Raw genomic sequence first — 42,780 nt, forward strand, 5'->3', positions numbered from 1 at the left:
GTCGGAGACGATCGGCATCGGCAAGGGCAGCGTCCTGCTGGAGGATCTGTACAAGGCCGACCTGATCATCGTCGCCGGACAGAACCCGGGGACGAACCACCCGCGCATGCTGTCCGCCCTGGAGAAGGCCAAGGACAACGGGGCGAGGATCATCAGCGTCAACCCGCTGCCCGAGGCGGGCCTGGAGCGCTTCAAGAACCCGCAGACCCCGCACGGCATGCTCAAGGGCGCCGCGCTGACCGACCTGTTCCTCCAGATCCGCATCGGCGGCGACCAGGCCCTGTTCCGTCTCCTGAACAAGCTGATCGTCGAGACGGAGGGCGCGGTCGACGAGGACTTCGTGCGGGAGCACACGCACGGCTACGAGGAGTTCGCCGAGGCCGCCCGCGCCGCCGACTGGGACGAGACGCTGAGGGCCACCGGGCTGACCCGGGAGCAGATCGAGGAAGCCCTCCGCATGGTCCTCGCCTCGCGGCGCACCATCGTCTGCTGGGCCATGGGCCTCACCCAGCACAAGCACTCCGTCCCCACGATCAGGGAAGTGGTCAACTTCCTTCTCCTGCGCGGCAACATCGGCCGCCCGGGCGCGGGCGTGTGCCCGGTGCGAGGCCACTCGAACGTGCAGGGCGACCGCACGATGGGCATCTTCGAGCGCCCCGCCCCGGCGTTCCTGGACGCCCTGGAGAAGGAGTTCGGCTTCGCCCCGCCGCGCGAGCACGGCTACGACGTCGTACGGGCCATCCGCGCGCTGCGCGACGGCGAGGCGAAGGTCTTCTTCGCCATGGGCGGCAACTTCGTCTCCGCGTCCCCCGACACGGACGTCACCGAGGCGGCCATGCGGCGCGCGCGGCTGACCGTGCACGTGTCGACGAAGCTGAACCGCTCGCACGTGATCACGGGCGCGCGGGCCCTGATCCTCCCGACGCTCGGCCGTACCGAGCGCGATCTCCAGGACAGCGGCGAGCAGTTCGTGACCGTCGAGGACTCGATGGGCATGGTGCACGCCTCCCGGGGGCGGCTGGAGCCCGCGAGCCGGCATCTGCTGTCCGAGCCGGCCATCGTCTGCCGCCTGGCCCGCCGCGTGCTGGGCGAGAACAGCGCCACGCCCTGGGAGGAGTTCGAGAAGGACTACGCGACGATCCGGGACCGCATCGCGCGCGTGATCCCCGGCTTCGAGGACTTCAACGCGCGCGTGGCCCGCCCCGGCGGCTTCACGCTCCCGCACGCCCCGCGCGACGAACGCCGCTTCCCCACGGCCACCGGCAAGGCCAACTTCACCGCCGCGCCCGTGGAGTACCCCGAACTGCCCGAGGGCCGCCTGCTACTCCAGACGCTGCGCTCTCACGACCAGTACAACACCACGGTCTACGGCCTCGACGACCGTTACCGGGGCATCAAGAACGGCCGCCGGGTCGTGCTGGTCAACCCCGAGGACGCGCGTGCCCTGAAGCTGGCGGACGGTTCGTACGTGGACCTGGTCGGTGAGTGGAAGGACGGCGTGGAGCGCAGGGCGCCCGGTTTCCGGGTCGTGCACTACCCGACGGCCCGGGGCTGCGCCGCCGCGTACTACCCGGAAACCAACGTGCTGGTGCCGCTGGACGCCACCGCGGACACCAGTAACACCCCGGCCAGCAAGTCCGTCCTGGTACGTCTGGAACAATCGGCGACCGACTGAGCGTTTGCTCAGCCGAGGTTGACCGCATGATCTGGACGAACGGAGACCGGGCCCCATGGGTGAACAGCAGCACGTGAAGTTCCCGCAAGAGGTCATCGACGAGTACGCCGCTCTCGGCGTGGACCTCTTGGCCCTGTTCTCCGCGGGCCACCTCGGGACCCGGATGGGCGTCCAGATCGTCGAGGCGTCGGCGGACCGGGTCGTCGGGACGATGCCGGTCGAGGGCAACACCCAGCCCTACGGACTGCTGCACGGCGGGGCCTCCGCGGTGCTGGCCGAGACGCTCGGCTCGGTCGGCTCGATGCTGCACGGCGGCAGCTCCAAGATCGCCGTGGGCGTCGACCTGAACTGCACCCACCACCGCGGGGTGCGCTCGGGCCTCGTCACCGGTGTGGCCACGCCGGTGCACCGGGGGCGCTCGACCGCCACGTACGAAATCGTCATAACCGACGAAAACGACAAAAGGGTGTGCACGGCCCGGCTGACCTGTCTGCTGCGCGATGTGAACCCCGGCGACGAGGAGCTCATCCGCGCCGCGAGCTGACGCCACGTCGAACCGGCCGCCGCCGAACCTGCCGCTGCAGAGCCGACCGACGTAGGGAAAACCCTGGAGGGGCGGGCGCGCTCTTGCCGCGACCGCCCCCGGGCGCTTCACTGACGACGCCCCACCCCCCACAGGAGAAGACCCGTCCCACCCCTAGAAGGGTTTCTCTTGACCTCCGTACGCGCCCTCGCCGTCACCGCCGCGGCCGGTGCCGCCGTGCTCGCCACCGCGCTGCCGTCGTCCGCCGTCAACTCCTACAACGCCACGCCCGCACCCGAACGCACCGAGGTCGGCGCGCTCGTGGCCACCTGGGACGACGACGACAACCCCGCGACCCCCGACCGGGTCGACTGGGTCTGCTCCGGCACCATGATCGACGTGGACACCTTCCTGACCGCCGCGCACTGCACCACCGACTGGCCCGACAACGTGCGGTTCTACGTCTCCCTGGACCAGGACGTGCAGTCCGGGCTCGACGCGGCGGCCAAGAGGCACCCGGGCGACCCGGCCGCGCAGGCCGCCGCCGTCGCCGTCCAGGGCACCGCCCACTCCCACCCCGACTACCCGGGGCCCGCCTCCGACACCCACGACATCGCGGTGGTCGAACTGCCCGCCGCCCAGGTCAAGGCCCGCTGGAGCTTCACCCCGGCCGCCCTGCCCACCGCGAACCAGCTCGGCAGGCTCGGCCCGCAGGGCCTGAACACGACCGAATGGTTCGTCGCCGGCTACGGCACCCAGGAAGCCGTCAACGGGCCCGGTGGCCAGACCCACCCCGGCGGCGGCGTCCGCATGAAGGCACCCGTCACCTTCAACGCTCTCAACGACTCCTGGGCCCGTCTGGCGATGACCGCCCCGCAGGGCAACGGAGGTGCCTGCTACGGCGATTCGGGCGGCCCCAACTTCGCCGTCATCGGAGGGCGGACCATCCTCGCCGCGACCACCATCACCGGCGACACCCCCTGCTACGCGACCAACGTGACGTACCGCCTGGACACCCCCGGCGCCCGTACCTTCCTGGCGCCGTTCGTCAAGCTCCCGTAACCCCGCGCCGACGGCCACCCGGCGTGATCGACCGCCCCGCCGCACCGGGCCCCATCCGGAGCGGCGGGGCACCGCCCTTCTTCCCCGCCCTGCCCCTCCCCTACAGTGGCCACACGAGGCTGCCGCCATGAGCCACGGAGCCCCGTCGAACCCGTCAACTCGGCGGAACCAGACGAGAGTTACGGCGTCACCGACGCCACTGCGCCACACCTGACCAACCGGCTCGCCGGCCGCTGGGCCGCGCTGTCACCCCGACGACGCGCAGCGGGCGTGTGAGGCAGCCGCGGTGACGGTGGCAGTGATGCGGCCGACCCTCACCCCGACCACCGGCCCCGGCCGTGCCCGGGGCCGGCCGGCACGACCCGGGACCCCACCGTCGAAACAGCCGTTTCCGGTTCTTCGGAACTCCCCCAGGACGCCGGCCATCGCTTTCTCTGCGTAACGCTCCGTAACGCGCGCGCAATACAACAGACAGTTTCGCCTTCGCCCGCGTCTGCGCCCGGGGCCTTCTCCGAACCGCTTCACGCCGCCCGCGCCCCGGCAGCCGCATGATCTCGGCCACGGCCAACCGGAAGTGCGCGTTCTCAGAATGCGGACTTCGGAGAAAGCACATCAAACCCGCCGAGACGGCCCGCTGCCGAAGCCGGGCATCCACCGCGTCATAACAAGAAAGTCACAAGCCAGCCCACGCCGCTGACCCTGCCTCCACACGGGCTTAGAGTCACGGCCAGTCACCGCTCCATCGGGAGTTCGGTATCAGCGCGGCACTCACCCCCCGATCAGGGCGGGCCTGCCTGTGAAAGGACTGATCGTGCGACAGCGTTCCTTGGTGATTCTTACCTCCGTTCTTACGACCGGAGCTCTGACTCTCACCGCCTGCGGCTCCCGAGACGACAGCGGCAACAAGAGCGGAGACAGCGGCGACGGCACCACGCTGACCATCGGCGTGGACGCGCCCCTGTCCGGTGAGAACTCCACCACCGGCCTCGGCATCCAGTACGGCGCCCAGATAGCCGTCGACGACGCCAACAAGAACAACTGGGTCCCGGGCGTGAAATTCAAGCTCAAGGCCCTGGACGACAAGGCGCAGCCCGCCACCGGCCAGTCCAACGCCACCAGCCTCACCGGCGACAAGACCGTCGTCGGCGCCGTCGGCCCGCTGAACTCCGGCGTCGCCCAGACGATGCAGCAGGTGTTCGCCTCGGCCAACATGGTCCAGATCTCCCCGGCCAACACCAACCCCGAGCTGACCCAGGGCAAGAACTGGCAGACGGACAAGAAGCGTCCCTACAAGACGTACTTCCGCACCGCCACCACCGACGAACTCCAGGGCAGCTTCGCCGCCGGCTACGCGTACAACGGCCTCAAGAAGAAGAAGGCCTTCGTCGTCGACGACAAGCAGACCTACGGCGCCGGCCTCGCGAAGATCTTCGCGGAGCAGTACAAGAAGTTCGGCGGCACCGTCGTCGGCACCGACCACGTCAACACCGGCGACAAGGACTTCGGCTCCCTCGTCACGAAGATCAAGAACTCCGGTGCCGACCTGCTCTACTACGGCGGCCAGTACGACGAGTCCGCGCTGATCACCAAGCAGCTCAAGGACGCCGGCGTCAAGATCCCGCTGTTCGGCGGCGACGGCATGTTCGCCTCCACCTACATCGAAGCCGCCGGCAAGTCCTCCGAGGGCGACCTCGTCACCGCGATCGGTGTCCCCGCCGACACCCTGCCCGCCGCCAAGCAGTTCATCCAGACGTACAAGGACAAGGGTTACAAGGGCGACTACGGCGCCTACGGTGCCTACGCCTACGACGCCACCACGGCCATCATCAAGGCCGTCAAGGCCGCGGCCGACGCCAACGGCGGCAAGGTGCCCACCGACATCAACGACCTGCGCTCCAAGGTCGTCGACGGAGTCCAGAAGTCCGACTTCGAAGGCCTCACCGGCAAGGTCTCCTTCGACGAGTACGGCGACACCACCAACAAGCAGCTGACGGTGTACCAGGTCGAGAAGGGTGCCTGGAAGGCCGTGGAGACCGGCACCGCCGACCTCCAGTAGTTCCGGCCCCCCAGTACGCAGCACCACGGGCCGCGCGGGAGGACGACCCCGACCGCGCGGCCCGTTTTCACACCCCCACAGCACGCGACCACGCACGCATCCAGTGCACACGACCACCAGCGACATGGAGGCCATGCGGTGAACACCCTGCCGCAGCAGCTGGCCAACGGGCTGCTTCTCGGCTCGATGTACGGGCTGATAGCCATCGGTTACACGATGGTGTACGGCATCGTCCAGCTCATCAACTTCGCGCACGGCGAGATCTTCATGACCGGCGCGTTCGGCGCACTCACGGTCTACTTCTACATCCTCCCCGACGGCACCTCGATGGCCCTCGCCGTACCCCTGATGCTCCTCGGCGGCGCCCTCGTGGCCATCCTCATCGCCGTCGGAGCGGAACGGTTCGCCTACCGGCCACTGCGCGGAGCACCACGACTGGCACCGCTCATCACGGCCATCGGCCTCTCCCTGGCGCTCCAGGAGGTCGTCCGCAACTTCTACCCCGGCGCCGACCGCGCCCGCGCCTTCCCCGGCCTCGACGCCACCCACGACATCGGCTCCGTCACCATCAAGGACGCCGACATCTTCCTCATCCTCGCCGCCGTCATCTGCATGGCCGCCCTCGCCTTCTTCGTGCGCCGTAGCCGCACCGGCCGCGCCATGCAGGCCACCGCGCAGGACCCCGACACCGCACAGCTGATGGGCATCGACACCAACCGCATCATCGTCATCGCCTTCGCCATCGGCGGCTTCTTCGCCGCCGTCGCCGCCGTCGCCTACGGCCTCAAGTACGGCAACGTCGACTACCGCATGGGCTTCCTCATGGGCCTCAAGGCGTTCACCGCGGCCGTCCTCGGCGGCATCGGCAACATCTACGGCGCCATGCTCGGCGGCGTCGTCCTCGGCATCGCCGAGACCCTCGCCTCCGCCTACATCGACGAGATCCCCGGTATGCACCTCTTCGGCGGTGGCTCCTGGAAGGACGTCTGGGCCTTCTGCCTGCTCATCATCGTCCTCCTCGTCAGGCCCCAGGGCCTGCTCGGCGAACGCGTCGCGGACAGGGCGTGATCTCGATGACCGACACCACCAAGACCACCCCCGCCGCCCGCGGACTCATCCCGCTCCCCCGCGCCGCGGCCCGCGCGCTCCTCCTCGCCGGAGGCATCGCCACCGCCGCCACCGCCTTCCTCGCCTGGACCTGGACCGACGAGTTCCCCGGCGACCTCACCATCAACGGCTACCCCGGCGGCCTGCAATGGCTCACCTTCGCCGCCGGCCTCGTCACCGCCCTCTTCGCCCTCGCCCTCTACGGCGTCCGCGGCACCGGCTGGCTCCTGCCCGCCCGCAACAACGCCCCCCTCACCCTCGCGGCCCTCGGCAGCTTCGGCACCACCTGGTTCACCGTCATCGCCATCAGCGTCGAACTCGGCGGCGTCGTCAACCTCGAACCCGGCGCCTGGACAGCGGCCATCGCCTCCCTGCTGCCCGTCCTCGGCGCCTTCGCCCTCCCCCAACAGGGCATCGGCCAGGACAGCACCAGGGAAAGCCTGAAGGCGTACATCGCCAAGCCCGACGCGATCCCCGCGCCCCAGCCCCTCACCCCCTGGCTGGAACGCGCCGCCATCACCCTCGCCACCATCCTCGGCCTCGCCGTCTTCACCTACGGCATCGACACCGCGTACGGCGAACTCTTCATCGGCTACCTCATCGTCGTCGTCTTCTTCGTCTGGGCCATGCACACCGCCGGCCTCACGGACCGCTTCTCCCGCCTCGTCGCCCACAACCGCAGCTTCACGCTCGCCATGGGCTTCCTCGCGGCGATAGCGTTCCCCTTCACCCAGACCGACGACCACTACGCCAACATCGGCGTCAACATCCTGATCTTCGGGACCGTCGCCCTCGGCCTCAACATCGTCGTCGGCCTCGCCGGCCTCCTCGACCTCGGATACGTCGCCTTCCTCGGCGTCGGCGCCTACACCGCCGCCCTCGTCTCCGGCTCCGAGTTCTCCACCTTCTCCGGCGTCCAATTCCCCTTCTGGGCCGCCGCCCTCACCGGCGCCGCCGCCTCCCTGATCTTCGGCGTCCTCATCGGCGCCCCGACCCTGCGGCTGCGCGGCGACTACCTCGCCATCGTCACCCTCGGCTTCGGAGAGATCTTCCGCATCGCCGTCAACAACATGGATGGCGACTCCGGACCCGACGTCACCAACGGGCCCAACGGCATCCCGTCCATCCCCGACCTGAACATGTTCGGGTTCAACTTCGGCCAGGCCCACGACATCGGCGGATTCACCCTCGGCCGATTCGCCAACTACTACCTGCTGATGGTCCTCATCATGGCCATCGTGGTCCTGGTGTACACGCGTGCGGCGGACTCCCGCATCGGCCGCTCCTGGATCGCCATCCGCGAAGACGAGACCGCCGCCACCGCCATGGGCATCAACGGCTTCCGCGTCAAACTCGTCGCCTTCGCCCTCGGCGCCGCCCTCGCCGGCCTCGCCGGCACCGTCAGCGCCCACGTCACCTACAGCGTGGTCCCCACGCCGTACCAGTTCGCCGGCTCCACCCCGCCCAACTCCGCGTTCCTCCTGGCCGCGGTCGTCCTCGGCGGCATGGGCACGGTCGCAGGCCCCCTCCTCGGCGCGGCCCTGCTCTACCTGCTCCCCGAGAAGCTCGTCTTCCTCCAGGACAAGTCGCTCCTCGCCTTCGGCATCGCGCTCATCCTGCTGATGCGCTTCCGCCCCGAAGGCATCATCGCCAACCGCCGGCGCCAGCTCGAATTCCACGAGACCGGCCAACTCGACGTACCCAAACAGACCACGCTGACCGACGAACCGGCCGTCACCAAGGCGGGGGCGTAACCATCATGACGACACCTGTACTCGAAGCCCGCGACGTCACGATGCGCTTCGGCGGCCTCACCGCCGTCCGCTCCGTCGACTTCACGGTCAACGCCGGCGAGATCGTCGGCCTCATCGGCCCCAACGGCGCCGGCAAGACCACGTTCTTCAACTGCCTCACCGGCCTGTACGTCCCGACCGAGGGCACCGTCTCCTACAAGGGCACCGTGCTCCCGCCCAAGCCCCACCTGGTCACCCAGGCGGGCATCGCCCGGACCTTCCAGAACATCCGCCTGTTCGCCAACATGACGGTCCTGGAAAACGTCCTCGTCGGCCGCCACACACGGACCAAGGAAGGGCTGTGGTCGGCCCTCCTGCGCGGCCCCGGCTTCAAGAAGGCCGAACGCGCCAGCGAGGAACGCGCCATGGAACTCCTCGAGTTCATCGGCCTCGCCCACAAGCGCGACCACCTCGCCCGCAACCTCCCCTACGGCGAGCAGCGCAAGCTCGAGATCGCACGCGCCATGGCCTCCGAGCCCGGCCTGCTGCTCCTCGACGAGCCCACCGCCGGCATGAACCCCCAGGAGACGCGGGCCACCGAGGAACTCGTCTTCGCCATCCGCGACAAGGGCATCGCCGTCCTCCTCATCGAGCACGACATGCGCTTCGTCTTCAACCTCTCCGACCGCGTCGCCGTCCTCGTCCAGGGTGAGAAGCTCGTCGAAGGCACCCCCCAGGTCGTCCAGGCCGACGAACGGGTCGTCGCCGCCTACCTCGGCGAACCCTTCGAAGGCGACCCCGGCCAGGCCGAAGCCGCCGAGGTCGAGGCCGCCGAAGCCGCAGCCGAAGCGACCAGCACCACCAGCAGCACCAAGGGAGAAGCCAAGTGACCGCACTCCTCGAGGTCGAAGACCTCCGGGTCTCCTACGGCAAGATCGAAGCCGTCAAAGGCATCTCCTTCAGCGTCGAGGCCGGCCAGGTCGTCACCCTCATCGGCACCAACGGCGCCGGCAAGACGACCACGCTGCGCACCCTGTCGGGTCTGCTGAAGCCGACGTCCGGGAAGATCCTCTTCGACGGCAAGCCCCTCAACGGGGTCCCCGCCCACAAGATCGTCGCCCTCGGCCTCGCCCACTCCCCCGAAGGCCGGCACATCTTCCCCCGCCTCACCATCGCGGAGAACCTCCAGCTCGGCGCGTTCCTCCGCAAGGACAAGGAAGGCATCGAGAAGGACATCCAGCGGGCCTACGACCTCTTCCCCATCCTCGGGGAACGCAGGAAGCAGGCCGCGGGAACCCTCTCCGGCGGCGAACAGCAGATGCTCGCCATGGGCCGCGCCCTGATGTCCCAGCCCAAGCTCCTCATGCTCGACGAGCCCTCCATGGGCCTCTCCCCGATCATGATGCAGAAGATCATGGCGACGATCTCGGAGCTGAAGTCCCAGGGCACGACCATCCTGCTCGTCGAACAGAACGCCCAGGCGGCACTCTCGCTCGCCGATCAGGGCCACGTCATGGAGGTCGGCAACGTCGTCCTCTCCGGGACGGGGCAGGACCTGCTGCACGACGAGTCGGTACGCAAGGCGTACCTCGGCGAGGACTGAGGCCCGGCCTGAACACGAAGAGGCCCGCTCCCCTGTCACAGGGGGCGGGCCTCTCGCTCTGCCGTCTCAGCCCTTGTTGGACTTCTTCTCCTCGGCGTCCTGGATGACCGCCTCCGCGACCTGCTGCATCGACATCCGCCGGTCCATCGACGTCTTCTGGATCCACCGGAACGCGGCAGGCTCCGTCAGCCCGTACTCCGTCTGGAGGATCGACTTGGCCCGGTCCACCAGTTTCCGCGTCTCCAGCCGCAGCGTGAGGTCCGCGACCTCCTTCTCCAGCTCCTTCAGCTCCGTGAAGCGCGAGACGGCCATCTCGATCGCCGGCACGACGTCAGTCTTGCTGAACGGCTTCACCAGGTAGGCCATGGCACCGGCGTCCCGGGCCCGCTCCACGAGGTCGCGCTGCGAGAAGGCGGTCAGCATCAGCACCGGCGCGATGCTCTCCTCGGCGATCTTCTCGGCCGCGGAGATACCATCCAGCTTCGGCATCTTCACGTCCAGGATCACCAGGTCGGGCCGGTGCTCACGGGCCAGCTCCACGGCCTGCTCCCCGTCCCCGGCCTCACCGACGACGGTGTAGCCCTCCTCCTCCAGCATCTCTTTGAGATCGAGCCGGATCAGGGCCTCGTCCTCGGCGATGACGACCCGCGTCGTCATCGGAGGCACGTGCGACTTGTCCTCATCAGGCGCGTCAACAGGCTGGGGCGACTCGGGGGCGCTCACGTGGGCTCCTTGGTACGGGGCAGGCCGGTACTGCTCCCAAGAGCGTACCTAGCAGCAAGGGCACACAGTGAACCGGTACACTGCTCATCGGTCCCCTGACTTGCCCGGTTGGAGGAACTGGTCAGACTCGCGGCACTCAAAATGCCGTGCCCCTTGGGCATGTGGGTTCGAATCCCACACCGGGCACAACGAAGTCAGAAGCGGAGGATCACGTTCGCGTGGTTCTCCGCTTTTTGCTGCCCCTGGTCACGATCAGTGACACAGAGTGAACACATGAACTTCCATGGCACTGAGGTGCGACAGAAAGCCCTCACTCTGCTGCGTGGCGGCGCGAAGAACGCGGACGTGGCCCGCAGCCTGAACGTGCCGCTGGGCACGGTCGGCTACTGGAAACACCTGGACCGGGCTGCACGCGGCGAGTGCCCCGAACGGCACGATCCGAAGTGCCCCCGATGTGATGGGCGGGACCTCGACGAGGCCGCATACGCGTATCTGCTCGGTCTGTATCTCGGCGACGGCCATATCAGCCACTACTCCGAGCACCGCGTGCCCAACCTCATGATCACCTGCACGGAATCATGGCCGGGCCTCATGGACGACTGCGAACGGGCCATGCGTGCGGTCTTCCCCGAGAACTCCGTCTGCCGTGTCCGCAAGACTGGCTGCCGCAACGTGAAGGTCTACTCGAAGCACCTGCACTGCCTCTTCCCTCAGCACGGCCCCGGCAAGAAGCACGAGCGCCCCATTGCCCTGGAACCGTGGCAGCAGGCGATCGTCGGCGCCCACCCCTGGGAATTCATCAAAGGCCTCATCCACTCCGACGGCTGCCGCATCACCAACTGGACGACCCGCATGGTCGCCGGCGAGCGGAAGCGCTACGAATACCCCCGGTACTTCTTCACCAACGTCTCCGAAGACATCCGACGGCTCTACACCGACACCCTGGACAAGCTCGGTGTCGAGTGGACGCACTGCACCCGCAACGGCGACCCGTTCAACATCTCCGTCGCCCGCAAAGCCTCCGTCGCCCGCAAAGCCTCCGTCGCCCTCATGGACGCCCACGTAGGCCCCAAGTACTGACGCCGCCCTACTTCGGGCTGTCGTCCTCGCCGATGTGGTGGACGCGGACCATGTTCGTCGAGCCGGAGACGCCGGGGGGCGAGCCCGCCGTGATGACGACCGTGTCGCCCTTCTGGCAGCGGCCGTAGCGGAGCAGCAGTTCGTCGACCTGGTCGACCATCGCGTCCGTGGAGTCGACGTACGGACCCAGGAACGTCTCCACGCCCCAGGTCAGGCTGAGCTGGGAGCGGGTCGCCTGGTCGGGGGTGAAGGCGAGGAGGGGGATCGGGGAGCGGTAGCGGGAGAGGCGGCGGGCTGTGTCGCCGGACTGGGTGAAGGCGACGAGGAAGCGGGCGCCGAGGAAGTCGCCCATTTCGGCTGCCGCTCGGGCTGCCGCGCCGCCCTGGGTGCGGGGTTTGTTGCGTTCCGTGAGGGGCGGGAGGCCTTTGGTCAGGATGTCTTCCTCGGCGGCTTCGACGATGCGCGCCATCGTACGGACCGTTTCGATGGCGTGCTTGCCGACGCTGGTCTCGCCGGAGAGCATGACCGCGTCCGTGCCGTCGATGATCGCGTTGGCGACGTCGGAGGCCTCCGCGCGCGTCGGGCGGGCGTTGTCGATCATCGAGTCGAGCATTTGGGTGGCGACGATGACCGGTTTGGCGTTGCGTTTCGCCAGTTTGATCGCGCGTTTCTGGACGATCGGGACCTGTTCCAGCGGCATTTCGACGCCGAGGTCTCCGCGCGCGACCATGATGCCGTCGAATGCCGCGACGATGTCGTCGATGTTCTCCACCGCCTGGGGTTTTTCGACCTTGGCGATGACGGGGAGCCGGCGGCCTTCCTCGTCCATGATGCGGTGGACGTCCTGGATGTCGCGGCCGGTGCGGACGAAGGAGAGGGCGATGACGTCGGCGCCGGTGCGCAGGGCCCAGCGGAGGTCGTCCTCGTCCTTCTTGGAGAGGGCGGGGACGGAGACGGCGACGCCGGGGAGGTTGAGGCCCTTGTGGTCGGAGATGACGCCGCCCTCGACGACCGTGGTGTGGACGCGGGGGCCGTCGACCTCGGTGACCTCCAGGCAGACCTTGCCGTCGTCGACGAGGATGCGTTCGCCGGTGGTGACGTCGTCGGCGAGGCCGGCGTAGGTGGTGCCGCAGATGTTGCGGTCGCCTTCGATGCCTTCTTCGACGGTGATGGTGAAGGTGTCGCCGCGTTCAAGGAGTACGGGGCCTTCGGTGAAGCGGCCGAGTCGGATTTTCGGGCCTTGAAGGTCGGCGAGGATTCCGACGCTGCGGCCGGTTTCGTCGGTGGCCTTTCGTACCCGGTGGTAGCGCTCCTCGTGTTCGGCGTGGTCACCGTGACTGAGGTTGAATCGGGCTACGTCCATTCCGGCGTCGACCAGGGCTTTGATCTGGTCGTACGAGTCGGTGGCGGGTCCAAGGGTGCAGACGATCTTTGCTCGGCGCATGGTCTGAGCCTATGAGTTACCGGCTGGTAGAGAATTGGTCGCGCGTGACTACTCAACAGACTTTGAGTGAAGCGTTATTGACAAGCGTTGAATTGTGCGGCGGGGTGCTCCGATGAGCACATGAGCACCCCCGGAATTCGGTCGGGTTTTCGGAATAGGCCGGCTAGAGCTGCGGCGGCACCATCGTGAAGCGGGCGTTGATCTGGGCGTGCACCCGCTGGCGCTGGGGTTCGAGGTCGAGGGGGGCTGCCGGGGCGTTCTCGGCGGCGGCGCCGAAGGCGGCGGAGCGCGCGCGGCCGGGGGCCTGGGGGTAGGGCGGCGGGGCGTTCTCGGCGCCGATGTCGGCGAGTTCGACCAGGGCGGAGAGGGTGGTGCCGAGCGCCTCGGCGTACTCGCGGGCGCGCTGGACGGCTTCCCGTACGGCCTTCTTGCGGGCTTCGCGGTGGGCGGGCGAGTCGGGGCGCAGGGCCCACCAGGGGCCGTCCACGCGGGTGAGTTCCAGGTCGGCAAGGCGGGTGGTGAGTTCGCCGAGGGCGGTGAAGTCGGTGAGTTCGGCGGTGACGTGGACGCTGCCGTGGTAGGTGCGGACGCGTTCGCCGCGGCCGTGTTTGGTGAGTTCGGGGGTGATGGAGAAGGCGCCGGTCTCCAGGCGTTCGACGGCGTCGCCGTAGGACTTGACGAGGTCGAGGACGGTGGCGTTGCGGTGGGTGAGGTCGTCGAGGGCGGAGCGGCGGTCGCGGCCGCGGGCGGCGACGGTGATGCCTATGCGGGCGATCTCGGGGTCGACCTCGAGGCGCGCCTCACCGCGGACGGCGATGCGGGGGGCGTCGGGTGTGCCGTAGGGGACGGCGGGCTGGGAGGCGTCTGACGTGGGCGCGGTCATACGCCCCACTCTGTCATGTCTTGGCTGGCCGGAGGCGTGGAGCGGACGGGCCGAGTCATCAGATCGCAACCTGGCGGGACTGTTGCTGCCGGTCATGACCGGGTCAGAATCTACGCGCGTTATCTACGCGCGTCGTTCACAGATTCCGCGAGGAGCCAGACATGCCGTTGAACCGCCGGAAGTTCCTGGAGAAGTCCGCCGTGACCGGGGCGGGGGTGGCGCTGGCCGGTGCGGTCGGGGCGCCGGGTGCGCAGGCGGCCGAGGCGCGCGAGGAAAAGCGGGGCGCGAAGCGGTACGCCTTCACCGTGCTGGGGACGACGGACCTGCACGGCAACGTCTTCAACTGGGACTACTTCACGGACAAGGAGTTCGACGACAAGGACCACAACGACATCGGTCTCGCCAAGGTCTCGACCCTGGTGAACCGCGTCCGCGAGGAGAAGGGCCGCCGCAACACGCTGCTGATCGACGCGGGCGACACCATCCAGGGCACGCAGCTGTCGTACTACTACGCGAAGGTCGACCCGATCACGGCCGAGGGCGGCCCGGTGCACCCGATGGCGCAGGCCATGAACGCCATGGGCTACGACGCGGCGGCGCTCGGCAACCACGAGTTCAACTACGGCATTCCGGTGCTGCGGAAGTTCGAGCAGCAGTGCCGTTTCCCGCTGCTGGGCGCGAACGCGCTGGACGCGAAGACGCTGCGGCCCGCCTTCGCGCCGTACAGCATGCACCGGCTGCGCACGCCGTGCGGGCGGGATGTGAAGGTGGCGGTGCTGGGTCTGACCAACCCGGGCATCGCGATCTGGGACAAGGCGAACGTGCAGGGGAAGATGACGTTCCCGGGTCTGGAGGAGCAGGCGGCGAAGTGGGTGCCGAAGCTGCGGTCGATGGGCGCGGACGTCGTCATCGTGTCGGCGCACAGCGGTTCGTCGGGGACGTCGTCCTACGGTGACCAGCTGCCGTACATCGAGAACGCGGCCGGGCTGGTGGCCGAGCAGGTGCCGGGCATCGACGCGATCCTGGTGGGTCACGCCCACACGGAGATCCCCGAGTACTTCGTCACCAACAAGGAGACCGGCAAGCAGGTCGTGCTGTCGGAGCCGCTCAAGTGGGGTCAGCGGCTGACGCTCTTCGACTTCCAGCTGGTGTGGGACAAGGGCCGCTGGGCGGTCGAGAAGGTGGGCGCGCAGGTCCTGAACTCCAACACCGTTCAGGAGGACCCGGAGATCGTCCGGCTGCTCTCGGACGAGCACGAGAAGGTCGTGGCGTACGTCAACCAGGTCATCGGCACGAACGCGGCGGAGATGACGTCGGCCGAGGCGCCGTACAAGGACGTGCCGATCATCGATCTGATCAACCACATCCAGGCGGACACGGTGAAGCAGGCTCTGGCGGGCACGGAGCACGCCGCGCTGCCGGTGCTGTCGCAGGCGGCGTGCTTTTCGCGGTCCGCCCGGATCCCGGCGGGCGAGGTGACGATCCGGGACGTGGCGGGTCTGTACGTCTTCGAGAACACGCTGGAGGCGCGTCTGATGACGGGCGCTCAGATGAAGGCGTACCTGGAGTTCTCGGCGAACTACTTCGTGCAGACGGCGCCGGATGCGGCGGTGGATCCGGCGAAGCTGACGAACGCGAACGGCACGCCGGACTACAACTACGACGTGGTGAGTGGTCTGGCGTACGAGATCGACATCGCCAAGCCTGCCGGTTCGCGGGTGACGAACGTGCGGTTCGAGGGGCAGCCGCTCGCGGACGACGCGAAGTTCGTGTTCGCGGTGAACAACTACCGGGCCAACGGCGGCGGCAACTTCCCGCATGTGGCCGCCGCTCAGTTGCTGTGGTCGAACTCGGACGAGATCCGCAACACCATGATCGCCTGGGTGAAGGCGAAGGGGTCGATCGACCCGGCCGGGTTCGCGGCGGTGGACTGGAAGCTCACGCGGAACGGCACGCCCGTCTTCTGAGCTGCGGGCTTCGTCACCTTCGGTCCACGAGCGGGGTCAGCGCCGGTGCCTCACGGGGCGGCGGGACCTGCTGCCGCTGCGTGAGGCCGAAGGTGGTGAAGGCGGTGCGGCGCGGGAGCGCGTACGCCTCCCTGCCCGTCAGGGAGTTGAGGATGATCGCGCTGCGCCAGGCGGCGAGGCCGAGATCCGGGGCGCCGACGCCGTGCGTGTGGGTCTCGGCGTTCTGTACGTACACCGTGCCGGTGACGGACGGGTCGAGGACGAGGCGGTAGTCCTCGTCGATGTGCGGGCGTTCCTGGCTGTCGCGGCGCATGTAGGGGTCGAGGCCGGCGAGGATGCGGTCGAGGGGGCGTTCGCGGTAGCCGGTGGCGAGGACGACGGCGTCGGTGGTGAGGCGGGAGCGGCTGTCCTGCCGGCCGTGCTCCAGGTGCAGTTCCACCTTGGTCGTCGCGACGCGGCCGGCGGTGCGGACCCGGACGCCGGGGGTGAGGGCGGCGTCGGGCCAGCCGCCGTGCAGGGTACGGCGGTACAGCTCGTCGTGGATGGCGGCGATGGTGGCGGCGTCGATGCCCTGGTGCAGCTGCCACTGCCCGGCGAGGAGCCGGTCGCGGGCGGACTCGGGCAGGTCGTGGAAGTAGCGGGTGTGGTCGGGGGTGAAGTGCTCCAGGCCGAGCTTGGAGTACTCCATCGGCGCGAAGGCCTCGGTGCGGCCCAGCCAGTGGAGCTTCTCGCGCCCGGCGGGCCGGTTGCGCAGCAGATCGAGGAAGATCTCGGCGCCGGACTGTCCGATGCCCACGACCGTGACGTGCTCGGCGGCGAGGAGGTCCGCGCGGTGGTCGAGGTAGTCGGCGGCGTGCACGACGGGCACGCCGGGGGCTTCGACGAGGGGCTTGAGGGGGTCGGGGACGTAGGGCTCGGTGCCGATGCCGAGGACGACGTTCCGCGTGTAGGCCCGACCGAGGGCCTCCGCTTCTCCGTCGGCGTCGAGCTGGGTGAAGTCGACCTCGAAGAGGTCGCGTTCGGGGTTCCAGCGGACGGCGTCGACCTGGTGGCCGAAGTGCAGCGCCGGGAGGTTCTCGCAGACCCAGCGGCAGTAGGCGTCGTACTCGGCGCGCTGGATGTGGAAGCGCTCGGCGAAGTAGAAGGGGAAGAGCCGCTCGCGGGACCTGAGGTAGTTGAGGAAGGTCCAGGGGCTGGTGGGGTCGGCGAGGCTCACCAGGTCGGCGAGGAACGGCACCTGGATGGTCGCGCCCTCGATGAGCAGGCCGGAGTGCCAGCCGAAGGCGGGGCGTTGCTCGTAGAAGGCGGTGTCGAGTTCGCCGAGCGGGTGGGCGAGCGCGGCGAGGGACAGGTTGAACGGGCCGATGCCGATGCCGACGAGGTCGCGGGGTGCGTCGGGCTCGTGGTGCGGGTGGTGGGGCCGGGTGGCCGGGGCGGGGTTCGGCTCGTGCGGCTGGGGGCTCGGCGCGGGGTTCATCGGGGGGTGTGTCCTTCCACGAGTGTCGCTTGCCGCGCTGTGACGAGGTGGAGCAGCGCGGCCAGGTCGTCGGGCCCGGTGGCGGGGTTGAGGAGGGTGGCCTTGAGCCAGAGCCGGCCGTCGAGGCGGGTCCGGCCGAGGACGGCGCGGCCGTCGGTGAGGAGTGCGCGCCGTACGGCGGCCACGGTGTCGTCGGTAGCGCCCGCGGGCCGGAACAGGACGGTGCTGATGACGGGCCGGGCGTGGAGTTCGAAGCCGGGGTGCTCCTCGACGAGGGCGGCGAGGTCCCTGGCCCGGGCGCAGACCTGGTCGACGAGCGTGCCGAGGCCGTCGCGGCCGAGGGTTTTGAGGGTGACGGCGAGCTTGAGGACGTCGGGGCGGCGGGTGGTGCGCAGGGACCGGCCGAGCAGGTCGGGCAGGCCGGCCTCGGTGTCGTCGGCGGCGTTGAGGTAGTCGGCGCGGTGCCGCAGGGCGGTGAGGTCGCGGGGGTTCTTGACGGCCAGGAGTCCTGCGGCGACCGGCTGCCAGCCGAGTTTGTGCAGGTCGAGGGTGACGGTGTCGGCGGCGTTGAGCCCGGTGAGCCGGGCGCGGTGGCGGTCGCTGAAGAGGAGGCCTCCGCCGTAGGCGGCGTCGATGTGCAGCCGGGCGCCGTGGGCCGCGCAGCGGGCGGCGATCTCGGGCAGGGGGTCGATGAGTCCGGCGTCGGTGGTGCCGGCGGTGGCGGCGACGAGCAGCGGTCCGGTCAGTCGGGTGAGGGTCTCGTCGAGCGCGACGGGGTCGAGCGTGCCGGCCGGGGCGGGTACGACGACGGGGTCGGGCAGCCCGAGCAGCCAGGCGGCGCGCGGCAGCGAGTGGTGGGCGTTGTCCCCGACCACGAGCCGCACGGATCCGCCGTACGCCTCCCTGGCGAGGAGGAGTGCGAGCTGGTTGGATTCGGTGCCGCCGGTGGTGATCAGGGAGGTTGCTTCGCGCTCCCCGGCCCCGTAGATCTCCCTGGCCAGGACTCCCGCGATCATCGCTTCCAGTTCCGACGCCGCCGGGGCCTGATCCCAGGAGTCCAGGGACGGGTTGAGGGCGGAGGCGGCCAGGTCGGCGGCGGTGGCGAGGGCGAGGGATGGGCAGTGGAGGTGGGCTGCGCACAGGGGGTGGGCCGGGTCGGCGGCGCCTTCGGCGAAGGCGCGGATGAGGACGTGCAGGGCGTTCGGGGCGCCCTGGTCGGGCAGGGCCTCCCCCACGGCCTGGCGCAGGCGCGCGGCGACCGCGTCCGGCCCGCCCGCCGGCAGCGGCCCGCCGCGTGCCCGGGCTCCGGCGTCCAGCGCCGCGAGCACGGTGTCGAGCAACGGCCGCAGGGCGCGCGGGCCTTCGGGGCCTGAGGCGAGGGGTGGCGTGCTCATGGGCTGTCCTCCGGGGTGCGGGGCGGCGCGCCCGAAAGGCCCAACGACCGGACCCGGGAGGAGGTACTTCCGTACCGGAAAACCTGTTGGAGCCGCTTCAGCCCTCCGTGGCCCCCTCAGCCCGTGAAGCCGTCCGCGTGGTCCTCGGCCCAGGCGGCGAAGGGACGGGCCGGCCTGCCGGTGATCTCCCGTACCGTGTCGGTGATCTCCGGCGGCGTGCCGACCGTGGCGGCGAAGGTCTGCAGCAGGGCCGGGAGCATGCCCGGCGGGACGTGCGGGAACAGTTCGGGGCCTGCCTCGTCCGCTGACAGCTCGGCGAAGCGCAGCCCACGGCCGAGGACGCGGCCGATCGTCGCGACCTGCCCGGCGTTGGTGATCGCCTCGGGCCCGGTGAGGCGGTGGGCGGCGCCCTCGTGGCCGTCGTCGAGGAGGGCGCGTTCGGCGACGGCGGCGATGTCGTCCTCGTGGACGGGGGCGGATTGCCCGTCGGCGAAGACACCGCGGACGGTGTCGCCGGCGCGGATCTGCGGGGCCCACTGGAAGGCGTTGGCGGCGAGCGCGCCCGGCCGCAGGAAGGTCCACGCCAGGCCGCTGTCGCGGACGTGCCGCTCGGCGGTGGCGTGCATGACGTGGATGGGGTGGCTCTCGTCGGCGCCCGAGTCGATGATCGAGGAGGACAGCAGGACCACGTGGCGCACTCCGGCGGCACGGGCCGCCGCCAGGAGGCCGGCGGTGCGGTCGCCGCCCGCCTGGACGTAGAGGAACAGCTTGGTTGCGCCCTCGAACAGGGCGGCCGGGTCGTCGAGGCGGAGTCGTACCGCCTCGGCGCCGGCGGGCAGGCGGGCCCGCTGCGGGTCGCGGGTCAGTGCCCGCACGGGCCGGCCGGCGGTGGTGAGGCGTTCGACCAGGGCACGGCCGACGTTTCCGGTGGGACCGGTCACTGCGATCACGAAGGACTCCTCGGGCTTGGTCGTCTTCTTCTGCCCGAGGCTAGGAAGGGCGGCCGGCCCACCGCATCGGCGAAAGGGACCAGCCGCGCCGTCCGTGTCCTACATCGCCGGTCCTACGCCTCCTGCCCTCCCTGCACCAGCAACGCCCGCCGCAGGTCGTCGAGTTGGTCGACGAGCTTGCGGCGCAGCGCCGGGATGGGTCCGGCGTCGCGCAGGCACTCCTCGCCGAGGCGGAGGTTCTCGGGGTCGACGGCATGGGCGGGGAAGGCCCAGCGGCCGGCGGCTTCGGCGATGGCGGGGCCGCGGCGCTCGGCGACGTCGACCGCGTCCGTGTAGTAGCGCGGCACGTAGGCGCGCACCAGGCCGGCCTGTTCGGGCTGCCAGAAGCCCTGGGCGGTCGCGGTGAACAGGTAGTTGGACAGTTCGTCGGAGCCGAACATCGCCTCCCAGGCGCGGGCCTTGGCCTCCGGGTCGGGCAGGGCGGCCCGGCAGCGGGCTGCGCCCTCCAGCCCGGTGGCGCTCGGGTCGCGTTCCAGTTCGGCGGCGATGGCGGCCTCGTCGGTGGCGCCGAGGACGGCGAGCCGGCCCAGGACGCGCCAGCGCAGCTCGGGGTCGAGCTCCGGGCCGCCGGGCACGGTGCCGTCGGCGAGCCAGGCGGCGATGGTGTCCGGGTGGGCGGCGGCGTCGATGCGGTGGCGTACGGCGATCAGGCGCAGGCCGGGATTGTCGCCGTCCTCGGTGCGGCGGATGAGGTCGCGGCACAGCTCGGAGAGCGTGGCGAGCGCGGCGGGCCGCTCCTCGGGCGTGAGGTAGCGGTCGGCGATGTACGTGGACGCGAAGGCGAGCACGCCCTGGACGATCGCGAGGTCGGTCTCCAGCGGGAGATGGGCCCGGGCGGTCTCCAGGTAGGCGGCGGGCGCCAGTTCGCCGTCGCGGACGGCGTCGCGCAGGGCGTTCCAGACGACCGCGCGGGTGAGCGGTTCGGGCAGGCCGGACAGCTCCTTGCGGACGGTCTCGAAGGACTCGGGGTCGAAGCGGACCTTGGCGTAGCTGAAGTCGCCGTCGTTGAGGAGGAGCAGCGCGGGGCGCTTGCCGATCGGGTGGGCGCCGGTCTGCGGCAGGTCCAGGTGAAGGCGTTCGCGCAGGACGAGGTGCCTGCCGTCGTCGCCGAGGTCCCGGTCGTACAGGCCGGCGGCGATGCGGTGCGGGCGGCTGCCGGTGCGGTCGACGGTGAGGGCGCAGGTGCCGTTCTCGCCGGGGGCGAGGTGCGGGGTGAGGGTGTCGACGCCGGTGGTGCGCAGCCAGGCGTCGGCCCAGGCGTGGACGTCGCGTTCGGTGGCGCCGGCGAGGGAGTCGATGAAGTCGGCGAGGGTGGCGTTGCCGAACCTGTGCCGGGTGAAGTGGGTGTTGATGCCGGCCAGGAAGTCCTTCTCGCCGAGCCAGGCGACCAGCTGCCGCAGCGCGCTGGCGCCCTTGGCGTAGGAGATGCCGTCGAAGTTGAGCAGCGCGGAGGCGGTGTCGTCGACGGCCTCGGGGGCGACGGGGTGGGTGGAGGGGCGCTGGTCGGCGTCGTAGCCCCAGGACTTGCGGTTGACGCCGAAGTCGGTCCACGTGTCGCTGAAACGGGTCGCCTCGGTGAGGGTCTGGTAGCCCATGTACTCGGCGAAGGACTCGTTCAGCCAGATGTCGTCCCACCACTTGAGGGTGACGAGGTCGCCGAACCACATGTGGGCCATCTCGTGGGCGACGACCATGGCGCGGGTCTGCCGCTCGGTGTCGGTGACGGCGGAGCGGTAGACGAACTCGTCGCGGAAGGTGACCAGTCCGGGGTTCTCCATGGCGCCCGCGTTGAACTCGGGGACGAAGGCCTGGTCGTAGGAGTCGAAGGGGTAGGGCTCGTCGAACTTCTCGTGGTAGCGGTCGAAGCACGCGCGCGTGACGTCGAGGAGCTCGTCGGCGTCGGTGTCCAGGTAGGGGGCCAGCGAGCGGCGGCAGTGCAGGCCGAAGGGCAGGCCGCGGTGCTCGGTGCGCACGGAGTGCCAGGGGCCGGCGGCGACGGCGACGAGGTAGGTGGAGATCAGTGGGGTGGGGGCGGCCTGCCAGAGGCCGTCGCCGGTGTGTTCGGTGACGCTGTTGGCGAGGACGGTCCAGCCCTGCGGGGCCTTCACCGACAGGTCGAAGACGGCTTTCAGGTCGGGCTGGTCGAAGGCTGCGAAGACGCGCTGGACGTCGTCCAGGAACAGCTGGGTGTAGACGTAGGTCTCGCCGTCGGTGGGGTCGGTGAAGCGGTGCATGCCCTCGCCGGTGCGGGAGTAGCGCATGTGCGCGTGCACGCGCAGTTCGTGCTCGCCGGCGGTGAGGTTCTTCAGGGGCAGCCGGTTGCCGTCCAGGGCTTCCGGGTCCAGGGGTTGTCCGTCGAGGGTGACGGAGCGCAGCTCGGCAGGCCTGACCTCGACGAAGGTGTCCCCGTCCGCGCGGGCGCTGAACCTGATCAGGGTGCGGGAGTCGAAGATCTCGTCGCCGGTGGTCAGGTCGAGTTCGATCGTGTAGCGGTGGACGTCGAGGAGCCCTGCTCGGGTCTGCGCTTCGTCGCGCGTCAGTACGGACATGCAGGACATGCTGCCTGATGGCACCGGCATGGCACAGAGGCGGATCGGTACGCGCCCAATGTCCGGTCTATGCGCGGTCTTTTTCGAGCTCCCCGGCGTGCGCCCCCGAGGGCCGCTGGGGCGGCACGCGCGCGTCGGGGTGGGGCAGGGCGGGGCGCTGGGGGTGTGCGGCGGTCTCGGTGTGCTCCCGGACCTGGGCACGCAGCCGGCGCACCTCCTGCGCCAGGGCGAGGTGGTGCCGGTGGGCGTCGTAGAGGTAGCGGACCTTGGTGCGCAGGGCCCAGGGGTCCACGGGTTTCATGACGAGGTCGGCGACGCCGAGGCCGAAGGCGGCGGTGGTCAGTTCCTGGTCGGGGCCGAAGCCGGTGAGCAGGATCACCGGGATGTGCTGGGTCTGTTCCACGCGCCGCATGTAGCGCACGACCTCCAGTCCGCTGACGCCGGGCATGCGCACGTCGAGCAGGAGCAGGCCGACCTGGCCGCGCAGCACCTGTTTGAGCGCCTCGTCACCGCTGGTGGCCCGGCCGAGCTGATAGCCCAGCGGGGCCAGGGCGCTCTCCAGCGCGTACAGCGTGTCCTCGTGATCGTCGACGATGAGGATCCTGGTATCCGACGGCATGGCCCGACGTCCCCTCCCTGTGGAGGACCAGAGTAAGTCCGGGACACTGACGCGTAGTACTTGTCAGCTGACATGCTGTGCACAGCGCAGCATGCCCCGCGCGGGCCGCGGTGTCACTCCCCCGGGGGTGGTCGCGCGAGGTTCAGTTGCGGCCGGGTGCCGAGCCGTTGAGCGCCTCGTCTGCGATGCGCTCGTGGTGGCGGATGACCTCGGCGACGATGAAGTTCAGGAACTTCTCCGCGAAGGCCGGGTCCAGTTTGGCGTTCTCGGCGAGTGCGCGCAGCCGGGCGATCTGGCGGGCCTCGCGGGCCGGGTCGGCGGGCGGCAGCTGGTGCCGGGCCTTGAGGAGGCCGACCTGCTGGGTGCACTTGAAGCGCTCGGCGAGCATGTGGACGACGGCCGCGTCGATGTTGTCGATGCTGTCGCGCAGGCGGGCGAGTTCCTCACGGACGGCGGGGTCGACGTCACCGGTGCCGTTGTTGCTGGTGGTCATGGCAGGTCAGCCTAAGGGGCGCACGCCCGGCGGCCGCGGGCCGTCTCACAACTCGGCGGTCCTCAGCCGCTTGTGGAAGTAGACGTCCTCGTGTCCGCCGGGCACGCCCTCGATGCGTGCCCGTTCGCGGAAGCCGAGCCGCGGGTAGAAACCGGGCGCCTGGAAGCTGTACGTGGAGACGATCATGTCCGTGCAGCCCCGCCGGACGGCCTCTTCCTCCGCGGCGCGCATCAGCCGGCCGCCCCAGCCGGCGTGCCGCTGGTCCGCGCGCACCCAGAGCATGTCCACGCAAGCCAGGCTGCCCCAGGTCCAGGCGGTGAGCCCGCCGATCAGGTCGGCGGCCTCGTCGGCGACGCGGACGGAGAGAGGCTCGGTGGTGGCGCCGTCGGCGGCTGCGGTGTTGAAGGCGGTCAGCTCCTCGTCGAGCCGCTTCTCGAGTTCGTGGTCCTGGCCGCCCACCTGGAGCGATGCGGCGACGGAGCGCTGTTCGCTGGTCACGGCCCGGATTCTGCCAGCGGCCCAGGGCGGCGACGACCGGTTTTCACGGCGGCGGCGCGGCCCCGCGGCCGTCACACTTTCGTACAGTGGAATCGGGTTCAGGGGCGTCTTGGGGGTGAGGCGTGGCGAACGACGGGCCGGTCGAGCACGGCTACCCGCATCTGGAGACGGTGCGGGCTGCCATCACGGCGCTGTACAAGCGGCTGTCGTACGACACGATCCAGACGTTCGCCACCAGCGTGGTCCCCGCCGATGTGGCGTTCTGTGACACCGACGACCTGTATCTGGGGGCGCAGCGGGTGGCGCACGAGCTGGTGCGGCACTACCGGCTGCCGGACGCCCGGCTGATCGTGAGCTTCAGGGAGATGCGGCACGCGGCGAACGTGGAGCTCGCGGCCGGGCCGGAGTACTTCGTGGAGCTGAACGACCGGTTCCGTTCGCATCGGCGGGACATCGGGGCGGCCCTCGCGCACGAGGTGATGCACGTGTACCTGCATCGTCTCGACCTGTCCTTCCCGGGCGTGCGGGACAACGAGATTCTGACGGACACGGCGGCGACGTATCTGGGCGCGGGCTGGCTGTTGCTGGACGCGTACCGGGAGGACCGGGCGTCGTCCCAGAAGCTGGGGTATCTCACGCCGGAGGAGTTCGGGTACGTGCTGGCCAAGCGGGCGCTGGTCTTCGGGGAGGACCCGTCGGTGTGGTTCACCAGTCCGCAGGCGTACACGGCGTATGTGAAGGGGATGGAGCTGGCCCGCCGTGACGAGCAGCAGCCGCCGTTGACCGCGGCGGGGTGGGCGGGGCGGCGGCGGTACGCGCGCGATCGGCGGCATGCGCCGGCCGGGCCGCCGCAGCCGGGTGTGCGGTACTCGTTCACTCCCGACGGGGGTGGGCGGTTGCGCGTGTCGTTTCCCTGTCCGACCTGTCATCAGCGGATCAGGGTGCTGGTGCGGGGGCGGGTTCGGGCGCGGTGTGCGTTGTGCCGGAGCGTGTTGGAGTGCGACACGTAGGTGTGCGCGGGGGTGGGGAAAAGGATCACTCGCCGGTCTTCCTACGCCCCGTACACGCGCCCGGGCTCGCCCGCCTCCGCCAGCAGTTTCCGCGCCGCCTCCCCCGCCTCCGCCGGAGCCCACCGCTCGCCCTTGTCCACGCCCGGGCCCGGGCGCCAGCCCTCCATCACCGTGATGCGGCCGCCCTCCACCTCGAAGACCCGGCCCGTCACCCCGGCGCTCGCGGCCGAGCCGAGCCAGACGACCAGCGGGGAGACGTTCTCCGGGGCCATCGTGTCGAAGCCCGAGTCGGGCGCCGCCATGGTGTCGGCGAAGGTGCGCTCCGTCATGCGGGTCCGGGCGGCGGGGGCGATCGCGTTGACCTGGACGCCGTAGCGGCGCAGTTCGGCCGACGCGACCAGGGTCAGGGCGACGATTGCGGCCTTGGCGGCGCTGTAGTTGCCCTGTCCGACCGAGCCCAGCAGGCCCGCGCCGCTGCTGGTGTTGACGATCCGCGCCTCTGGCCGGCGGCCCGCCTTGGCCTCGGACCGCCAGTGTGCGGCGGCGTGCCGCAGGGGCAGGAAGTGGCCCTTGAGGTGGACGCGTACGACGGCGTCGAAGTCGTCCTCGTCCAGGTTGACCAGCATCCGGTCGCGCAGGAAGCCCGCGTTGTTGACGAGCGTGTCGAGCCGGCCGTACGTCTCCAGGGCCGCCCGGACGAGGGAGACGGCGCCTTCGGTCGTGGCGACGTCGCCGCCGTGCGGCACCGCCTCGCCGCCCGCCGCGCGGATCTCCTCGGCTACGCGGCCGGCCGGGCTGCCGGGACCGGGCGTCCCGTCGGCTCCGGGTGTGCCGTCGAGGCCGACGCCGAGATCGTTGACGACGACCCGCGCGCCCTCGGCGGCGAACGCGAGGGCGTGGGCGCGGCCGAGGCCCCGGCCCGCGCCGGTGACGACGACGACCCGGCCGTCGCAGATTCCGCTCATCTCGGGTCTCCTTTCATGTCATCTCCTTGTTCGCCGTCGAGGCGTCAAGGAACGCGGGGCGCACCCCGCCGCCGTGGACGAGCAGACTCGCCCCGCTGATGTAGGCGGCGGCGTCCGAGGCGAGGAAGACCGCGGCCCGGCCGACGTCGGACGGCTCGGCGAGACGGCCGAGCGGGACGGTGCGGGCGACGGCGGCGACGCCGTCCTGGTCGCCGTAGTGGAGGTGGGACAGTTCGGTGCGGACCATGCCGACGACGAGGGTGTTGACCCGGATGTCGGGCGCCCACTCCACGGCCATCGAGCGGGCGAGGTTCTCCAGGCCCGCCTTGGCGGCGCCGTAGGCGGCGGTGCCCGGTGAGGGGCGTCCTCCGCTGACGCTGCCGATCATGACGATCGAGCCCCTGGCCCGCCGGAGGTGCTCGTACGCGGCGAGGGACACGGTCAGCGGAGCCACGAGGTTGAGCTCCACCACGCGCGCGTGCCGGTCGGCGCCGGCGTGGGTGAGCGGGCGGTGGGGGCTGCCGCCCGCGTTGTTGACGAGGACGTCCAGCCGGGGCAGCTCGCCGCACAGGCGCCGGACGGCCTCGGCGTCCCGGACGTCCAGCGCCACGAACTCCGTTCCGGGCAGCGGGACTTCCGGGGGGCGGCGGGCACAGACCACGACCTCGGCACCCGCCCGTACGAAGGCACGCGCGATGCCGGCACCGACGCCCCGGGTCCCGCCCGTGACGACGGCGACCTTCCCGTCCAGCTCCATTCGCTGCTACCTTCCACCTAACAAACGTTTGGTGGAAAGGTAGCTGATGCGGCCATGGGTGTCTCCACCTCGTGCGTGGAAAAGGGCATAGCCGTCGTCACGGTCGACTTCCCGCCGGTGAACGCCCTGCCGGTGGCCGGCTGGTTCGCCCTGGCCGACGCGGTGCGCGCGGCCGGGCGCGACCCGGAGGTCCGGTGCGTGGTGCTGACGGCCGAGGGGCGCGGGTTCAACGCGGGTGTGGACATCAAGGAGATACAGAAGGACGGCAACAGTGCGCTGATCGGCGCCAACCACGCCTGCGCGGAGGCCTTCGCCGCGGTGTACGACTGCGCGGTGCCGGTCGTGGCGGCGGTGCACGGTTTCTGCCTGGGCGGCGGTATCGGGCTGGTGGGCAACGCGGACGTGATCGTGGCGAGCGAGGACGCCGTCTTCGGGCTGCCCGAGCTGGACCGGGGCGCGCTGGGCGCGGCCACCCATCTGGCCCGGTTGGTCCCGCAGCACCTGATGCGCGCCCTGTACTACACCTCGCGCACGGCGACCGCGGCCGAGTTGCACACGCACGGCTCGGTGTGGCAGGTCGTGCCGCGCGGGGAACTGCGAGCCGCCGCGCTGACTCTGGCCCGCGGGATCGCCGCCAAGGACGGGCAGCTGCTGCGCCTGGCCAAGGCAGCCATCAACGGCATCGATCCGGTCGACGTGCGCCGCAGCTATCGCTTCGAGCAGGGGTTCACCTTCGAGGCGGGCCTGAGCGGGGTGGCCGGCCGGGTGCGCGCCGGCTTCGGGAAGGAGGGCACGTAGGTGAGCGACAAAACGATGACGGCCGACGAGGCCGTGTCCCGCCTGTCCAGCGGCATGACCCTCGGCATCGGCGGCTGGGGCTCGCGCCGCAAGCCGATGGCCCTGGTGAGGGCACTGCTCAGGTCGGAGGTCACCGATCTCACGGTCGTCTCGTACGGCGGCCCGGACGTGGGCATGCTGGCCGCCGCCGGGCGGATCCGGGAGCTGGTCACGGCGTTCGTCACCCTCGACTCGATCCCCCTGGAGCCGCACTACCGCGCGGCCCGCGAGCATGGCGCCTTCGCACTGACGGAGGTCGACGAGGCGATGTTCATGTGGGGTCTGCACGCGGCGGCGAACCGGCTGCCGTTCCTGCCGGTGCGGGCCGGCCTCGGCTCGGACGTGATGCGGGTCAACCCCGGTTTGCGGACCGTCACTTCACCGTACGAGGACGGGGAGACGTTCGTGGCGATGCCCGCGCTGCGGCTCGACGCGGCCCTGGTGCACATGAACCGCGCCGACCGGCTGGGCAACGGGCAGTACCTGGGCCCGGACCCCTACTTCGACGACCTGTTCTGCGAGGCGGCGGACACGGCGTACGTCAGCTGCGAACGCATCGTCGACACGGCCGAGCTGACGAAGGCGGCGGCACCCCAGACCCTGCTGGTCAAGCGGCACACGGTGACAGGCGTCGTGGAGGCTCCGAACGGGGCGCACTTCACGTCCTGCGCGCCCGACTACGGCCGGGACGAGGCCTTTCAGAAGACGTACGCGACGACACCCTGGCCTCAGTTCGCGGCCCGGTTCCTCGCTGGAGACGAGCAGGCGTACCGGTCGGCCGCCGGGGAGGGGACATGACGGGGGCCACCCGCGCCGAGTACTGCGTGATCGCCTGCGCCGAGGCCTGGCGGGGTGACGGCGAGGTGCTCGCGAGCCCCATGGGGCTGATCCCCTCCATCGGCGCCCGGCTCGCCCGGCTCACCTTCGCGCCGGACCTGCTGCTGACCGACGGCGAGGCGCTGCTGGTCCGCCCGGACGGGACGCCGGAGGGCTGGCTGCCGTACCGGCAGCATCTGGCCCTGGTGACCGGCGGCCGGCGGCACGTGATGATGGGCGCGAGTCAGATCGACCGGTTCGGCAACCAGAACATCTCGTGCATCGGCGACTGGGAGCGACCGAGGCGGCAGCTGCTCGGGGTGCGCGGCGCGCCGGTCAACACCCTGAACAATCCGACCAGTTACTGGATCCCAAGGCACTCCCGGCGGGTCTTCGTCGAGCGGGTCGACATGGTCTGCGGAGTCGGGTACGACCACGCGGCCGGCGCGCGTCACCACCGCATCCCGCGGGTCGTCTCCGACCTGGGTGTCTTCGACTTCGCCACCGCCGACCATTCGATGCGGCCGGCCTCGCTGCACCCGGGTGTCACGGCGGAGCAGGTCAGGGAGGCGACGGGCTTCGAGCTCGCCGTCCCGGACGAGGTGCCGCCGACCCGCGAGCCGACCGCCGAGGAGCTCCGGCTGATCCGCGAGGTCCTCGACCCGGCCGGTACCCGTACCAGGGAGGTCGCCTCGTGATGGAGACGGCGCTGACCCGGCTGACCGGTGTCCACCATCCGGTCGTGCAGACCGGGATGGGCTGGGTGGCGGGCCCCCGGCTGGTCTCCGCCACGGCGAACGCGGGCGCTCTCGGCATCCTGGCCTCGGCGACGATGACGCTCGACCAGTTGCGCGCAGCCGTCCGGGAGGTCCGGTCCCGTACCGACGCGCCGTTCGGTGTGAACCTGCGCGCCGACGCGGCGGACGCCGGCGACCGTGTGCGGATCCTGATCGAGGAGCGCGTCCGGGTCGCCTCCTTCGCCCTGGCCCCGTCCCGGGAGCTGATCGGCGAGCTCAAGGAGGCCGGTGTGGTCGTCATGCCGACCGTGGGGGCACGGCGGCACGCCGAGAAGGTCGCCGGCTGGGGCGCGGACGCGGTGCTCGTGCAGGGCACCGAGGGCGGCGGGCACACCGGCGAGGTGGCCACGACGGTGCTGCTGCCGCAGGTGGTGGACGCCGTGGACCTGCCGGTCGTGGCGGCGGGCGGGTTCTTCGACGGGCGGGGACTGGTCGCGGCGCTGGCCTACGGGGCGGCGGGCGTCGCCATGGGTACGCGGTTCCTGCTCACCTCGGACTCGACCGTGCCGGAGGCGGTGAAGGCGCGGTACCTGGCGGCGACGGTGCGGGACGTGACGGTCACCAGGGCGGTGGACGGGCTTCCGCATCGCATGCTGCGGACGGAACTGGTCGAGGCGCTGGAGCGGTCCGGCCGGGTGAGGGGTGCCCTCCAGGCGGCCCGCAGGGCGGCGGGCTACCGGAAGCTGTCCGGCACGAGCTGGCGCCGGATGCTCCAGGAGGGCCTTGCCCTCAGGCACGGCAAGGACCTGACCTGGAGCCAGGTCCTGCTCGCCGCGAACACCCCGATGCTGCTCAAGGCGTCCATGGTGGACGGCCGTACGGATCTGGGGGTGATGGCGTCCGGGCAGGTCGCCGGGGTGATCGACGACCTGCCCTCGTGCGCGGAGCTGGTGGAGCGGATCATGAAGGAGGCCGAGGACACCCGGCGGCGTCTCACAGCCTCTCGATGATCGTCACATTGGCCTGTCCGCCGCCCTCGCACATGGTCTGCAGGCCGAACCGGCCGCCGATGCGCTCCAGTTCGTGCAGCAGGGTCGTCATCAGTTTCACGCCGGTCGCGCCGAGCGGATGGCCCAGCGCGATGGCACCGCCGTTGACGTTGACGTTCTCCGGATCCGCGCCCGTCTCCTTCAGCCAGGCCAGGACGACCGGGGCGAAGGCCTCGTTGATCTCGACGAGGTCGATGTCGCCGATGGTCATGCCGGTCTTCTTCAGGGCGTGGGCGGTGGCCGGGATGGGGGCGGTGAGCATGCGGATCGGGTCCTCGCCGCGCACCGAGAGATGGTGCACGCGCGCGCGGGGGGTGAGCCCGTGTTCGCGCACCGCCCGCTCGGAGGCCAGCAGCATCGCCGCCGCCCCGTCGGAGACCTGCGAGGAACACGCGGCGGTGATCGTGCCGCCGTCGATGACCGGCTTGAGCCCGGCCATCTTCTCCAGGGAGGTGTCCCGGCGCGGGCCCTCGTCGGCGGTGACGTCCCCGTACGGCACGGTCTCGCGGTCGAAGCGGCCCTCGTCGATCGCGCGCACCGCCCGCTGGTGGGACCGCAGGGCGAACTCCTCCTGCTCCTGCCTGCTGATCCCCCACTTCGCGGCGATCATCTCGGCGCCCGCGAACTGGTTCACGGGCTTGTCCCCGTACCGCGCCCGCCAGCCCGCACTGCCCGCGAACGGGCCCTGGGTCAGCCCCAGCGGCTCGGCGGCCTGCCGGGTGGCGAAGGCGATGGGGATCATCGACATGTTCTGCACACCGCCGGCGACCACCAGGTCCTGGGTGCCGGACAGCACGGCCTGCGCGGCGAAGTGCACGGCCTGCTGCGAGGAACCGCACTGCCGGTCGACGGTCACGCCCGGCACCTCCTCGGGCAGCCCGGCCGCCAGCCAGCAGGTCCGCGCGATGTCACCGGCCTGCGGCCCCACGGCGTCCAGACAGCCGAGGACGACGTCCTCCACGGCGGCCGGGTCCACGCCCGAGCGGCTCATCAGCTCCTTCAGCACATGCGCGCCGAGGTCGGCCGGATGGACCGCGCTCAGTCCTCCCCCGCGCCGCCCGACGGGCGTGCGGACCGCTGCGACGATGTAGGCCTCGGCCATGGCAACTCCCTCACTCAAAAGGGCTATTCGCGTACGGCGATCCCGTCCAGCACCATCGACAGGTACTGCCGGGCGATCTCGTCCGGGCTGTGCCGGCCGCCCGGCCGGTACCAGGACGCGGCCACCCACACCGTGTCGCGCACGAAGCGGTAGGTGAGCCGGACGTCGAGGTCGGCCCGGAAGGCCCGTTCGGCGACGCCGCGCTCCAGCGTGGACAGCCACGCCTTCTCGAATCTGCGCTGCGAATCGGCGAGGAACGCGAACCGCTCCTGCGCCACGAGCTGCTTGCTCTCCTTCTGGTAGATCGCGACGGCCGCGCGATGCCGGTCGATCTCCCGGAACGACTCGGTGACCAGGGCCTGAAGCGTCTCGCGCGGCCCGAGTCCGGCACCCAGCACGGCGTCGTAGCCGTCCCAGAGCTCGTCGAGGAAGGTGCGCAGGATCTCCTCCAGCATCGACTCCTTGGAGTCGAAGTGGTAGTAGAGGCTGCCCGCGAGCATCCCCGCGTGGTCCGCGATCTTGCGGACGGTGGTGGCGTTGTAGCCCTGCTCGGCGAAGACCTCGGCGGCGGTGCCGAGGAGTTCGCCGCGGCGGTCGCGAGCGGCAGCGGCCGCGGGGGGCTCTGTGGCGGTCACCTGGGGCTTCTTCTTCGTAGGAGGCACGGGTCCATTGTCGTCCTAGGGGTGCCGGCTGCTGACGGAGACCACTTCGCCGGTCATGTACGAGGAATAGCCGGAGGCCAGGAACACGATCACGTTGGCCACCTCCCAGGGCTCGGCGTACCGCCCGTACGCCTCGTCGGCGGTCAGCTCGGCGAGCAGCTCGGGCGTGGTCACCTTCACCAGGTGCGGGTGCATGGCGAGGCTGGGCGCGACGGCGTTGACCCGCACCCCGTACTCGGCCGCCTCGACCGCCGCGCACCGGGTCAGTGCCATCACGCCGGCCTTCGCGGCGGCGTAGTGGGCCTGCCCCGCCTGGGCGCGCCAGCCGACGACGGAGGCGTTGTTGACGATCACCCCGCCGCTGCCCCGCATGTGACGGAGCGCGGCCCGCACGCACCGGAACGTGCCGTTCAGTGTCACCTCCAGGACGCGGGACCACTGATCGTCGGTCATGTCGACGAGGTCCGCGGTGCCGCCGAGACCGGCGTTGTTGACCACGACGTCGAGGCGTCCGTGTTCCCGTACGGCCGTGTCGAAGAGGGCGCGCACCTGCGTCTCGTCGGTGACGTCGCAGGGCGCCGCGGCGACCGACGCCGCGCCGAACTCGCCGGCCAGCTCCGCCTCGTGCTCCTTGAGCCGCCGTACGTGCGCGTCGCTGATCAGGACGCGCGCGCCCTCCTCCAGGAAGCGGCGCGCGGTGGCCCCGCCGATCCCCGCGCCGGCCGCGGCGGTGATGACGGCGGTCCGTCCCTCCAGCACGCCGTGACCGGGCACGTACGACGGACTATCGACGTCTGTCATGGGCTCAAGCTAACCTACCAAACACTTGTTAGGGAAGGAGGCGGGTCGTGGATCTCGCGTTCTCGCCGGCGGACGAGGAGTTCCGCACCGAAGTGCGTCAGTGGCTGCGCGCGCGTGTGCCGCGCGAGCCCCTGCCCTCCCTGGAGACGGCGGAGGGCTTCGAAGCCCATCGCGCCTGGGAGGCGGAGCTGGCCGCGGACCGCTGGTCGGTGGTCGACTGGCCGGCGGAGTACGGCGGACGGGAGGCGGGGCTCCTGCGGTGGCTGCTCTTCGAGGAGGAGTACTACGCGGCGGACGCCCCGGGACGCGTCGGGCAGAACGGCATCCACCTGCTCGCCCCCACCCTCTTCGCTCATGGCACCGAGGAACAGCGGGCCCGGGTGCTGCCCCCGATGGCCCGCGGCGAGGTGATCTGGGCGCAGGCCTGGTCGGAGCCCGAGGCCGGTTCGGACCTGGCGTCCCTGCGGGCGAGGGCCGTGCGCACCGACGGCGGCTGGCTCCTGAGCGGCCAGAAGACGTGGTCCTCGCGCGCCGCGTTCGCCGACCGCGCCTTCGGCCTGTTCCGCAGCGACCCGGACACCGCCAAGCCCCACCAGGGCCTGACGTACCTCATGTTCGGCCTGCGCGCACCCGGCGTGACGGTCCGCCCGATCGCCCGCCTCGACGGCAAGCCGGCGTTCGCGGAGCTGTTCCTGGACGAGGTCTTCGTGCCCGACGAGGACGTGATCGGCGAACCCGGCCGGGGCTGGCGGATCGCGATGGCGACGGCGGGCGACGAACGCGGGCTGATGCTCCGCTCCCCGGGCCGTTTCCTCGCCGCCGCGCGGCGGCTGGGCGAGCTGTGGCGGGAGAGGGGCGGTCCGGTCTCCGAGCGGGACCGGGTGGCCGACGCCCTGATCGGCGCCCGCGCCTACCAGCTCTTCACGTACGCGGCCGCCTCGCGCTGCCTGGACGGCGAAGCCGTCGGCCCGGAGTCGAGCCTGAACAAGGTCTTCTGGTCCGAACTGGACATCGCGCTGCACGAAACGGCCCTCGACCTCCTCGGCCCTGAGGGCGAGCCGGCGGACACCGACTGGGCGCAGCGGTACGTCTTCGCGCTCGCCGGCCCGATCTACGCGGGCACGAACGAGATCCAGCGCGACATCATCGCCGAGCGCCTGCTCGGCCTGCCGAAGGGACGCCGCTGATGCGTTTCCTCCTCGACGCCGAGCAACACGCCTTCGCCGCCTCGCTCGACGCCCTGCTGACGGCGGCGGACACACCGGCGGTGGTGCGGGACTGGAGCCAGGGCGACCACGCGAGCGGGCGTGCGCTGTGGTCCCGCCTCGCGGAGGCGGGAGTGCTCGCGCTGGCGGTGCCGGAGAGGTACGAAGGCGGACTGGGGCCGCGTCCGGCAGAGCTGGCCGTCGCCTTCGTCGAGTTGGGCCGCCACGCGGTACCGGGCCCGCTGGTCGAGACGGTCACGGCGGCGGCGCTCCTCAGCGGTGCGGACCCGGGCACCGCCAAGCGACTGCTCCCGGAGCTGGCGTCGGGCGGGACGATGGCGACGGTGGGGCTGGAGAAGTCGTACGCCCTGGACGGTGACGCCGCCGCCCTCCGCCTCTCCTGCTCCCCCGACGGCATACGCCTCTCCCCCGGTCACGGCCCCGTCCGCCCCTCCCTCGACCCGGCCCGCCGCCTCACGCCCCTCACCCCCGGCGGCGAGTTCCTCGTCCCCGGGCCGCTCACGGAACAGGCCCTCGCCTGGGCCCGCCTCGCCACCGCCGCACAGGCCCTGGGCATCGGCCTGGCGCTTCTCGACAAGACCGTCGCCCACGTCCGGCAGCGCTGCCAGTTCGGGGTGCCCGTCGGGTCGTTCCAGGCGGTCAAGCACCGGCTGGCCGACGCGAAGATCGCCCTGGAGTTCGCGCGTCCGCTGGTCTTCGGCGCCGCCCTGACCATGCGGCAGGCCGAGGTCGCCGCAGCCAAGGTCGCCGCATGCGAGGCGGCGTACAGCACCGCCCGCACCGCGCTGCAACTGCACGGCGCGATCGGCTACACGGCGGAGTACGGCCTGTCGCTGTGGCTGACCAAGGCCCGGGCCCTGCGCACCGCCTGGGGCGATCCCCACGAGTGCCGGGCCCTGGTCGTCAATGCGGCTGGTGATCGCCGCTGGTGATCTCCCGGTACTCCTCCACGGTCGGCTTCTCGACCCGCGCGTCCGGTCCGAACATCGCCTTCGCGAGGCGCGCACGCAGCCGCTCGGACCGCCTGACCTTGCGACGCACGCCCCCCGCGTCGACCACGGGCCCCATCGCGTACGGCGGGCGCTGCTCGTGCTGGGTGAGGGTGAACAGCTCCGCCTGCGAGAGGGACTCGTGCACCTCGATGTACTCGCCGTTCGGCAGCCGTTTGATGGTGCCGGTCTCCCTGCCGTGCAGCACCTTGTCGCGGTCGCGGCGCTGGAGGCCCATGCAGATCTTCTTGGTGACGATGAAGGCGACGACCGGCAGCACGAAGGCGCCGATCCGCACGAACCAGGTGATCACGTTGATGGACAGATGCAGATGTGTGGCCACGATGTCGTTGCCGCCGCCGATCAGCAGCACCGCGTACAGGGTCAGCCAGGCCACGCCCAGGCCGGTGCGCACGGGCGCGTTGCGCGGCCGGTCCAGGATGTGGTGCTCGCGTTTGTCGCCGGTGATCCACGCCTCGATGAAGGGATAGACGCCGATGGCGAGCATGACCAGCGGGAAGAGCGCGAACGGGATGAACACGCCGAGCACCAGCGTGTGCCCCCACAGGTTGATCTCCCATCCCGGCATCACCCGGATCAGCCCCTCCGAGAACCCGAGGTACCAGTCGGGCTGGGCGCCCGTGGTGACCAGGTCGGGGCGGTAGGGGCCGAAAGCCCACACGGGGTTGATCTGGGCGATCGCGCCCATGATGGTCAGGACACCGAAGACGAGGAAGAAGAAGCCGCCCGCCTTGGCCATGTAGACCGGCAGGAAGGGCATCCCGACGACCGACCGCTCCTTGCGTCCGGGCCCCGGGAACTGGGTGTGCTTGTGGTGGAAGACCAGGATCAGATGGACGGTCACCAGGCCCAGCATGATCCCGGGCAGCAGCAGCACATGGACCGGGAAGAGGCGCGAGATGATGTCGTCGCCCGGGAACTCCCCGCCGAAGAGGAAGAACGCCACATACGTCCCGACGATCGGGATCGACAGGATCGCGCCGTGCGCGAAGCGCAGGCCGGTGCCGGACAGCAGGTCGTCCGGGAGGGAGTAGCCGGTCAGGCCGGTGATGATGCCGAGCATCAGCAGGGTCCAGCCGAACACCCAGTTGAGCTCGCGCGGCTTGCGGAAGGCGCCCGTGAAGAACACCCGCATCATGTGCACCATCATGCCGGTGATGAAGACCAGTGCCGCCCAGTGGTGGATCTGCCGCATCAGCAGCCCGCCGCGCACGTCGAAGCTGATGTCCAGGGTGGACTCGAACGCCCTGGACATGAGCACGCCGTTGAGCTCCGTGTAGGACCCCTGGTAGACGACCTCCTGCATGCTCGGCTCGAAGAACAGGGTGAGGTAGACGCCGGTGAGGATCAGGACGATGAAGCTGTAGAGGGTGACCTCGCCCAGCATGAAGGACCAGTGGTCCGGGAAGACCTTGCGCATGTTGGCCTTGGCCAGCCCGTAGAGGCCGAGCCGCCCGTCCGCCCAGTCGGCGAGCTTCTCGCCCTTGCCGGCGGGAGGCCTCCTGCGGGCGGAAGCCGTCCCGTACATCCGTCGTGCGCCGTCGTCGTGCACCTGTCGTCCGCCGTCGCCGTACACCCGTCGTGCGCCGTCGTCGCCCATACGTCGTCGCCTCCCCGTCGGATCCTTCCCAGCGTGGCACGACAGCGCGACCGTGCAAATGGGGCGGATGGGCGGATAGGCCAAGAGGCGGGTCGGTTAGGCCAAGGGGGGCGAGCAGGCGACTCGGGGGGGGATCAGGCCGACCGCACGATCCCCTGCGCCCGCGCGTCCACCAGCCACTTCGGGAACTCGTTCACCAGCCGGTCGTACAGCTCGCCGTCCGGTACCTTCCGCGGCTCCTCACCCGCGTGGAAGAACCCGGCGTTGTCGACGACCCGCGTGCCCGGCACGGGCAGCTCGTCCAGCTTGCGCAGGAAGTCGAACTGCTTGCTGCCCGGGTCGCCGAAGCCGATGAACTGCCAGAACAGCGGCAGCCTCGCCGCCTTGCACAGGTACCGCTCCGCGGCGAGCTTGTTGATGGGCCCGCCGTCGGTCTGGAAGACCACGAGGGCCGGCTCGGTCGCCCCGCTGTCGATGTAGTGGTCGATGACGGCGTCCATCGCCAGGTGGTAGCTGGTCTTCCCCATGTGCCCGAGCTCGGCCACGATCTGCTCGATCTTCCCCTGATGGTCGGCGAGCGCGATGTCGGTGACGGCGTCGACGTCGGTGGAGAAGAACACGACCGGTACCGTGCCGTCGTCGTCGAGATGCGCCGACAGCCCGAGCACCCGGTCGGCCAGCGCCTGCACACTGCCGTCCTTGTAGTACGGCCTCATCGAGCCGGAGTAGTCGACCACGAGGTAGACCGCAGCGCGCAGCCCGTCCAGGCCGTGCTTCGTGAGGGAGACCCCGGCGCTCTTGTAGAGGTTCACGAGCGCGGGAGCGGTCTCCTGGACCTTGCTCAGACTGATCGCGACCATGGCCCCACCCTCTCACTCCTCGACGACCACTCCGTCGCTCAGTTCCAGCACCCTGTCGGCCAGGCCGAGGAGTTGGGGGTCGTGGGTGGCGACGAGGGCCGTGACGCCCTCGCTGCGGACCACGGCCCGCAGCAGTTCCATCACCGCCCGACCGGTGGCGGCGTCGAGCTGACCGGTCGGCTCGTCGGCGAGCAGCAGGGCCGGGCGGTTGGCGAGGGCCCGGGCGATGGCGACCCGCTGCTGCTGTCCGCCGGAGAGCTCGGCGGGCCGCTGCCTCTCGTGGCCGGCGAGGCCCACCAGGGCCAGGAGCAGCGCCACCCGCTCCTCGCGTTCGCGCGGCTCGGCCCGGCGCAGCCGCAGCGGCACGCCCACGTTCTCGGCGGCGGTGAGGATGGGGATCAGCCCGAAGGACTGGAAGACGAAGCCGATCCGGTCGCGGCGCAGTTCCAGCAGCTCGCTCCCGGTCAGCGCCGACAGGTCCGTGCCGTCCACGACGACACGGCCGCGCTGCGGGGAGTCGAGGCCGCCGATCATATGGAGGAGCGTCGTCTTGCCGGAGCCCGAACGGCCTTTGAGGGCGACCAGTTCACCGCGCCGGACGGCGAAGGAGGCCCCGCGCAGCGCGTGCACGGCCGCGGTACCCGTGCCGTAGGAGTGGTGCAGGTCCTCCACTCTCAGCATCGGCTCGTCCGCCGCGTCGACGGCGAGGGCGGCACCGGACCCCGGGCTGGTGTTCTCGGTCATCACCGCATCTCATACGGAACCGGTCCGGGCGGTCAAGAGCGGAACACCTTGCGCTCGAGCACATGTGCCGGACAGGTAAGTCCGTGATATGCATGCCGGGTTGGGAGATCAGCGGTTCGGCCATCGGGTGGGGGAAGAGTGACCGGCTTACTGCTGCTGCGCCTGCGTGCGCATCGGCTGCTCCTCACGGCCGCCCTGTTCGCCGTCCTGCTGACCACCTCGGTGCTCGCCGCCCTGGCCGCCTTCTCCGGCTCCGTCGGGGACGCGGCGCTGCGCGGCACCCTGGGCGGCCGGGCCGCGGTCTCCGCCTCCCTCGTCGTCGAGGCGGACGTTCCCCGGGTACGGCGCGAGGAGGCGCGGCAGGCCGTGGAACGCGGGGCGCGGGACGCGTTCGGCGGGCTGCCGGTGACCGTGCGGACGCTGGAGCGGTCCGGGCCGTACGCGCTGCCCCGTTCCCTCCAGGACGCCGACGCCCGCGCCGGAGAGCCCGACCTCACGCACGTCGCCGCCCTCGACCGGTCCCGGATCAGGCTGGTCTCGGGCACGCTGCCGGGCCCGGCACCGGCGACCCGCACCGCCGCCGTACCGGTCGCCCTGCCCGAGTCGGCCGCCGACCGGCTGGAGCTGCCTCCCGGGGCGCACCTCACGCTCACCGACCGGCTGGGCGGCGAGCCGGTCCGCGTACGGGTGACCGGCGTGTACCGGGCGGCCGACAGCTCCGACCCCTACTGGCAGGCGGACGCCCTCGGCGGGCAGGGCGTACGTACCGTCGCCTTCACCACGTACGGGCCGCTGCTGGCCGACGCGTCGGTACTCGCCTCCGGCCGCACCTCCGAGGACGGCACCGGCTGGGTGGCGACGGCCGACTACCGGACCCTCACCACCGACGGCATCGGGGCGCTGCGCGCGGCGGCCGTACGCGCGGCCGGGGCGCTGCGCGAGGACCCGGCACTCGGCGGTGACGCGGAGGTGCGCACCGGCCTGCCCGAGGTGCTCGACCGGACCGAACGGGCCCTGCTGGTGTCCCGGTCCACCCTGATGGTCGTCTCCGTGCAGCTGGTGCTGCTCGCCGGGTACGCGCTGCTGCTGGTGGCCCGGCTGCTGGACACCGAACGGGCGGGCGAGACCGAGCTGCTGCGGGCCAGGGGCGGATCGCGCGGCCGGATCGCCGGACTCGCCGCGCTGGAGGCGCTGCTGCTGGCGGTACCGGCCGCGATCTGTGCCGCGCTGCTGGCCGGCCCTCTGGCCCGGCTGCTGGCCCGGTGGTCCTCGCTCGACGGGATCGGGCTGCGGCTCGACGCCGTCCCGGCGGGCCGCATCTGGCTGGTCGCGGGCGGCGTGGCGGCGGCGTGCGCGGTGGCGGTCGTGGCGCCCGCGCTGGTGGCGACGGCGGGCGCGCCGGTACGGCTGCGGCGCGTCCGGGCCGCCATGGCCGCCGCGCCCGTGCGCGCCGGAGCCGATGTCGGGCTGCTGCTGATCGCGGGCGTGGCGTACTGGCAGCTCGACCGGCAGACCGAAGCGACCGGCGGCGGGGTGCTCAGCCGGGACCGGGCCGGGGAGCTGGGCATCGATCCGCTGCTGGTCGGGGCGCCCGCGCTGGCGCTGCTGGCGGGCACGGTCCTGACACTGCGTCTGCTGCCGTTCGCGGCCCGGCTCGCGGAGCGGCGGTCCGCGAGCGGGCGCGGGCTGCCGGCGGCGCTGGCGGGGTGGCAGTTCAGCCGGCGCCCGCTGCGCGGGGCGGGTCCGGTGCTGCTGCTGGTCATCGCCGTGACGACCGGGATGCTGGCGATCGGGCACGGCGCGTCCTGGGACCGGTCGCAGGACGACCAGGCCGACTTCGGGACGGGCGCCTCCGTACGAGTCCTCGACCACAGGCCGGGCAGCCCCGGGCAGACCGGCCTCTACACCGCGCTGCCCGGGGCCCGGGACGCCGCTCCCGCGCACCGCGCCGCCCTCGGCCTCTCCAGCGGCCGCGACGCGACGATCCTCGCCCTGGACACGTCCCGCGCCGGGGACGGGATGCTGATGCGCGGCGATCTCGCCGACGAGCCCCCCGCGAAGCTGCTGCGGGCACTGGCACCGCCCGCGCGGGACGAACACCGGGCGGTACGGCTTCCCGACGACACCCGGCGGCTCGCCCTCGACGCGCGGATCACCGACGCGCGGACCCGGACCGGGCGATCTCCCTCCGACCGCGCGCCCCTGCTCACAGTGGTCGTGGAGGACCGGTACGGCATCACGTACCGGCTGGGCGCCGGGAACGTCCCGGTGGACGGCCGGGCCCACCGGGTCACGCTCGACCTGGACATGACGGCGACGGGCCGCCGCGCCGCCCCGGCCGGACCGCTGCGGCTGACCGGACTTCAGCTCGACGACACCTCTCCCGTCGGCCGCCCCGAACAACACCGGTTCACCGTCGAACGGCTGCTCGCCACCGGCCGCGACGGCTCCGCGCGAACCGTCGCCGTGCCCTCCGGAACGCGCTGGCAGGGTGGCCGGACCGTGACGGAGAACGGCGCCGTCGTCGCCCGTACGGCCACGAAGCCCGCCGTGTCGGGGACCGTGCCGCTGGCCGTGGCGTACGGCACCGGCGCCGACGCCGACGAGAGCACCGGCACCGCGCCGGTCTACACCCTCCGCGTCGACACCGCCGGAGCCGAGGCGCCGCGGAGCCTCCTGGCCGTCGCCACCCGGGACTTCCTGCGGGCGGCGGGGGCCGGGCCCGGCGACACCATCGACGTACCGCTGTCCGGTGAGCAGCTGCGGGTGCGGATCGTACGGTCCGTCGAGGAGCTGCCGACCACCGCCACCGGCCTGGACGGGGAGACCGTGGCCGGCGGGGCGCTGCTGCTCGATCTGCGGGCCGTCGACGCCGTGCTGGCGCAGCGGGGCAGCGCGCCGCTCACCCCCACCGAGTGGTGGGTGGGCGCCGCCCCCGGCAAGGCAGCCGAGGTCGCCGCCGCGCTGCGGGCACGCCCCGACCTCGAACCGCAGCAGGTGCTGGTGCGGGACGAGACCGCGGCCGAGTTGCTGCGGGATCCGCTCGGCGCCGGGCCGCGCTCGGCGCTGACGGCGGTGGCGGTGGCCGCCGCGGCCCTCGCCGCCGGGGGTTTCGCGGTGAGCGCCGCCGGTGCGCGGCGGGAGCGGTCCGCGGAGTTCGCGGTGCTGCGCGCCCTGGGCACGCCCCGCCGGGATCTCGCCCGGCTCGTCGCGACGGAGCAGAGCCTGCTCATCGGCGCCGGTCTGCTCGCCGGGCTCGGTCTCGGCACCGTCCTGACCCGGGCCGTCGTCCCGCTGATCGTGCTGACCTCCGATGCCGCACGGCCGGTCCCGTCCGTCCTCGTCGAACTCCCGGTGTCCCGGGTGGCCCTGCTCCTCGCGGGGGTGGCCGCCCCGCTCCTGCTGATCACCGCCGCGTCGGCGCTGCGCCGTGCCGAGCCGGTGGCCGCGCTGCGCCATCAGGGGGAGGACTGAGATGCCGCCGAACGCGCAGGGCGCGCCCTGGGTGCGGACCCGGCTGCGGACCGCGCCCGTGTCCACCGTCGCCTTCGGTCTACTGGTGCTGGTCACGGCGTTCCTCGCGGCCGTCCTGCCCCGGGCCGTCGAGGCGTACGAGACGGACGGGCTGCGCGAGGCCCTCGCCACCGCCTCCCCCGAGTCCACCGTGCTGGAGCTGAAGGCTCCGCAGCCCGGTCTCGAACAGCCTGAAACCGCCCGGGCGGACACGGTGCGGCCGGAATCGCTCGCGGCGGTCGATGGCCGGGCACGGGCGCTGCTGCCCGCCCCCCTGGGGGCGGACCGGGCCGAGTCGGCGTACGGGGTGCGGACCGGGAAGAGCCTGGAGGCACTGGACACGTCGCTGCCCCGGCCGGACGGACTGCCGCCCAGGTTCACGCTGCTCGCGCAGTCGGGAGCGGCCGGCCACGCCACCGTGCGGGAGGGCCGCCTGCCCACCGCCCGCACGCCGGTGACCGTGGGCACCAGGGTGGTGGAGGGCGCCGTGACCACCGAGACCGCCCGCGCGCTGCGGCTGCGGGCCGGCTCCACGCTCACCCTGGCCGGTTTCCTGGACGGACCGCTGACCGTACGGATCACCGGCGTTCTCGAACCCCGGCATCCGCAGCGGAGTTACTGGTCCGCGGAACCGGTCCTGCGCACACCGGGCCTGGCCGCCACCAGCAACCGTCCGCCGCGGTACTACTGGGAGGCGGGCGTCCTGCTGGCACCCGGGGCAGCACCTGCGCTGCTCGGCGGTCAGGGCGAGCCGGAGAGGTACTGGCGGTTCGCGCCCGCGGCCGGGCGGCTCACCGGGGCGGACACCTCGGCGCTCGTCGACGCGGTCGCGTCCCTGGAAGACGGACCCGGGTTGGTGCGGATGCGCGGGGCCGCCGGTCCGACGGCGCAGCTGTCCACGGACTTGGAGCAGGTCGTCGGCTCCTACACCCAGACCCGTGACGCGATCACGCCCGTGGTCGCCGTCGCGGCCTTCGGGATCGCCGCGATCGCCGTCGTCGTGCTGGTCATGAGCGCTGGTGTGGCCGCCACCCGCCGTGACGCCGAACTCGCCCTGCTGCGGGCCCGGGGCGGCTCCCTGGGCGGCATCGCCGGGCGGCTGCTGACCGAGACCGCGGTGCCTGCGGTGCCCGCGGCGGCCTGCGGTCTGCTGCTCGCGGTGCTCGTCGTGGACGAGGCCCGGCCGCTGCCCGCC

Annotated in this window: 36 protein-coding genes, 1 tRNA gene and 1 pseudogene; 20 read left to right on the forward strand and 18 right to left on the reverse strand. The window is 71.4% G+C overall.

Annotated features, from left to right (window positions below; genetic code table 11):
- From AOQ53_RS02040 to AOQ53_RS02075, 8 genes are all read left to right on the forward strand, one after another.
- On the forward strand, positions 1-1,675 hold a 1,675-nt coding region (locus AOQ53_RS02040), incomplete at its 5' end, for an FdhF/YdeP family oxidoreductase (protein ID WP_059414401.1).
- A 55-nt stretch (positions 1,676-1,730) separates the two neighbouring features.
- Positions 1,731-2,219: a PaaI family thioesterase gene (locus AOQ53_RS02045; RefSeq protein WP_059414403.1), complete on the forward strand. Its 489-nt coding sequence runs from the start codon at positions 1,731-1,733 to the stop codon at positions 2,217-2,219.
- 168 nt (positions 2,220-2,387) lie between these two features.
- The gene (locus AOQ53_RS02050) at positions 2,388-3,260 is read left to right on the forward strand and encodes a trypsin-like serine protease (RefSeq protein WP_059414405.1); all 873 of its coding nucleotides are present in this window, start codon (positions 2,388-2,390) and stop codon (positions 3,258-3,260) included.
- 826 nt (positions 3,261-4,086) lie between these two features.
- Positions 4,087-5,316 carry a branched-chain amino acid ABC transporter substrate-binding protein gene (locus AOQ53_RS02055; RefSeq protein WP_059414407.1) on the forward strand — a complete coding sequence of 410 codons (1,230 nt, stop codon included), beginning with the start codon at positions 4,087-4,089 and terminating at the stop codon, positions 5,314-5,316.
- A gap of 138 nt (positions 5,317-5,454) precedes the next feature.
- A complete protein-coding gene (locus tag AOQ53_RS02060) occupies positions 5,455-6,384 on the forward strand; it encodes a branched-chain amino acid ABC transporter permease (RefSeq protein WP_059414409.1) in 930 nt (309 codons plus the stop codon).
- Between the two features lie 5 nt (positions 6,385-6,389).
- Positions 6,390-8,177, forward strand: coding sequence for a branched-chain amino acid ABC transporter permease (locus AOQ53_RS02065; RefSeq protein ID WP_059414467.1), 1,788 nt, complete (start codon positions 6,390-6,392; stop codon positions 8,175-8,177).
- Between the two features lie 5 nt (positions 8,178-8,182).
- Complete coding sequence (locus AOQ53_RS02070) at positions 8,183-9,046, forward strand: ABC transporter ATP-binding protein (RefSeq protein ID WP_059414411.1); 864 nt, start codon at positions 8,183-8,185, stop codon at positions 9,044-9,046.
- Positions 9,043-9,759 (forward strand): ABC transporter ATP-binding protein, encoded by a 717-nt coding sequence (locus AOQ53_RS02075; protein ID WP_059414413.1) that lies wholly within the window; start codon positions 9,043-9,045, stop codon positions 9,757-9,759. Before AOQ53_RS02070 ends, AOQ53_RS02075 begins: the two co-directional genes overlap by 4 nt.
- A 66-nt stretch (positions 9,760-9,825) precedes the next feature.
- Here AOQ53_RS02075 and AOQ53_RS02080 read toward each other — a convergent pair whose 3' ends face one another.
- A complete protein-coding gene (locus tag AOQ53_RS02080) occupies positions 9,826-10,482 on the reverse strand; it encodes an ANTAR domain-containing response regulator (RefSeq protein WP_059414415.1) in 657 nt (218 codons plus the stop codon).
- Between the two features lie 102 nt (positions 10,483-10,584).
- Between AOQ53_RS02080 and AOQ53_RS02085 the strand changes: the two genes are divergently transcribed.
- A tRNA-Leu gene (locus AOQ53_RS02085) sits at positions 10,585-10,668 on the forward strand.
- An 87-nt stretch (positions 10,669-10,755) separates the two neighbouring features.
- A complete protein-coding gene (locus AOQ53_RS02090) occupies positions 10,756-11,562 on the forward strand; it encodes a hypothetical protein (RefSeq protein ID WP_059414417.1) in 807 nt (268 codons plus the stop codon).
- 7 nt (positions 11,563-11,569) lie between these two features.
- Here AOQ53_RS02090 and pyk read toward each other — a convergent pair whose 3' ends face one another.
- Both pyk and AOQ53_RS02100 read right to left on the reverse strand, forming a co-directional pair.
- Positions 11,570-13,006 carry a pyruvate kinase gene (pyk, locus tag AOQ53_RS02095; RefSeq protein WP_059414419.1) on the reverse strand — a complete coding sequence of 479 codons (1,437 nt, stop codon included), beginning with the start codon at positions 13,004-13,006 and terminating at the stop codon, positions 11,570-11,572.
- Between the two features lie 163 nt (positions 13,007-13,169).
- Entirely contained in the window at positions 13,170-13,889 is a 720-nt protein-coding gene (locus AOQ53_RS02100; protein ID WP_059414421.1) for an SIMPL domain-containing protein, read from the reverse strand.
- 161 nt (positions 13,890-14,050) lie between these two features.
- On the opposite strand from AOQ53_RS02100, the gene AOQ53_RS02105 reads away from it, so the two are divergent.
- On the forward strand, positions 14,051-15,856 hold the full coding sequence (locus AOQ53_RS02105) for a bifunctional metallophosphatase/5'-nucleotidase (protein ID WP_059414423.1): 1,806 nt from the start codon (positions 14,051-14,053) through the stop codon (positions 15,854-15,856).
- A 13-nt stretch (positions 15,857-15,869) separates the two neighbouring features.
- Here the strand turns inward: AOQ53_RS02105 and AOQ53_RS02110 are convergent, their stop codons facing one another.
- The 7 genes from AOQ53_RS02110 to AOQ53_RS02140 all read right to left on the reverse strand — a co-directional run bounded on the left by AOQ53_RS02110 (position 15,870) and on the right by AOQ53_RS02140 (position 23,896).
- On the reverse strand, positions 15,870-17,333 hold the full coding sequence (locus AOQ53_RS02110) for a lysine N(6)-hydroxylase/L-ornithine N(5)-oxygenase family protein (protein WP_059414425.1): 1,464 nt from the start codon (positions 17,331-17,333) through the stop codon (positions 15,870-15,872).
- A complete protein-coding gene (locus tag AOQ53_RS02115; RefSeq protein ID WP_059414427.1) occupies positions 17,330-18,727 on the reverse strand; it encodes a pyridoxal phosphate-dependent decarboxylase family protein in 1,398 nt (465 codons plus the stop codon). Before AOQ53_RS02115 ends, AOQ53_RS02110 begins: the two co-directional genes overlap by 4 nt.
- 116 nt (positions 18,728-18,843) lie before the next feature.
- Positions 18,844-19,677 carry an NAD(P)H-binding protein gene (locus AOQ53_RS02120; RefSeq protein WP_059414429.1) on the reverse strand — a complete coding sequence of 278 codons (834 nt, stop codon included), beginning with the start codon at positions 19,675-19,677 and terminating at the stop codon, positions 18,844-18,846.
- Positions 19,678-19,790: 113 nt separating this feature from the next.
- Positions 19,791-22,286 (reverse strand): aminopeptidase N, encoded by a 2,496-nt coding sequence (pepN, locus tag AOQ53_RS02125; protein WP_059414469.1) that lies wholly within the window; start codon positions 22,284-22,286, stop codon positions 19,791-19,793.
- Positions 22,287-22,353: 67 nt separating this feature from the next.
- Positions 22,354-22,905 carry a response regulator gene (locus AOQ53_RS02130; RefSeq protein ID WP_059414432.1) on the reverse strand — a complete coding sequence of 184 codons (552 nt, stop codon included), beginning with the start codon at positions 22,903-22,905 and terminating at the stop codon, positions 22,354-22,356.
- 142 nt (positions 22,906-23,047) lie between these two features.
- Positions 23,048-23,398: a chorismate mutase gene (locus AOQ53_RS02135; RefSeq protein ID WP_059414434.1), complete on the reverse strand. Its 351-nt coding sequence runs from the start codon at positions 23,396-23,398 to the stop codon at positions 23,048-23,050.
- Between the two features lie 45 nt (positions 23,399-23,443).
- Positions 23,444-23,896 carry a GNAT family N-acetyltransferase gene (locus AOQ53_RS02140; protein WP_236711526.1) on the reverse strand — a complete coding sequence of 151 codons (453 nt, stop codon included), beginning with the start codon at positions 23,894-23,896 and terminating at the stop codon, positions 23,444-23,446.
- A 122-nt stretch (positions 23,897-24,018) separates the two neighbouring features.
- On the opposite strand from AOQ53_RS02140, the gene AOQ53_RS02145 reads away from it, so the two are divergent.
- Positions 24,019-24,906 carry a hypothetical protein gene (locus tag AOQ53_RS02145; protein WP_059414435.1) on the forward strand — a complete coding sequence of 296 codons (888 nt, stop codon included), beginning with the start codon at positions 24,019-24,021 and terminating at the stop codon, positions 24,904-24,906.
- Positions 24,907-24,947: 41 nt separating this feature from the next.
- Here the strand turns inward: AOQ53_RS02145 and AOQ53_RS02150 are convergent, their stop codons facing one another.
- Together AOQ53_RS02150 and AOQ53_RS02155 are read right to left on the reverse strand one after the other, a co-directional pair.
- The gene (locus AOQ53_RS02150) at positions 24,948-25,871 is read right to left on the reverse strand and encodes an SDR family oxidoreductase (protein WP_059414437.1); all 924 of its coding nucleotides are present in this window, start codon (positions 25,869-25,871) and stop codon (positions 24,948-24,950) included.
- Between the two features lie 13 nt (positions 25,872-25,884).
- Positions 25,885-26,628 carry an SDR family oxidoreductase gene (locus AOQ53_RS02155; protein WP_059414439.1) on the reverse strand — a complete coding sequence of 248 codons (744 nt, stop codon included), beginning with the start codon at positions 26,626-26,628 and terminating at the stop codon, positions 25,885-25,887.
- A gap of 54 nt (positions 26,629-26,682) precedes the next feature.
- Here AOQ53_RS02155 and AOQ53_RS02160 point away from each other — a divergent pair, with 54 nt between their 5' ends.
- From AOQ53_RS02160 to AOQ53_RS02175, 4 genes are read left to right on the forward strand one after another with little or no spacing between them, the layout of a single operon-like run.
- Positions 26,683-27,426, forward strand: a complete 744-nt coding sequence (locus AOQ53_RS02160) for an enoyl-CoA hydratase family protein (RefSeq protein WP_059414441.1) — start codon at positions 26,683-26,685, stop codon at positions 27,424-27,426.
- The gene (locus AOQ53_RS02165) at positions 27,427-28,263 is read left to right on the forward strand and encodes a CoA transferase subunit A (RefSeq protein ID WP_059414443.1); all 837 of its coding nucleotides are present in this window, start codon (positions 27,427-27,429) and stop codon (positions 28,261-28,263) included. It abuts the gene before it with no gap.
- Entirely contained in the window at positions 28,260-28,979 is a 720-nt protein-coding gene (locus tag AOQ53_RS02170; protein ID WP_059414445.1) for a CoA-transferase subunit beta, read from the forward strand. The genes AOQ53_RS02165 and AOQ53_RS02170 overlap by 4 nt, the downstream gene beginning before the upstream one ends.
- Positions 28,979-30,028, forward strand: a complete 1,050-nt coding sequence (locus tag AOQ53_RS02175; RefSeq protein ID WP_059414447.1) for an NAD(P)H-dependent flavin oxidoreductase — start codon at positions 28,979-28,981, stop codon at positions 30,026-30,028. Before AOQ53_RS02170 ends, AOQ53_RS02175 begins: the two co-directional genes overlap by 1 nt.
- Here AOQ53_RS02175 and AOQ53_RS02180 read toward each other — a convergent pair.
- The 3 genes from AOQ53_RS02180 to AOQ53_RS02190 are packed head-to-tail and all read right to left on the reverse strand — an operon-like array spanning position 30,012 to position 32,632.
- Complete coding sequence (locus AOQ53_RS02180; protein WP_059414449.1) at positions 30,012-31,169, reverse strand: acetyl-CoA C-acetyltransferase; 1,158 nt, start codon at positions 31,167-31,169, stop codon at positions 30,012-30,014. The genes AOQ53_RS02175 and AOQ53_RS02180 overlap by 17 nt on opposite strands.
- A gap of 23 nt (positions 31,170-31,192) precedes the next feature.
- On the reverse strand, positions 31,193-31,804 hold the full coding sequence (locus tag AOQ53_RS02185; protein WP_099054508.1) for a TetR/AcrR family transcriptional regulator: 612 nt from the start codon (positions 31,802-31,804) through the stop codon (positions 31,193-31,195).
- Positions 31,805-31,846: 42 nt separating this feature from the next.
- Entirely contained in the window at positions 31,847-32,632 is a 786-nt protein-coding gene (locus AOQ53_RS02190) for an SDR family oxidoreductase (protein ID WP_059414454.1), read from the reverse strand.
- Positions 32,633-32,679: 47 nt separating this feature from the next.
- On the opposite strand from AOQ53_RS02190, the gene AOQ53_RS02195 reads away from it, so the two are divergent.
- The gene (locus tag AOQ53_RS02195) at positions 32,680-33,819 is read left to right on the forward strand and encodes an acyl-CoA dehydrogenase family protein (protein WP_059414456.1); all 1,140 of its coding nucleotides are present in this window, start codon (positions 32,680-32,682) and stop codon (positions 33,817-33,819) included.
- Positions 33,819-34,790 carry an acyl-CoA dehydrogenase family protein gene (locus AOQ53_RS02200; protein ID WP_059414458.1) on the forward strand — a complete coding sequence of 324 codons (972 nt, stop codon included), beginning with the start codon at positions 33,819-33,821 and terminating at the stop codon, positions 34,788-34,790. The genes AOQ53_RS02195 and AOQ53_RS02200 overlap by 1 nt, the downstream gene beginning before the upstream one ends.
- Here the strand turns inward: AOQ53_RS02200 and qcrB are convergent.
- The 3 genes from qcrB to AOQ53_RS02215 all read right to left on the reverse strand — a co-directional run bounded on the left by qcrB (position 34,762) and on the right by AOQ53_RS02215 (position 38,072).
- Entirely contained in the window at positions 34,762-36,396 is a 1,635-nt protein-coding gene (gene qcrB, locus AOQ53_RS02205) for a cytochrome bc1 complex cytochrome b subunit (RefSeq protein ID WP_059414472.1), read from the reverse strand. The two genes, AOQ53_RS02200 and qcrB, sit on opposite strands and share 29 nt — an antisense overlap.
- 206 nt (positions 36,397-36,602) lie before the next feature.
- Positions 36,603-37,328 (reverse strand): vWA domain-containing protein, encoded by a 726-nt coding sequence (locus AOQ53_RS02210; RefSeq protein ID WP_059414460.1) that lies wholly within the window; start codon positions 37,326-37,328, stop codon positions 36,603-36,605.
- A gap of 12 nt (positions 37,329-37,340) precedes the next feature.
- Entirely contained in the window at positions 37,341-38,072 is a 732-nt protein-coding gene (locus AOQ53_RS02215; RefSeq protein WP_059414462.1) for an ABC transporter ATP-binding protein, read from the reverse strand.
- Between the two features lie 138 nt (positions 38,073-38,210).
- On the opposite strand from AOQ53_RS02215, the gene AOQ53_RS02220 reads away from it, so the two are divergent.
- Positions 38,211-41,546, forward strand: coding sequence for an FtsX-like permease family protein (locus AOQ53_RS02220; RefSeq protein WP_059414465.1), 3,336 nt, complete (start codon positions 38,211-38,213; stop codon positions 41,544-41,546).
- Position 41,547: 1 nt separating this feature from the next.
- Positions 41,548-42,780, forward strand: a pseudogene (locus AOQ53_RS02225) (FtsX-like permease family protein); the annotation flags it as partial.

The organism is Streptomyces azureus (assembly GCF_001270025.1).
In the GTDB taxonomy this organism is placed as follows: Bacteria; Actinomycetota; Actinomycetes; order Streptomycetales; family Streptomycetaceae; genus Streptomyces; species Streptomyces azureus.

What these genes read in the sequence shown, in the direction of transcription:
- AOQ53_RS02150 (WP_059414437.1), bottom strand. Translation starts at nt 25,871, where the DNA reads ATGAGCGGAATCTGCGACGGCCGGGTCGTCGTCGTCACCGGCGCGGGC.
- AOQ53_RS02045 (WP_059414403.1), top strand. Translation starts at nt 1,731, where the DNA reads ATGGGTGAACAGCAGCACGTGAAGTTCCCGCAAGAGGTCATCGACGAG.
- AOQ53_RS02155 (WP_059414439.1), bottom strand. Translation starts at nt 26,628, where the DNA reads ATGGAGCTGGACGGGAAGGTCGCCGTCGTCACGGGCGGGACCCGGGGC.
- pyk (WP_059414419.1), bottom strand. Translation starts at nt 13,006, where the DNA reads ATGCGCCGAGCAAAGATCGTCTGCACCCTTGGACCCGCCACCGACTCG.
- AOQ53_RS02065 (WP_059414467.1), top strand. Translation starts at nt 6,390, where the DNA reads ATGACCGACACCACCAAGACCACCCCCGCCGCCCGCGGACTCATCCCG.
- qcrB (WP_059414472.1), bottom strand. Translation starts at nt 36,396, where the DNA reads ATGTACGGGACGGCTTCCGCCCGCAGGAGGCCTCCCGCCGGCAAGGGC.
- AOQ53_RS02175 (WP_059414447.1), top strand. Translation starts at nt 28,979, where the DNA reads ATGGAGACGGCGCTGACCCGGCTGACCGGTGTCCACCATCCGGTCGTG.
- AOQ53_RS02130 (WP_059414432.1), bottom strand. Translation starts at nt 22,905, where the DNA reads ATGCCGTCGGATACCAGGATCCTCATCGTCGACGATCACGAGGACACG.
- AOQ53_RS02070 (WP_059414411.1), top strand. Translation starts at nt 8,183, where the DNA reads ATGACGACACCTGTACTCGAAGCCCGCGACGTCACGATGCGCTTCGGC.
- AOQ53_RS02090 (WP_059414417.1), top strand. Translation starts at nt 10,756, where the DNA reads ATGAACTTCCATGGCACTGAGGTGCGACAGAAAGCCCTCACTCTGCTG.
- AOQ53_RS02100 (WP_059414421.1), bottom strand. Translation starts at nt 13,889, where the DNA reads ATGACCGCGCCCACGTCAGACGCCTCCCAGCCCGCCGTCCCCTACGGC.
- AOQ53_RS02170 (WP_059414445.1), top strand. Translation starts at nt 28,260, where the DNA reads ATGACGGGGGCCACCCGCGCCGAGTACTGCGTGATCGCCTGCGCCGAG.
- AOQ53_RS02105 (WP_059414423.1), top strand. Translation starts at nt 14,051, where the DNA reads ATGCCGTTGAACCGCCGGAAGTTCCTGGAGAAGTCCGCCGTGACCGGG.
- AOQ53_RS02160 (WP_059414441.1), top strand. Translation starts at nt 26,683, where the DNA reads ATGGGTGTCTCCACCTCGTGCGTGGAAAAGGGCATAGCCGTCGTCACG.
- AOQ53_RS02210 (WP_059414460.1), bottom strand. Translation starts at nt 37,328, where the DNA reads ATGGTCGCGATCAGTCTGAGCAAGGTCCAGGAGACCGCTCCCGCGCTC.
- AOQ53_RS02135 (WP_059414434.1), bottom strand. Translation starts at nt 23,398, where the DNA reads ATGACCACCAGCAACAACGGCACCGGTGACGTCGACCCCGCCGTCCGT.
- AOQ53_RS02110 (WP_059414425.1), bottom strand. Translation starts at nt 17,333, where the DNA reads ATGAACCCCGCGCCGAGCCCCCAGCCGCACGAGCCGAACCCCGCCCCG.
- AOQ53_RS02190 (WP_059414454.1), bottom strand. Translation starts at nt 32,632, where the DNA reads ATGACAGACGTCGATAGTCCGTCGTACGTGCCCGGTCACGGCGTGCTG.
- pepN (WP_059414469.1), bottom strand. Translation starts at nt 22,286, where the DNA reads ATGTCCGTACTGACGCGCGACGAAGCGCAGACCCGAGCAGGGCTCCTC.
- AOQ53_RS02115 (WP_059414427.1), bottom strand. Translation starts at nt 18,727, where the DNA reads ATGAGCACGCCACCCCTCGCCTCAGGCCCCGAAGGCCCGCGCGCCCTG.
- AOQ53_RS02200 (WP_059414458.1), top strand. Translation starts at nt 33,819, where the DNA reads ATGCGTTTCCTCCTCGACGCCGAGCAACACGCCTTCGCCGCCTCGCTC.
- AOQ53_RS02180 (WP_059414449.1), bottom strand. Translation starts at nt 31,169, where the DNA reads ATGGCCGAGGCCTACATCGTCGCAGCGGTCCGCACGCCCGTCGGGCGG.
- AOQ53_RS02215 (WP_059414462.1), bottom strand. Translation starts at nt 38,072, where the DNA reads ATGACCGAGAACACCAGCCCGGGGTCCGGTGCCGCCCTCGCCGTCGAC.